The organism is Caballeronia calidae, assembly GCF_900044055.2.
In the GTDB taxonomy this organism is placed as follows: Bacteria; Pseudomonadota; Gammaproteobacteria; order Burkholderiales; family Burkholderiaceae; genus Caballeronia; species Caballeronia calidae.
The window spans coordinates 1-57,671 of record NZ_FCOX02000042.1 but is presented as its reverse complement, the minus strand read 5'-3'; the positions used below and the strand labels follow the sequence as shown (position 1 = coordinate 57,671).

Below are 57,671 nucleotides of genomic sequence, written 5' to 3'. Positions count from 1 at the left end.
CCGCCGGGCTGATCTTTCTCGGCGACGGCGGTGCGTACTTCGTCGGCTTCATGCTGGGCGAGCTGTCGATCCTGCTCGTGATGCGCAACCGCGACGTCTCCGCGTGGTATCCCGTGCTGCTCTTCATGTATCCGATCTTCGAGACGTGCTTTTCGATCTATCGGAAGAAATTCATTCGCGGCATCTCGCCCGGCATTCCGGACGGCGTGCATCTGCATATGCTCGTCTACAAGCGCCTGATGCGCTGGGCCGTCGGCGCGAAGAACGCGCACGAACTCACGCGGCGCAATTCGCTCACGTCGCCATATCTGTGGCTGCTGTGCCTCATCGCGGTGATTCCCGCCACGCTCTTCTGGCGGCACACGCTGCATCTGTTCTGCTTCGTCGTGGTGTTCGCGGCGACTTACGTGTGGCTCTACATGAGCATCGTGCGCTTCAAGGCGCCGCGCTGGCTGGTGGTTCGCCGCCCGCACACGGTGAAGAAGTGATTCTTTTTGAATGACGCAAACGCCGCCCTCTTTCGGGCGGCGTTTTCATTTGCACGTTACGTCAGGTGCTTCCTGAAGAACTCGGCGGTGCGGCCGTTGGCGAGTTGCGCGGCGGCCGCATCGTAATGTACGCCCTGGTTGCGCGCGAACGCGTGATGGCAGCCCGGATACGTGAACGCCTCCACGTTCGCGTGCCCCTGCACCGCCGCGAGCACGCGATTGCGCGCGTCGGCAGGAATGAACTCGTCTTCTTCCGCGAGGTGCAGCATGAGCGGCACCTTGATCTTCGGCAGTTCGACGAGATGCTGGTCCGTGCCGCCGCCGTAGTAGGAAACCGATGCATCGACATCGGTGCGGGCGGCCGTCAGAAAGGACAGCAAGCCGCCCAGACAGAAGCCGACCGAGCCGATTTTGCCCTTCACCTGCGACAGACCGCGCGCGAAGCCGATGGTCGCCGCGATGTCCTCGACGCCCGTGTTCACGTCGAACGCGGTGTAATACTTCATCGCCTGCTGCCATTCGGCTTCGGTCTTGTCGGTGAGCTCGACGTTCGGCTCGAGCCGCCAGAACAGGTCGGGGCACAGCGCGACATAGCCCTGGCGCGCGTACTCGTCGCAGGTTTCGCGCATGTCGGCGTTGATGCCGAATATCTCCTGGATGACGACCACGGCGGGCGCGGGCGTCTGCGCGGGATAAGCGACATAGGCGTCGAAATTGCCGTCGGGCGTTGAGATGCTGAGCATGTCGGACACAGAAGTCTCCTTTCGAGTTGGGCTGCGAGGTGGATCGCCCGCTATTATGCGGCGGCCTTGATTCGGCCGAGGTAGGTCTTGAGCACGTCGGACAGTTCCTTGACGAGCAATTGCCATATCGTCAGGTCGTTTTTGTCGTCTTCGATGCGGCTGCTCTCGCGGAACACGAAGCGGATCAGCGCGAGCAAGGGCACCGCGACCAGCGCCGCGATCACGATGATCGGCGTGAGAAGCAGGCCGCTCGTGCCGGGATCGGCCTTGTACGTGCTGTAGAACAGCCGCATACCGAAGGAACCGGTCCAGACGACGAACCATATCGTCAGCGTCGCGATGATTCCCGCCACGCCGAAGAAAGCATACTGCCTGAGTTGACGATACTGCTTTCGATCGGCGATATCCTCCTCGATGAGCGTCGGATGGGCCGCATGCTGTTCGCGCTCGGCCACTATCGACAGATCCGATGCGTCGTCCCGTTCTGACGCTGAGTTCTTCTCTTTCGCGTCCATGCTCAATAAATCCATCCAAGTTTTTTTAGTCGTAGCTTCATCGCGAGTTGTGACACCGCGAATGCTTCCGTCAGCCGGATAAAGTCAGTGACGTTCTGCTTTTCGATCAGAATGTTGACCGCGAAGCCTGGAATCAACAATTCGAGCGCAAAGCGGTTAGCCTGATTCTCGATCTCGTCCAGTTGCACGGGCGCGAATTGACGCGAAGTATCGACGAAGCGCCTGCCATGCTTCAACGCGAAGTGCCCCAATTCGTTAGCAACGACGAACCTCATACGCGACTCCGGCTCAGTCGAATTCGTGTAAATATGCGGCCGCCCGTCTATAAGCTCGAAGCGCCCAAGTTCCCTTCGCTCCATCTCCGGATCATGCTCCACGACCACATTCGCGGCCCTCGCAATCGCAAACGGATCGACCGGCAGATTTCCATCCCAATGCTCCGAGAGCATGTACCGCGCCGCCATTCTCGGCATAATCGTTTGCCCTCCATCAGCAAGTCATTGCTCGCAGCGGATAGTTCGTCATCCTTTGCGTTTAAGCGATGAAGTCTATCATCGGGCACGCGGCGGTCTCCATGCACCTCGTCCGAATGGCTAATGCGAAGCCGAAAGAAAAAACGTGGGGTTGGCGAAGAAACGACGCGAGATGCCTTGCGGCAAGAACGCATTCGATACGCGAAGAATCACGCGCGCGCCCGCATCGAGTGACGCGGCGACAGGAATGAAACCCGAGCGTGACAACCGCTCACCTCGGCGATGATGGCGAGTCCCCGGATGAAATCGACGTGATCGATCGATCGGGGCCTTGCATGCGTGTCGCGCCGAACAAGCCCATGCCGTTTCCCTTCTGCGAGGGTCGTTCGTTGTCGTGTGGCTCGCACGGCCGGAGCCGGGCGTCCTCGTGGGCCTGCTTTCCCGAAACAGCGGGATACCTCGTATCGGCGCGCGCACGCGCATCGCGCATGTTGGTTGGTCTCACCGGAATGCGGTTTCCGGCCATGCAATCTTCGGTCGATCCACCCGCGGCGGCCCGCCAGAATCCCGTGCTTTGCGGACAGGGCGAAGCGCGCGCGCCTTCGCCGCAACGCATCGATGAAGCGCTCCACACGAAGCGTGGCGCAGCCCACAATCGCATCCGTCCATTCGCGCCGAAGGCTAGTCGCGAAACGCCGCAGCAAAAGCGCGCACCCGGGGCCGCTGATATATTCGCCGAAAAAATACGGGGTATCCGGGGGCGTCATGCGCAACAAGTTCGCCGTCGTCTGGATCTGGCTCTGCCTGCTCCCGCTCGCCTTCGATTTCAAGGGCGCGGAGACGGCCAGCAAGATCATCGAGATTCTGCTCAGCGTGACTGCGATGGGCGCGGCCTGCGCGATGCTTCTGATCGCGCCGCGTTTCGCGCGCCGTTCGCGCATGCGCACGTTCGTCACGTCGCTCTTTCTGCTCACGATGCTCGGCAGCGTCGCCACGCACCTGCTGCAAGGCAACGACCCGGGCAACTACACGCGCGTGATCCTGCCGTTCGTACTGATGCTGCTCGGCTTCTTCGTCGGCTGCCGTCCGTGGGATCCGCAACGGCTGGAGCAGATCGAGCGCGCGATGTACTGGTCGATGATTGCATCGCTCGCGTTCAGCCTGGGCATCGGCATCGCGATGAGCGGCGGGCTGGATAACGCGAGCCTGAGAAGCGTGCCGGTCACATTCCTGTGCCTGCAAGGGCTGCTGCTTCACGAAATCGTCTTCGCGAAGCGAATCGCCGGCACCGCCGTGCTGCTCTTTCTCGCGACCATCGTCATCGAACTGTTCGACGGGACGCGCACGCTGCTCGCCGGCACCGTGCTGCTGTTCGTGTACGCGGCGTGGCTCGCCGCGCCGTCGATCAAGCCGCTCTTCGGCGCGGGCCTGCGCGCATTGATGATCCTGACGCTGCTCGGCGCGATGACAGCCGCATCGGCCGCGCTCTTCCCGTCGGTCGCCGAGCACTTGATAGAGCGCCTGTCGTTCGTGAAGGACGTACCGGCCGGCCGCGACCCGGCCACGGTCACGCGTCTCGCGCAGATGAAGGACCAGTACGATCAGACGATGTCATCGCCGTTGTCCATCGCCGTCGGCAAGGGCTATGGACACGACTATCGCTATGCGCCGTCGTATCTGCCCGATCTCGCCGGCCAGATCAGCAGCACGGATTTCTCCGCGGTCAGGCTATGGGGCGCCGGGCGCGATTTCTGGGTGTATCAGTTGTTCGCGGGCGGCGTGCTGTTCGGTTTCGCGATGCCGATCGCAATTCTGTGGGCGCTCTGGCGCGGCTCGATGGCCTATCGCGCGTGGCGGCTCCGCGCGGCCGACACGCTCCATCTGCCGGTGCTCGGGCGCGCGCTCTTCGTGCTGGCTGCGCTGCCCGCGACGACCATCGGCGGCAATCCGCTCGGCAACCGCTTCTCCGGGCTCGTGTTCGGCGTCGCGCTGGGTCTGGTGGTCGCGTCGTATGCGCGCATCTCGCACGCGATGCACATGCGCGACGCCGAAGCGGCCGGGCACACGCCGCAGCATCGATATCCGTTTTATGGCGCGCCGCCCGAGATGCGTCCGCAAGACGCGTCGCTGTCGGAGATTCTGCCGGCGGACATGTCGCACGCATCCGGTCTCGCGCAAGGACAGGAACGTCGCGAACCGCCGGAACCCGGCTCGCTCACGCCTTACGCCTGATCCGGGCCTGGCGCGTCGTTCACTGCGCGGGCAAATGCGCCCGCAGATACGGCGCGAAACCGTTCTGCACGGCGATGATCTTCGTCGCGCAGTCGTCGAAATCGGAGCCTCGCGCGCGCTCGTCGCCGAACATGCCCTTGCATTGCGCGAAGAGCGAAATGGTCGCGCCGTTGCCGTTGGCCACGCGCGTCGCCGAGAACACCGGCTTGCCGGAACCCGAAGGCACGTCCGTTTCGATCGCGGCATCGTCGGCACGTGTAAGGCGTTCCTTCGAGTTCTGCTCGACGTAAGTCTTCGTGAGCTTCCAGGCCGCGTCGCATTGCGCGGCGTCGCGGCATGCGACGGTCGCGTTGCGTTGCGCCGTGTCGAGCGACTGCTGCGAGAGCAGGAACGTGCGTTCCTTTTGCTGCTCCTTTTCGGCGGACGAGCACGCGGTGAGGACGATCGATGCGACTGCGAGAGCGATGAGCTTTTTCACGGGCGGACAGCCTAAAAATCAGGTCGGACGGCGATTATAACGACGCCCGCCTGCGCCTCGCGGGAAACGCCTCCTCATGGCGTGCCCGCCGGCACGAATGGCCGTATCCGCATGACTTTTGGCGTCGTCCCGCACGGGTGCGCAATATCCTGTTCTCATGCGCGGCTCGCAGGCCGGAGCGTTTCGAAAGCGCCGCTTTCTCAAACCCGATGACTGACCGCGACAACCCGGAGGCATCCATGAAACACGAGCTGCGCACGGCGCTCCTGTCGCTCGCCATGACCGTTCTCGCGCCGTGCGCGCTGGCCGCGGCGTCCGCTGCGCACGCGCAAACGGATCTGGCCGGCGACGTATCGTCGATGGACGCGTTGCTCGCGCAACAGAACGGCTACGTGGGGAATCCCGCGGGCGGCGCGCGGCTGCGTCCGGGCGCACGCAACGCGGACGCGAAGTCGATGATGATGCCCCGAAGCGCAGCGGCGACGCTCTATCCGGCGCCCCCGGGCCTGAAGCCGCCCGTGTCGAACGCGGCGCGCGCGCGCGACATCTACAAGTCGCCGTATTGAACTCGCCGACAATGAAAAAGCCGGGGACGCGCCCCGGCTTCGACCCTGCGGCGATGCCCTATTCCGCGATGCTTTCGTAGCCGTAGTAACCGGCGTAGGTGTTTCCCATCAACACCTTCGATTGCGGAACATCCGTGAGCAGCACGCCTTTCATGTGCACGCCGCCGTGATACAGGCGCTTCATCGTTTCGCCGATTTCCTGCACCTGGTTCTTGCCGTGCCGCACGACGAGCAGGCTCGTGCCCGCGTGCCTGCCGATCACCGTCGCGTCGGTCACGGCGAGCACCGGCGGCGTGTCGATGACGACGACATCGTAGAGCTGCCTGAGCTCGCCGAGAATTTCACCCAGCCGGTCGCTCGCGAGCAGCTCCGCGGGATGCGAAGGCAGCGAGCCTTTTGGAATGAGATCGACGCCGGGCAGCACGTCGTGCAGGATCGTGCTCATCGGGTCGGCGCCCATCAGCACGTCGGAGAGGCCGGGCGAATGGCGCACGCCGAAATGCGAATGGATGTCGCCGCGGCGCATGTCGCCGTCGATCAGGAGCACGCGCTTTCTCGTCGAGGCGACGAGCGTCGCGAGGTTCGCCGAAAGGAACGACTTGCCCGCTTCGGGGCGCGAGCCCGTGAGCATCACGACGTTGTTGCGCGCATCGCCGAGTTGCAGTTGCAGCGACGTGCGCAGCGTGCGGATGCCCTCGACCGCGGCATCTTCCGGCGCCTGCGCGGCGAGCACGTGCAGCCCTTCCCGGCGCAGCCCGACCTGGCGCTGCAGGCGAAGCTGCTGCGTACTGCGCGGCACGATCGCGAAGACGCGCGTGCCGAGTTGCCGTTCGATTTCTTCCGGGCGCTCCACGCCGCCATAGAGCGACTTGCGGATGAACGCGACGATGATGCCGAGCACGAGGCCGATGCCCGCCGAGATCAGGATCACGAGCGCGCGCTTCGGGCGCACGGGATCGTCGGGGACCTGCGCGAGATCGACGATGCGCACGTTGCCCACCTGCCCCGCCTTCGCGATGCGCAACTGCTGCGTGCTGCTCACGAGGTTCGTGTACAACTCGGTGTTGACGCGCACGTCGCGCATGTAGCGCAGCGCGGTCTGCTCGGTATCGGGCAGCGTCGACACGCTCTTGCCAAGGCGGGTCTGCGCGTTGGTGAGCGCGGCGATCTGCGCATCGAGCGCCTGCACCGAAGGGTGATTCGCCGTGAAGCGCAACCCGAGTTCCGCGCGCTGCTGCTGGAGGTCGGTGAGCTTCGTCTTGTTGTCGACGATCTGCTGCAGGAGCAGACGGCTTTCCTCGTTGAGATCCACCGAGCCCTGCTTGTTGCGGAATGCGCTGTAGCGCTGTTCGGCTTCGTCGAGCTGCTTCTTCGCGACCGGCAGCTGCTGCTCCAGAAACGCGAGCGTATGCTCCGACTCGGCCGTGCGCCTGGACGCATCCTGCTGCACGTAGCGATTCGCGATGTTATTGACGATCTCCGCGATCTGCTTCGGATTGCCACCTTCCAGCGATACGCCGATGATGCCCGACTGCAATGCGGTCTCCGCCACGGTCAGCCGCTGCTGCAGACGGTCGATCGTGGTGGGCGTCGAAAAGCGCTGCAACTCGAACTGCACGCCGGGATGGCCGACGAGCTTGTCGACCTTCAACGTCACCGGGCCTTGCGCGGTCGTGCCGGACACTTCGCGGCCGACGTGGCCCGTGAGGATCGCGACGCCGTCCGGGGCGTTCAGCGCGTAGGTGCCGTTTTCTCCCGCGACGATCGTGAACTTCCTGTCGTAGAGATCCTTCGGCGTCTCGAAGAGCGGCACGTCGATCTGCTCGCCGCCCCATGCGAAGCGCGACAGATAGCCCGGCGGCACCGGCCTGTTGAGCATGGAGAACACGCTGCCGACCAGCCCGCCGACGACAGGAAACGAACGCGGCGACGCGCCGATGTCGAGATGCAGCCGCCGCACCGTGTCGTCGATGACGAGGCGCGAGCGCAACAGCTCGATCTGCGCGGCGGTGAGCGACTTCGCTTCCGGCATCTGCGGGACGGGCTGCGCCGTCTTGGCGCCGGCGTTCGCGCTGGTATTCGTGTTGTTGCTGGCCTCTTCCACCTGGATCATCGCGTCCGCCTTGTAGGTCGGCGTCGCGATGAATGCATAGGCGGTTCCGAGCGCGACCACGGCGAGCATGACGACTGTCACGAGCTTCCAGTTGCCCATCACGGCCGCGAGATAGTCGGACAACCGCAATTCGTCGCCTGTCGATACGTCCGTGTATCGACTATCGAAGTTCATCGCCATGGTATCGCTCGCTTGTCTATTTTTTAAGTCGAACAATTCTCCGGCGCGCCCCCGCGCGCGCCGGTCAGACGCCTGCCTTTACTTCTGTTACTTCGTCAGCACCGCGGCCGTCAGACCCGCGTTGATCGCCGGCAGCAACAGGTTCAACACGCGCGAGAAGCGGACGAGCCCGTTGTTGTCCACGTAGACGACGTCATGCGGCTGCAGCTCGAAGTTGTTCGCGAGCAGCATCGACACCGGCGAGCGCGCATCCAGGTGATACACCTCCGGGTTGTCGGTCTGGCCGTTGCGGATCACGTAGAGCTGCTTCGGATCGGACGTCTCGGCGTTGAAGCTGCCCGCCTGCGAAATCGCGTCCGAGAGCGAGAGCCTGCCGCTGCGCATCGGGATGACCGTGGCCGGACGCGTCACTTCGCCCATCACGTAGACGCCGTTCTCGTCGCGCGCATCGACACGCAGCGCGTCGCCCGGCTTGAGCATGATGTCCGACGGGCTGTGGCCCTTCGCGGTCATGCCGGCCATGTTGATCTTGTACGTGACGCCATCGCGGATCAGCGTGACGCGGCTCTGGTCAGCCGTCGGCGCGAATCCGCCCGCGCGGCCGATCGCCTCGGTGAGCGTCATCGGAATGTCGTTGATCTGCTGCGAGCCCGGCGTACGCACGTCGCCGTCGATATACACCTGCGACGCGCGGAACGACGCGACACGCACCGTCACCTGCGGCTTCACGAAGACCTTCGAAAGCTCGTTGTACAGCTCGCGCTGTACCTGCGTCTCGGTCTTGCCCGCCACATGCAGCGACCTGTTCACGTACGGGAACTGCAGATTGCCGTCCGCATCGACGACGAAGCCCGGCGCGGCGTCCGACGTGCGCGTCTGGTTCGGCGGCTGGCCGAGCGCGGCGACGAGCTCGGGGTGATCCCACACCGTGATCTGCAGCACGTCGCCGACGCCGAGCTTGTACGGCCCCGGCTTGCCGTAGAGCACCGCGTTCGGATCGTTCGTGGCAGACGGCTGCGCGGTGCGCATCTTCTTCACGAGCGCAGCATCGATCGTCGTGATCGGAATGTTGGTCGTGGTCGCCGGATCGCCCTGGTCATTCGACGTTTCGACGAGCTGCGCCGGCGTCTCCATGCGCATGCCCGGCGCGAGCCCGCAACCCGTGAGGATCACGGAAAAGGAAGCTGCCGCAGCCAGGCTCGTGAGGCGGAAGATGCGCGACACGTTGGTATTGGCGGCCATGGAGGTGGTGCCCGGTTGTTGTTGGTTGTGCATGATGGTCGTCCCCTGCATCAGTAAGCGTTGGTGTGGCGTAGTCCCTTGAAGATCGTTGCGGCGATGATTCTCATATCGAGTCCGAACGACCAGTTACCCAGGTAGTACAAATCGTGAGCGACGCGTCCTTCCATCTTTTCGATCCGATCCGTTTCCCCACGAAAACCGTTGACCTGGGCCCAGCCGGTGATGCCTGGCTTGATCCGGTAACGATGGATGTACCCCGATACGACCTTCTGATACAGATCGTCATGTTCGAGCGCGTGTGGACGCGGGCCCACGACCGACATGTCGCCGCGCAGAACGTTGAAGAACTGCGGCAGCTCATCGAGGCTGGTACGGCGCAGGAACGCCCCGATGCGGGTCACGCGCGGATCGTTGCGCGTGGCCTGGCGGAGCACTCCAGCCTGTTCCGTGTGCAGGCGCATCGAACGGAACTTGTAGATGGTGAAGACGCGGCCGTCCGCGCCCTTGCGACGTTGCGTGAAGAACACGGGCCCGCGCGACGTCAGCTTGATCGCGAGGGCGATGCTGATCAGCAGCGGCGAGATGGCGATGATCGCGCCGAGCGCGAACACGCGGTCGAAGATTTCCTTCTGCAACTGCGCGGACTGCGACATCGGCGACGCGACGAGATTGATCGCGGGCTGGCCGAGCAGGTCCGTGACGCCGCTTTCGAACAGCGCGAGGCTGCGCACGTCGGGAATGAAGCGCACGTTGACGAGATCGTTGCGGAATTCGTTCACGAACCGCAGGATCGTGCGCTCCTCGGAAAGCGGCAGCGCGAGCCATACTTCGTGCACGTTGCGCGTGCGCACGAAGTCGATGAAGGCGTCGAAGTCATCGAAGACCGGCACGCGCGTGTTCAGGCGCGCCTTGCCGGGTGCCGCATCGAATACGGCGTTCACGCGAAAGCCCGTGTCCTGCGAGCGTTCGATCTTGCGCAGGACCGAATCGCAATGTCTGCCGCAGCCGACCACCGCCACCTCGTGCAGGTTCATGCCGGCATTGCGCATGCGCGCGAGGATCACGTGCATGATGAGACGCCCGGCGATCATGAGGCCGCCGGACATCGCGGTCCAGTAGGCGAACCAGAGGCGCGAGACGTAATCGAGCCGATGCAGCGAGAACATCAGCGCGAGCGCGCAGCCCTGCACGACGAGCCAGCCGAGCGAGACCTGACAGGCAAGCTGGAGCTTGCTGCGGCCGCGCCACGACTGATAGACGCCGAAGCCGGGAAAGAGAGCGAGCGAGAACGCCGCCGCGAATGCGACGAACGCCATCGAGTAGCTGTGAGCCTCGATGTACTCGAACCTGATCTGCGATGCCACCGCAGCGCCGCCGACGATCATCAAGACGTCGAACAGGCGCGCGAGCAATCCTTGTAAATCGCGCATGTCATTTCCCCGGAACGCAATCAGCCCTGTACTGCCTCTTTTGGTCTCCTCCCTCGCGTCAACCCGTCTTTTGCGATCAAAAGTCGCGCTGCAAAGAAGTTTCTTCTGTTTTTACGCGTCGTGCCGTTGCTTTGCGAACATCAGTTGCGTCCATACGTGTCGTCGAAGCGCACGATGTCGTCTTCGCCGAGATAGCTGCCCGACTGCACCTCGATGATCTCGAGCGGCACCTTGCCCGGGTTCTCCAGGCGATGCCGCACGCCGAGCGGAATGAACGTCGATTCGTTCTCGCTCAAAAGGAACTGCTCCTCGCCGCGCGTGACGAGCGCCGTGCCGCACACGACGACCCAGTGCTCCGCGCGATGGTGATGCATCTGCAGCGACAGCTTCGAGCCCGGCGACACCACGATGCGCTTCACCTGGAATCGCTCGCCGTGCTCGATCGAATCGTAGAAGCCCCACGGGCGGCGCACCTTGCGATGCGTGTCCGCTTCGGGCGCATGCTGCTCGCGGATGCGCGCGACGAGCCCCTTGATGTCCTGGACGCGCGAACGGTCCGCAACCAGCACGGCGTCGTCCGTCTCCACGACGATCACGTTGGTCGTGCCCACGCACGCGACGAGCCGTCCGCCTTCGGAGCGCGCATAGCTCGAGGTCGCGCCTTCGAACACCACGCGCCCGCTCGCGACGTTGCCGGACTCGTCCTTGTCCATCGCGTCCCATACCGCGTCCCACGAGCCGAGATCGGACCAGCCCGCAACGAGCGGCACGACCACGCCGTCGCACGGCTTGCTCGGCGTGCCGATGTGCTCCATCACTGCATAGTCGATGGAGTCGGACGGCGCGCGGCCGAATTGCGCAGCCTGCGGACGGAAGAACTTGCCGTCGTCCTCGCCTTCCTTCGCGGCGGCCGAACACGCGGCATGCATGTCGGCGTTGAGCTGCTTCAGCGCCGCGAGCCACACGCTCGCGCGCACGACGAAGATACCGCTGTTCCACCAATATGTGCCGGCCGCGACGTATTGCGCGGCGAGTTCGGCCGCGGGCTTCTCCACGAAGCGGTCGATGCTGTGCGCGCCGTCGTCGAGCGCCGCGCCCAGGCGGATATAGCCGAAGCCGGTGTCGGGGCGCGTCGGCGGAATGCCGAGCGTCGCGATCACGCCGCGCTCCGCATGCTCCGCCGCGATCGCGATCGCGCGATGCAGCGCGGGAATATCGGCGATGGAGTGATCGGCGGGCATCGCGACCATGATCGCGTCCTCGCCGTCCTTCACCGCGGCGAGCGCCGCGAGCGTGAGCGCGGGCGCGGTGTCGCGGCGCGCGGGCTCGACGATGATGCGTGCATTCACGCCGGATTCGCGCGTCTGCTCTTCCGTCGTGAAGCGATGCTCCTCGCCGCACACGATGATCGGCTCGCCGTCCACCTTGAAGTCGCCCGAGAAGCCCTTCAGGCGCGAGACCGTGGCCTGCAGCAACGAGTCACGCCCGACGACGCCGATCAGTTGCTTCGGGAATTGTTCACGCGACATCGGCCACAGGCGCGTGCCCGAGCCGCCGGCGAGGATGACGGGGACGAGGCGTCGGCAAGGCCCGGCCGCCACGGCCGGGCCCGCCTCCACACCTGCTGCTCCCTGCGCCACCCCACCTTTCGTGCGTGCTTCATTCGTCATAGAGAAAACTCCTGCCTGCATGTTCATACGAACGGCCCATGCCGCCCGAGAATGATTAAGTGCCACACCGTTGAGGTCCGGCCAAATGTCCGACGCTTTACGCCATCGTTGGTGCTTCAGCGACCCGCCTCACACTTCAGGCGGATCAGCCGTTCGCCTCGCGCCTGCTCTGCATCCGGTACTCGGTCGGCGAGATCAGAAGACGCTTGCGGAAAATCTTGGCGAGCCGGTCGCCGTTGCCCATGCCGCTTCGGCGCGCGATCTTGTCGACCGGCAATTCCGACTCGGTCAGCAGCGCGCACGTCACCGCGAGACGCGCCTGCAGCAGGTAATCGGACGGCGTGATGCCCATTTCGATCTTGAAGCGGCGCAGGAAGTTGCGCTCGCTCATCGCGGCCACCTGCGCCGCATCGACGACCGAAATCGGCCGCTCGCAGTTGTCCTGCAACCAGCGTGCCGCCGCGCGGATCTTGTCGCCTGCGGAGGCCGCGCCGCTGTCGCCGAGAATCGACACGAGCTTCGCGGCGGAGCCGGGCATCAGCCGCTCGGCCACGCTGCGCGACACGTCGATGCCCAGATCGCGCTTCACGATGAGGAGCGCGCCCTTCATCGATTCGTAACGGTCGCCCGCATCGCCCTGCTGCTCGTCACGCACGAGATGAATCATCGCGTTGCCATAGCGCTGCGCTTCCTGCGCCTGACCGATGCCTGCGGCGTCGAGCACCTTGCGCCCTTCGGAGATGGCACGAACGACCGTGGTCTTCGACTGCACGCGGCGCAGCCACTCGACGATGCGATCGTCCTTCGCGGCATCCTCGGCGCCGCGGCCGCCCGCGACGAAGAGCGCATCGAAGCCGCCGTAATGGCGCGCGTCGAGCCCGTCGGTCCACACGCGCACCGACGACGAGCACGCGACATTGCCGCCCTCGACGGACAGAAAGCGCACGTCGTAGCTGCAGTCCGCCCGGGACTTCGCCGACGACAACTCGTTCGCCATGTGGAAGACCTCCGCGACGATCCCCGCGCCGAGCAGGGAAAAGCCGTCGAAAAGCAGGATCGCGATCTGTCGGACCTCGGTTTGCGACGCTCTCGTCGCGGGGGGCATCCAACCCGTGACAGCGGGTTCTAGATTGGCGTAAGGCATGGTCATCCTCTGCTGCTTGTTTCCTGGAAGGCGCGGAAGAGTTGGTCGGCCATTGCGGCGCATCAAGTAACTTTCCCGAACTTCGCCGGGTTGCCGTGACCGATTGGAACGAACTGATGGCGGATTCGATCCGCTGGCTTGAATAATAAGCAGACAATCTTTTTTGTGCTCTATATTTTCGCGCCTGAACCACAAAATCTGTTCCGCTGTGAGGGTGAGCGCACATTGATATCCCTCCCCAAATTCCGTAAAGCGAATTTTCGGCGATGTAATACGGAAATACATTTGTCATACGAAGCCTCGCGCCGGGCGCTAGTGCGCGCCGGAAGCAGGCCTGCCGGATCGGACAGCCACACCGTCGAGGGGCCGCGGGGCGTGGCCCTGTAAGGATCCTGCGCCCGGCCCTACGCTTCGTCAGACCAAACAAATTGATTCATTCGTGAAACACGGAATCCGGCTGCATCGGTAATGTGCATCCGGCAAATCGGCAAATTTTGGTTCCGCCGTTACATTTTCAAACTCCGTGTAATCGATATTTACAAAGGCAGTTAATCAACGAAATTAGATCGCCCGATAATCAACTTCGGTTTTCGCTTAATCCGATTTTTATTCCACGTACGATTTTCCATGCGCCAATTAATCATTTATTCAAACGAAAGAGGCGGTGCTTTCATATGACTTTAGATGCTGCGATGCGGGAAGTGCATTCCGTCGCCGAAGCTGCCTGTGCCGGGGACTTGCACGAGAATCGCGGGGCGTCGCGTATTAGGGTTTTTGCGGCAGCGCACGTTTTGTCGCCATTTTCCCAAGCCCCGCATCCGCGTTTTGCAATGATCGGGAGAAAGCGCTTAAATTCGCGTGCACGTTCGCGGATTGCTGCGTGGAAGTTTTGCGTCGGCAACGCGCCACCGCGACCGGTCAAGTTTGCCGCTCCCGTCACGGCGTGACGAGCGAAACTGACACGTCCCCGCATGTTTCACTCGTGAAATTCGGCTCGCCGTCGCCGGGCGGGCCGCCCGAATGCGTTCATGTTCGCAACATGCGACACCGCATCCCGCATCCATCCGACGAAGCACGCCGCCGCGTGCGCGTGCGCACGGTCATGCGGCGGCGCACGAAGCATCGTTTGGCCTGGTGCGTCATCATGGAGCGGCGATGCTGAGCAAAGCGGACTTCCTGACGGTCGTGCGGCTCACGCCGCTGGTGTCGATCGATCTGATCGTCACCGACGGAAAGCGGCGCATCCTGGTCGGCCACAGGCGCAACAGGCCGGCGCAAGGCACCTGGTTCGTGCCGGGCGGGCGCATCGACAAGGACGAATCGCTCGACATCGCCTTCAGACGCATCGTCAAGAACGAGCTCGGCGTCGCGAGCGCGGAGCGTTCGGCGTCACGGTTCTTCGGCGTCTACGAACATCACTACGACGACAACTTCGCGGGCGCCGAGGGCATCGGCACGCATTACGTCGTGCTCGCCTACACGATGACGTTGAGCGGCACCGTGCCGATCGGCCGCTTCGATCAGCACAGCGATTACCTGTGGCTTCTCCCCGACGAACTGCTCGCGCGCGACGACGTGCACGAGAACACCAAGGCCTACTTCCGCTGATCCCGATAAGAAACGCGCGCCGAAAAGACAAACGGCGCGCATCGCTGCGCGCCGCCCGTCCTCCCGCCAGGAAAGCTTATGCGTCGGCCGTCGTGTCTTCGTCCACGTCGTCTGCATCGATCGCATCGACTGCATCGGATGCCGGCGCTTCGATCAGCGGCTCCTGCGTCACGCCGAACTGCGCGCGCAGATAGCGCTCGAAATCGTCGCGCACTTCCGGATGACGCAGCGCGAACTCCACCGTCGCCTTGAGATAGCCGAGCTTGCTGCCGCAGTCGAAGCGCTGGCCGCGATAACGGTACGCAAGCACCTGTTCCTGATCGAGCAATGCGCCGATTGCATCGGTTAGCTGAATTTCGCCGCCCGCGCCGGGCTTCTGCTGACGCAGCAAGTCGAACACGCGCGGCATCAGCACGTAACGGCCGACCACGCCGAAGTTCGACGGCGCAAGCGCCGGCTCGGGCTTCTCGACCACCCGCGAGAGCTTGAAGAGACCGTCGTCCCACGGCTTGCCCTCGATCACGCCATACGAGCGCGAGTCCTTGCGGTCGATCTCCTCCACGCCGATCACCGACGAATGGTAATGATCGAACACGCTGACCATTTGCGAGAGCACGGGCGGCTCGCCGTCGAGCAGATCGTCGGCGAGGATCACCGCGAACGGCTCGTTGCCGACGAGCTTTTCCGCGCACAGCACGGCATGCCCGAGACCGAGCGCCTCGGCCTGACGCACATAGAAACAGTCCACATGGCTCGGCTTGATGCTGCGCACGAGCTGGAGCAGCTTCTCCTTGCCGCGCGCCTCGAGTTCGGCTTCGATCTCGTAGGATCTATCAAAGTGATCTTCGATTGCGCGCTTGCTTCGTCCCGTGACGAAGATCATTTCGGTGATGCCCGCGGCCATCGCCTCTTCGACCGCGTACTGAATCAAGGGTTTGTCCACGACCGGCAGCATCTCCTTCGGGCTCGCCTTCGTCGCCGGAAGGAATCGCGTGCCGAGGCCCGCGACAGGGAATACCGCCTTGCGTACTTTCAACATCGGCCATCCTCGTCTGATGGTTGCAGAAGGCGGGCACGACGCGTCGTGGAGCGTTCGTACACGCTTCTTCTGATGGAAAAACATCGCCCGGTTTCGTCAGACGACACGAACGGTACGAGCTTATTCCTCGAATATCGAAATCATCTGCCAACACTTCGTCAAATTCGGACTCCCGGCGCGGCGGCTGTTGGTCGCCGCGTATAGTGCGACCCATGTGACTCACTTTCCCGTTACTTGCGTTCCTTCATGGATGGGCCGGGCCGCGGCGCCAAAAACGCCGCCCCGACCCGCACAGGGAGAAGTCGATGGTGTACGCCAATGGTACGGGCAGGCTCCACGTCGTGCGCGCGGTCGCGCCCGACACGCCGTCCGCAGGCACGGCCCGCGCGGCGAAACGGATCGGCATTCTGATCTTCGAGGACTTCTCGCTCGTCGAGGTCAGTTCGATCTCCGAGGTCTTCTCGCTCGCCAACCAGCTTCCCATGCCCGCGGATGCCGGCGAGCGCACCGAGGCCCCGAACTATTCACTGCTGTTTGTGTCGAGCGAAGGCGGCAGCGTCGCGAGCAGCTGCTCGATGCGCATCTGGACCGAAAGTCTCGAAACGCGCTGGATGAACGAGTGCGACGCGCTCTTCATCGCGGGCGGGGTGGGTGCGCGGCATGCGCGCAACGACGCCGTGCTGCGAAAGCGGCTCGGCCGCGTGGCGCCGAAGATTCCGTTCATCAAGGCGATCGGCGAAGGCGCGCACATTCTCGCGGCGACCAATCTGAGCGTGCGCAACCGCTCGCTCGATTTCGCCGGCGAGTCCGCGGATCGCGCGCTGACGGCGACATTGACGAACCCGCTTTTCATCGCCGAGCAGACGCTCACGCTCGACGATCCCAAGGGCCCGATTGCGGCGGCGCTGTCGATCGTCAAGCGCGATCACGGCGCGGCGGTCGCGCGCGAGGTGTCGGAGCGCTCCATTCCCGGCGCCTGGCAAAAGCTCGCCACCGTGCTCGACGATACCGATGGCGGCGGCGTGCGCCAGAAAATCGATGCGGCCGCGCGCTGGATCCGCGAGAATTACGTGCGGCCGATCTCGATCACGGATGCCGCACGCGTCGCCGCGATGAGCGAGCGCAATTTCCTGCGCCGCTTCAAGGCGCAGATCGGGCTCACGCCTTCGGAATATCTGCTGCGCGCGCGGCTCGATGCGAGCTGTATGCTGCTGTCCGCGACCGATCTTCCGGTCGACAAGATCGCGCGGCGCTGCGGCGCGGGCAGCGGCGATGGTCTCGCGAAGATCTTTCGCAAGCGGCTGTCGATCTCGCCCACCGAATACCGGATGGCGGACCGCCGAAAACAGGGCGACAGCTCATAAGCGGGTTCGGTCGCGCCCGCGCGTCACCTATAACGGATACGCATGGAATCAAAGGTACTCTGGATCCTTTCCAATCTCGGCGACGCGGCCTTTGTGCTCCCGCTCGCACTCGTCTGCGCACTTTGGCTGCGCTCGGTCGACATGCGCCTCGCGCTACGCTGGTGCATCCTGCTCGGCATCGGCATGGGGTTCGTCGGACTGTCGAAGATTCTTTACGCGGGCTGCGGCTTCGAAATCGCCACGATCCAGTTGCGCATGATCAGCGGCCACACGATGCTCGCCGCATCCATCTATACGGTGGCGGGCGGGCTGCTGATGGGCGGCTTCGGCGGCGGGTGGTATCGGCTCGGCGCGGCGGGCGGGCTTGCGCTCGCAGCGGCGATCGGCGCGAGCCGCATCATGCAGGACGCGCACACGCCCGCCGAAGTGGTCGCGGGCTGGGTGCTCGGCGCGGCCATCGCCGCGCTGTTCCTCGCGCGTGTCTTCGAAGAGCCGCGCAAGATGCCGCGCGCGCTCGTCGCGGGCGCGGGGCTGCTCGCTGTCTCGTCGATCGCCTACGGCCATCACGCGCCGTTTCAACGGATGATCGAACACTACTCCGGCTGGCTCTGCCAGGGACTCGGACTCTGAGTCCACCGCCCGCTCACTTGCGGCGCGCACGCGGACGATCCCAAGTATGATCGTGATCTTCGCGCGCGCCTCGAAGCGGGCGATCACGTTTCCGGACTCCGAGCATGGACCGCTTCCTTGCAATGAAAGTCTTCGCGCGAGTCGTCGAAGCGGGGAGTTTCTCCAAAGCCGCCGACGCCCTGCGCCTGCCGCCCGCGAGCGTTTCGCGTACGCTGCAGGCGCTCGAAGCGCATCTCGGCGCGCGCCTCATCAATCGCACGACGCGCAGCATCAGCATCACGGAAGACGGCGAAGCCTATTACGAGCGCTGCGTGCGCGTGCTCGGCGAAGTGGACGACATGGAAGCGTCGCTCTCGCATTCGAAGCTGAGCCCCAAGGGCAACGTGAAAGTCAGCCTGCCGCAGGTGATGGCGAAGAACACGATCATTCCCGCACTGCCGGAATTTTTCGCGGCGTATCCGGATATCGGCGTCGAGCTGCTGCTCACGGACCGGCAGGTGGATCTCGTCGAGGAAGCGGTCGATTGCGTCGTGCGCGTGGGCGCGGTCGGCGATGTGGGGCTCGTCGCGAAACGCATCGGCGCGTATACGCAGATCACGTGCGCGTCGCCGGGATACATCGAAACGCATGGCGAGCCGGCGTCGCTCGATGAACTCGACCGGCATCTCGCCGTCGGCTACGTGCTGAACAACTCGGGGCGCGTGCGCAACTGGGAATTCGTCGTCGATGGCGAGACGCGCACGGTCGCGATGAAGCACAAGATCGCCGTGAACGACGGCGATTCGTATATCGCCGCGGGTGTTTCGGGACTCGGGCTGATTCAGAGCTCGAGCTATACGCTCGATCCGCTTTTGAAGAGCGGCGCGCTCAGGGAAGTGCTGGGAGAGTATCCGTCGTATCCGCGTGTGGTGTCGGTGCTGTACGCGGCCAATCGCCATCAGCCGCGCCGCGTGCGCGTGTTCATCGACTGGGTCGCGGAGTTGTATGCGCGCTTGCCGTCGTTTCAGGTCGACGGCAAGCCGGCCTGATCACGCAAGGCTCGGTGCGGCATGCGACGGGCCACGCGCGAAAGGCATCGCGCGAAAGGTGTCGGCGCCGTAATCGAGGTACGCGCGCTCGAGCGCGTCCAGGTCCGCGGGCCGCGCGCTCGCATGCATGCCGCGCAGATGCGGCAGGTTCATCTCCACCGCGGCGCAGTTCGCGTAATCGCGCGCGCGCATGGACGCGGGAATCGTCGAGAAGAACGCGGTCGTCGGCACGTCGAAGCCCGCCGCGACGTGCAGCGCCGCCGTGTCGGCCGTGACCAGATAGCGCGCGTGCCCGATCCAGGCGAGGAAATCGTCCGTGTCGGCGCAAAGCGGCGCGATGTCGCGATAGCGCGGATGATCGACCGCGCCGAAGCCCAGCACCGGAAGACCGGTTTCATCGGCGAGACGCGCGACGATGCGCGCGCGCACCGACGCCGGAATGCTGCGCACCGGCGTGCTCGCGTCGGGACAGAAGAGCGCGTAGGGCTCGCTCGCGATCGGTGCAAGCGGCACATCGGCGAGCCAGTGATTGCGCTTGTCGTCGGCGGCGATGCTTTCGGGCGCGACGCCCAGCGCCCACAGGAAGAAGTCGATCATCGGCATCGAGGCGAAGCGCGGCCAGAAAAGCTGATTGCCCATGTCGATCTTCAATTCATCGACGGGAAGGCGCGCGAGCGGCACCGGTAAATAAACGATTTCGCCCAGATGAGCGGCAAGCTCGTAGAGACGCTGCACGTAGCGCGGCGCGTGCGCCGGTCGATAGATCGTGAAAGCCAGATGCGGATGAAGGCGCTTGATCGCGACGAGCGCCGCAAGCCCGATGATCGAATCGCCGAGCGTGACGCCGAATGCGTTGATGAGATGCACGCGGCCCGCGCGCGCATAGTCGGCATCGAAGGGCTCGCGGCCCGCGTTCAGGATGGCGGCGGGCAACGTGCAGCAGCCGGATGCACCGGCGTGCGCGACTTCGAGATCGTACGGCGCGACGATCTCGCCGCTTCGTGACAACAGCGATCCGGCGTGGGTCAGCGCATGAACTTCGTCGAGCGTCGTCATGCGTGACCGTCCGTGTCAGCCCGCCGCGCCGCGCTCGCGCGCCGTCTGCCCCGCCGCGACGCTTTGCAGCACGGGCAACATCGCCGTCTGATACTCCGGCACCCAGCGGCGCAGGTCGCGGCGCACTTCCTCGTCGGCGAGCACGCGATGCTGCATGAGCCAGGGCAGAAGCTCGTCGATGAAATGATCCGGCACGCCGCGCGCCTGCGCGATGCGCAGCTTCGGGTGCGGCGTGCGCGTGGTGGTTTCGTCGTCGGCGAGCAGTTCCTCGTAGAGCTTCTCGCCGGGACGCAGGCCCGTGAACACGATGCGGATCTGCTCTTCCGAAAAGCCGTACAGACGAATCAGGTCGCGCGCCAGATCGACGATCTTCACCGGCTGGCCCATGTCGAGAATGAAGATCTCGCCGCCGCGCCCCATGCTCGACGCCTGCAACACGAGCTGCGCGGCTTCGGGAATCGTCATGAAGAAGCGCGTGATCTCCGGATGCGTGACCGTGACCGGCCCGCCCTTCGCGATCTGCTGCTGGAACTTCGGAATCACGCTGCCCGCGCTGCCCAGCACGTTGCCGAAACGCACCGTCTCGAACTGCGTGCGCGGCGCCGATTGCTGCAGCGCCTGACACGCCATCTCGGCGAGACGCTTGGAGGCGCCCATCACGTTGGTGGGGTTGACGGCCTTGTCGGTGGAAATCAGTACGAAGTGACGCACGTCATGACGAATCGCCGCACGCGCGACGCGCAGCGTGCCGAGCACGTTGTTGCGCACCGCCTGCCACGCGTTCTGCTCTTCCATCAGCGGCACGTGCTTGTAGGCCGCCGCGTGGAAGACGATGTGCGGCGTGAAGCGCGCCATGGTCTGATCGAGCAGCAGCGAATCCTTCGCATCGCCGACGACCGGAATCACCGAGCACTCCGGAAACTTCTCGTGCAACTCCTCGAGGAGCCGATACATCGCGTATTCGGAGAGGTCGTAGGCGATCAGCTGGGCGGGCGCAAACCGCAAGATCTGGCGGCACAGCTCCGAGCCGATCGAGCCGCCCGCGCCCGTCACCATCACGACGCGCCCATGCAGCAGCTTCTCGACGTGCGGCATGTCGATCTTCACCGGCTCGCGGCCGAGCAGGTCTTCGAGGTCGATCTGGCGCACGCGCGACAGGAAGCCGCCCTCGCCCGCCGTCAGCTGGCTGAGCGCGGGCAGCACCATCACCTTGACACCGACGCGCACGCACAAGGTGGCGACGCGGCGCTGCTCCTCAACCGACGCCGACGGAATCGCGATGATCACGTAGTCGGTCTTGAATTGCTCGGCGAAGCGTGGCAGGTCGCTAAACGAGCCGAGCACCTTGTGCCCGAGCACTTCGCGGCCCTGCTTCGCGGGATCGTCGTCGAGCAGGCCGACGAGACGCCACTCGCTCGAGCGCGACAGCTCACGCGCCAGCATCGCGCCCGCCGTGCCCGCGCCGAGCACGATCACCGGCTTGCCCTGCCCGACGAGCCCGCCGTACAGATAGAACTCCTTGCCCGCGCGATAGAGCGCGCGCGCACCGCCCATCGCGAGGAACAGCAGGAGCGGCGAAACGATGAGCACCGAGCGCGGGATGATGGGCGTCGGCTGCGACATCACCGCGCCCACCATGACGACGAGCGCGCCCACGATGATCGACTTGGAGATGCGCATCAGATCCGGCAGGCTCGCGAACACCCACATGCCGCGATACAGACCGAAGACGCGGAAAACCACGGCGTAGACCGGCAGCACCCAGAAGAGCGCGAGGAGCGCCCCGTGGCGGAAGTCGTGCGGCACGGCGCCGTTGAAGCGGATCACGTAAGCGGCGACCCAGGTTCCGGCGACAGCGACCAGATCGAAGAGGAATGCGCCCGCCGATAGCCACGATGCTTTTATTCGATTCATCATTCAGCTCGGACTCTCAAGATTGTTCGGAATGGCGCGTCTCGTGACGCCGCCAACGCGCGTCGACCACCGCGCCCGCTGCCACAACCACGACTGCCCAGCCCGCTACCGCCGCCCACTGCCCCGCGAATGAAAATCGAAGCGCCCAGTTGGCGAGCATTATGCCTGCCAACATGAGCAGGTACCACGCGAGCGCGGTGCGCGCGTGCCCGATCCCGAGGCGCACCATGCGCTGATAATAATGCTCCCGGTGCGCTTGCCAGAATTTTTCGCCGCGTGCGAGACGGCGCAACAGCGTGACCGTTGCATCCGCGATGAACGGCGAAAACACCAGCGCCGGAAACCACACCGGCCACACGCCCCGCTGCCAGCCCCAGTAGCCGAATGCGCCGGCGAGAAACCCCAAGGGAATAGACCCGGCATCGCCGAGGAAAATCCGGGCCGGATGGAAATTGAGGGTCAGGAAGCCCGCCGCCGCGCCTGCGATAGCCAGGCTCGCGAGTCCGAGGCCGGCTTGCGGCGCGGGTCCGGCGAGCGCCGCGAACGCATAGCCGCCGAAGCCGAAGAGCGCCATGCCGCCGGCGAGCCCGTCCGAGCCGTCCATGAAGTTATAGAGATTGACGAGCCACAGCATCAGAAAGCCGACCAGCGCGAGGGCCCACCACGGCACGTCCGCCGGATGCGCGACGATGACGACCGCCACCGCGACGATATGCGCCGCAAAGCGCACGCGCGCGGGCAACCCGCGCCGGTCGTCGATCTGGGAGACGGCCGCGAGAAAGACCGCGCATACGGCGACGAGCCACATCGACGGCGCGGCGACCAGCAATGCGATCACGGCGACGGGCACGACGCCCCAGCCGCCGACGCGCGGCGTAGGCCGTTCGTGCAGCGAGCGCTCGTTGGGGATATCGGTGGCGAGACGCCACGCGAGGCCGGTGCGGATGAGCGTCTGAAGAATCAGCGCGCACGCGGCGAACGCCAGTACCGCGAACGACGTCGCGGCCACGAGCGGCGAAGCTTCAAAATACGAAAGCAGCATGCGGAGTTATCGAGTTGTCGAAACGAGGCCCTGATCGTTCTGGCAATTCGTCGCTTCGGGAAAACCCCGAAGCATACGCGAACGCTCGTCGAATCTGATTGTAAATATCTGACGATTAACAACAATCGCGGCGACAGGATGCGTCTTTGTCGTGCGATGCCGGCGTTGAACGAGCGCGTATTTTAGCCTTCGCGACGCGCGGTTCGGAACCACGCGGCCGTGGCGGCGAGACCTTCGTCGAGCGATTGCGGCGCCTGCCAGCCGAGCGCCTCGCGGATACGGCGCGAATCCACGCGCAGGCTGCCCGTCAGACGATCGATCTGCGCCGTCTTGCCCGCGAGGCGCGCGACGCCGCGCAAGAGCGCGGCCGGCACCGGCACGAGCCGCGCGGACTTGCCGAGTTGCTCGCCGAGCTTGCGCGCGAGTTCTGCGACGCTCGGATCGTAGCCGTCGGTCACATGAAATACGCGGCCGGCGGCGGCGGGATTCAGCGCGCATTCGATGGTCGCGCTCGCGAGATTCGCGACGCTGACGAGACTGCGCCGCGCGTCGATCGCGCCGAGCGGCAGCGGCATGCCGCGCGCGATGGCGTTCATCATCGCGAGGAAGTTGGCGCGCACGCCGGGGCCGTACACGAGCGGCGGCCGCACCACCGCGACTTCCAGGCCGGTGCGGCTGCCGAATTCGAGCAGTTGCACCTCGGCTTCGGCCTTCGAGACGCCGTAGGCATCGGGCGGATTGCGCTCGTCGTCTTCCGTGAAAGGGCGGCCCGGATCGCTCTCGCCGAGCGCCTTGATGCTGCTCATCAGGACGAAACGCGTGACGCCCGCGCGCCGCGCGGCGTCGGCGGCGGCGAGCGTGCCGTCGACGTTGACCGCGCGATAGGCGTTCAGCAGCGCTTCGGAGCTCTGATGCCCGGCGGTGTCGCTCATTACGTGGACGCGCGCGGCGAGATGGATGACCGCGTCGCAGCCCGCGAAGGCGTCCGGCGCGATGGCGTCGAGCCCGTCGATATGGCGGACGTCGACGCCCGGCTCGCACTGCGCGTCGCGTCGCACGAGCCCGGTCGCCGCGATGCCGCGCGCCAGCAACGCGCGGCTCACCTCGCGGCCGACGAAGCCGTTCGCGCCCGTGATCGCGATGCGCCGGCGAAGGTCACTCATAGCCACTTCCAGCCGAAACGGTTGAAGAACCGGTACGCGGACGTCACGAAGAGCCTGATATGCGTGGAGCCCTTCTTCGCCGCGCCGCCACCGTGATGCAGGATGCGCACGGTCGGCACATACGCGATGCGCGCGACGCGGCGCGTGCGCAGGCTCAGGTCGTAGTCCTCGAAGTACAGGAAATAGCGCGGATCGAAGCCGCCGAGCGACGTGAGCACGTCGGTCCTGAAGAGCATGAAGCAGCCGCTCACGATCGGCGGATCCCACACGATATTCGACTCGCCGATGACATCGCGCATCTCGTAGCGCGCGAGACGCCGCCCAAACGGCTTGCGCAGCGCGGACGGCAGGAAGCCGCGCACGAAGAGGTCCAGCACGGACGGATAGCGGCGGCAGAGATACTGCTGGCGGCCGTCGTCGCCACCGATCCACGGCGCGAGCAAACCTGTTTGCGGCGAGTCGCGCAGGAACGCGAGCGCGCGGCGCAGGCCATCGGCGTTGAGTTCGACGTCCGGGTTGAGGATCAGATGGAAGCGGCTGGTCGCGCGCTCGATCGCGAGATTGTGACCACGCCCGTAGCCGACGTTACCGTGCCCCTTCAGCACCACGGTGTCGAACTCGGCATCGGAGGGCACGGGCAAATCGGCGAGCTCGCCCGCGTTGCCATTGTCGATCAGATACAGACACGGGCGGCCGGCGACGTCGTGCAGCTGCGCAAGCGCCGATTCGAGCGTTTCCACCGTGCGCGCGAGCAGCGCGGCATCGGGCCGGTAGACCACGATCGAAATGCTGAGCGTGATGGCGGGATCGGACTGATTCGCCGATTGGCTGTGCGGTGGTTTCGCGTTCATCGGACAAAAAGGGCGTCCGCGCCACGATAGGAAAACGGACCGCATCGACAAGTGGAAAACGCCAAGATTGTCCTCAATGTCGGTGGTTTCGGCAACTGCGCGGCGCGGCGCAGTGGGCGGTAAGACGGGCCGATCGTGTTACAGATTGTGCTAAATTCCGCAGGCATGTGGAGTGTTCTGCCGCGCCTGGAATCGTCCCGATTCCCTTGTTCGTTCGGACCGGACGCGCTGTGGGCTTAACCGATCACCTTTCGTGAATTGTATGAACAAGCCCATCGTCGTCGACCTGGACGGCACATTGATTCACTCCGACATCCTCGTCGAGAGCGGATTCGCGTTCTTGAGATTGTCTCCGCATAAATTCTACAAGCCGCTGCAATGGCTGTCGCGCGGCGGCAAGCCCGTGCTGAAATCGCGGCTCGCCGAGCACGTGAGCATCGACGTCGCGACGCTGCCGTACAACACCCAAGTCGTCAGCTGGCTGCGCGAAATGCGCGCCGCGGGCCGCACGATCGCGCTGGCGACCGCGAGCCACGAGTCGTTCGCGCAGCGAATCGCGGAACATCTCGGCATCTTCGACCGCGTGTTCGCCACCGATGAGCAGGTCAATCTGTCGGCGCACAGAAAGCGTGACCGGCTAGTCGCGGAGTATGGCGAGAAGGGTTTCGACTACGTGGGCAACTCGCACGACGACATCGCCGTGTGGGCTGCCGCCGACCGCGCCTATGTGGTCAATCCGCATGCGGGCGTCGTCCGCGCGGCGTCCAGGCACGACAATATCGAACAGGTCTTCGAGAGCCGCCAGCCGACGCACAAGGTGTGGGCCAAATCGCTGCGCCTGCATCAATGGCTGAAGAACGTGCTGGTGTTCGTGCCGCTGCTCGCAGGGCATCAACTGAAATCGCCTACGGCCATCGGGTTCGCCGTACTCGCGTTCTTCGCGTTCGGGCTGTGTGCGTCGAGCGTGTATCTGCTCAACGACCTGCTTGATCTGCAGGACGATCGTCAGCATCCGGTCAAGCGGAAGCGCCCGCTCGCCGCAGGCACCATGCCGCTCATCTGGGGCATGGCGCTGTGCCCTATCCTGCTCACCGCCGCCTTTTCCATCTCGCTCGCCCTCCTTTCTTGGAAGTTCAACGCGGCCCTACTCGGCTACTATGTGCTGACGCTCGCGTATTCGCTGGCGCTCAAGCGCCAGGTGATGATCGACGTGGTCGTGCTCGCCGCGCTGTACACGACGCGCATCATCGCTGGCGCAGCGGCAATCCATGTGCCGCTGACTTTCTGGCTGCTGGCCTTTTCGATGTTCGCTTTCCTGAGCCTCGCGCTCGTCAAGCGTTACACCGAACTCCATGCGATGCTGCAGGCCGGACGCGATGGCGCACGAGGGCGAGGCTATATGGCGAGCGACCTCGCCATCGTATCGTCGCTCGGGACGTCGTCGGGCTATATCTCGGTGCTCGTGCTCGCGCTGTATATCCAGGACGAGCGCACCACGATGCTTTATCGACATCCGCAGTACATCTGGATTGTCTGTCCGCTGATGCTGTACTGGTTCAGCCGAACATGGGTCATCACGCATCGCGGCAAGATGAACGACGACCCCATTGTGTTCGCGGCGCGCGATCACATGAGCCTGATGGTGGTCGCGCTGTGCGGCGTCGCGTTCTGGCTCGCGATCTGACCGATGAGCGATCTGCTTTCCTGGGGCCGCTACCCTCGTCTGCCGCAGACCGCGCACGCCGCGCACTGGCGCGACGAAGCGCAGGCGCAGTGGCGCGACGTTCAGTCCGCGCACGGCACGACGCTCGCGTTCGGCAATGGCCGCAGCTACGGCGACGTCTGTCTCGCGAGCTCGAATCATGTCTTCCAGACGCTCGCGCTCGATCGCATCATCTCGGCCGACTGGGCGCGCGGCATCGTGCGCGCCGAGCCCGGCATCACCTTCGAACAGATTCTCGCGCTCGCGGTGCCGCGCGGCTGGATGCTGCCGGTCACGCCGGGCACGAAGTACGTGACGCTGGGCGGCGCCATCGCCAACGACGTGCACGGCAAGAATCATCACGTGCGCGGCACGTTCGGGCGCCACGTGCGCGCGTTCGGCCTCGCCCGCAGCGACGGCACCCTCGTCGAATGCTCGCCCGAAGCGAACACGGCGCTCTTCAACGCGACGATCGGCGGCCTCGGGCTCACCGGCCTCATCCTCTGGGCCGAGTTCGCGCTGATGCCGATCCGCACGAGCCTCATCGACGTGACGAGCATCCGCTTCGGCAAGCTCGACGAGTTCTTCGAGCTCTCCGAGGAGTACGACGCGAAGCATGAGTACTGCGTCGCGTGGGTCGATTGCGCGAGCCGCGGACCCGCGCTCGGACGCGGCATCTTCATGGCGGGCGATCACGCGATCCACGGCTCGCTCGATGTCGAGGAACGGCCCAGGCGCCGCGTGCCCTTCACGCCGCCCGTCTCGCTCATCAACGGCCTCACGCTGCGCGCGTTCAACGAGCTGTACTACCGCAAGCAGCGCAAGCCCGTCGAGATTTCGCGGGTGGGCTACGACGGCTATTTCTATCCGCTCGACAGCCTGCTCGAATGGAACCGCATCTACGGGCCGCCGGGCTTTCAGCAGTATCAGTGCGTCGTGCCGGCCGCGAGCGCGCGAGACGCCGTGCGCGCGATGCTCGATCGCATTTCATCGAGCGGCACGGGTTCGTTTCTCGCGGTGCTCAAGCGGTGCGGAGACATTCCGTCGCCCGGGCTGTTGTCGTTCCCGATGGAAGGCACCTCGCTCGCGCTCGACTTCCCGCAGCACGAACTGCGCAACGGGCAACTCTTCGCCGCGCTCGATGCGATCGTGCGCGACGCGGGCGGCCGCATCTATCCGGCGAAGGACGCGCACATGTCGGGCGCCGATTTCCGCGCCGCCTATCCTCAATGGCAGCAGCTCGAGTCGCTTCGCGATCCGGCCATGCTGTCGCACTTCTGGAAACGAATGACCGGCCTATGAAGAACATCGTCATCGTGGGCGCCACGTCCGCCATCGCCATTGCCTGCGCCCGCGAATGGGCCGCGAAGGGCGCGCGCTTCTTTCTCGTCGCGCGCAATCAGGACCGCATGGAGCAGGTCGCCGCCGATCTGACCGCGCGCGGCGCGGCATCGGCGGTCGTGCATCGGCTCGATATAGACAAGCTCGACGATCACGCCGCGATGCTCGCCGACTGCGCCTCGCACATGGATTCGATCGATATCGTATTGGTCGCCTCCGGCACGCTGCCCGATCAGGCGGCCTGCCAGAATGATGCCGCCATCGCGGTGCGCGAGTTCCACACCAACGCGCTCTCGCTGATCGCGCTGCTCACGCCGATCGCCAACCGGCTCGAAGCGCAGCGGCATGGCACGCTCGCGGTGATTTCGTCGGTGGCGGGGGATCGCGGGCGTCCGTCGAATTATCTGTACGGCAGCGCGAAAGCCGCGCTGCAGGCGTTTCTCGAAGGCTTGCGCGCACGGCTCTTCAAGGTGGGCGTGCATGTCGTCGATATCAAGCCGGGCTTCGTCGCCACGCCGATGACCGAGGGCCTGCCGCTGCCGGGGCCGCTCGTCTCGACTCCGGAGAAGGTCGCGAAGGATATCGTGCGCGGCGTCGAAAGGAAGAAGGACGTGCTTTATACGCCGTGGTTCTGGTGGAGCATCATGCTGATCATCCGCAATGTGCCGCGGTTCGTGTTCAAGCGGGCGTCGCTCTAGGTAAAGCTGCGGAACACGTAGCGCTTGTCGAGCCGGTATTTGATGACGTAACCGATCGCAAGACCGATGCACGCGCCAATGTATCGCGCTTCCGTGGTCTTGAAGATGTAGTCGAAGCCGAATTCCACCCCCCAGAAGATCGCCGTGGTGACGAGGCCCATCGTGACGTAGAGCGTGAACATGGTGGCGTCGTGGCGCGCGTTTTCCGCCTTGAAGCGGAAGATCCACTTCTTGTCGAGCACGTATTTCACGACGAGGCCGACGCCCGTGCCGATGAACACCGAGAGCATAATGTGCCAGGGGCCGTGATAGATGCGCGTCGTGAGATCTTGCGCTCCGATGTTGGCGAGTGTGGCAATGGCGGCGAAGAAGGTGTAGAACAGCGCGAGTTGCATGTATCTAGGACCGAGACGGTTACTCGACATTTTCAGCGGCCCTTCGGCATCTCTGAATTCATCGCTTCAGCTTGCGATGTCTTGGCAAGCGAGTGAGTATATCTGAACAAGATATCGGACCTAGAGAATGAATGAGAATTAGACAATGCGAGCCAATTTTTCTCCATGGAATCCGAACGCTCTGAGAGAGTGTTCTACCTAAAAAAACCACCGAAAAGCAGCAGATTCATAAATCCCACCACACCCCCCATTTGAATTTCTAGTCGATTCCGAGATAAACCTTACGCATCGTGACCCACGTTGATCCTGATGCACGGCTTCCCTTATCATCGCTCATTCTCGACATCAATTCCACGACTTCTCCGCGCACCGATTCGCCAGTCTCTTCATTACTGTACTTCGAAATATGCTGACGGCTCCACGACAAGCATAGTCTTGGTAGAAAGGCGCCTGAATATTATGATTTATCGACGCCCACAATTCTCTTTTCTGAAGCTCCGAGCAAATCGACCTGCGCACGTCTATCGCTCGTCCATAACTTGGATTCACCCTGAAAGACCCTGGGAAGGAAGAGCGCTAAGCAAAGTGCCTACCCTCCTTAGAATGTTCTGGAAATTGAGTGACACTGGACTGCCGGCTCAACTGCGTTGCAAACCCAGAACGATAGAACGGCGGATTGAGGACGTCTTCGAGCGGACGCATAAGACTAGCCGACAGTGTTGCCAGGTCCGGCGACTCCACCGTAACGGCTCCTCTGATCTATTCCACTCGACGGCGCCCAGCGTCCTGGGTTAGGAGTTCGTTCTTTTATTGTCTCAGCCGGGTCTGGAATAACGAAATACTGTGTGAAGAGCCGTTCAGACTCACCCAACACTCTGTCGGCAAAGACCCCTATGTCAGCATGAATACTAATAGCGATTCTCGCGCCGCTTTTTGCACCCATTTTCAGAACCGCTTCAGAAACAGCAGGGATGTCGTCGAGCGACTTACTCCCAACGACGGGTTGAGGACTGACCCTAAATACATCGAGATAGTGCCGATCGCCGATTCGATGCTGGCGCATTGAATATGCGTGCCGCGTTGAAGACTATTTCGGTCAGGGTGGCCAACCAGCGTTCGAAATGATTGACTGGCGCGGAACTTGTTTGCAACTCGCTGTGCCAGGCACCAATCATACCGTTTGAGAGTTGTAGCAACCGCCCTCAGGCTTCGTCGACGAAGACAAATAGGTCGCAATTCGTTTCTGTAGACCTGGGGCAGACGCGGAGCGCACTAAAGCCGCAAGATCGGAATCAGCGCGGTCTGGATCGAGGACCCGCCGAAGCAGTGCGCGGCTTCCTGCGGGTAACGCATTGACGCGGTCGACCGCCTCCGAGATTACCTGGTCGTATTCAGTTGGACCTGCCACACGCTCGATGAAACCATTCGCGGTCGCACGTTCGACATCAAACGTTGCGGCAGTTTCAAGGAGGCGCTGCGCCTCGCGTGTACCCACTATGCGAGCAAAGCGAGCCGATCCCAGGACAAGTCCGAACATGAGGCCGGGCATTCGGAACGTCGTACCCGGCGCTGCGACTCGTAAATTACAAGATGCGATCAAGTCAACCCCCGCGCCGAAGTTGCGCCCATGAGCCAGTGCCGCCGTGAAGCATGGTGAAGTTGCGATCTTGTTAAGAAGGGTTTCAATGCGGATAAAACGTAGCACAAGATCGCCCTCACTCTGCATTTGCACGTCAGTCATGTCAAAACCCGCGCTGAAGCAACGACCTTCGCCCTGCAGTACAACCAGAGGAGTTCCCGCGGCTTCAGCATCGTCGAACGCTTGAATCAGGTCTTCAACGATGCTTGAAGAGAGGGCATTCAACTTGTCGGGCCGATTGAGCGTTATGACCGTATGCGTCGGTTGACTAACAACGAGAATGCTGCTCATGCCTCGACCGCCGACTTTCTTAGCAGTTCGGCGTTGTGCTCGCCGAGCGCGGGAGGCCTCATCCGTATCCCTGGGGTCTTGCCTGAGAATTTAACGGGCGACCCAAAAGTCTTGGTTTGCACTCCGTTCGGCAACTCGAGAGCCTGAACCCATTGCATGTGTTCTACCTGTATGTCCTTGAGCACCTGGGAATACGTGTTGATGGGCGCGCATGGTACGCCTGCTTCTCGAAATCGAGCGATCCAATATTCGGCGTCTTGGTTCGCGAAAATCGCTTCAAGCGTTTCGCGCAACTCGACTTGATGCTGCGCGCGCAATGTCGTCGAGGTGTATCGTGCGTCCTGTTCGAGCTCAGGACGTTCAACAACTCTGCAGACCGACTTCCATAGGACGTTATTGCCAGCGGCCATGCCAAAGTAGGTATCGCGCGCCTTGAACGCCTGATAGGGTGCGTTACGCGGGTGCGCCGAGCCAAGCTTCTGAGGATCGCGTCCCGTACCGAAGTACTCCGAGGTCTGCAAAGCAGCAATGGCGAGCGTAGCACCAAGCATCGGCACATCGATGTGTGTGCCTTCGCCCGTTTGCGCGACGCCTCGCAGGGCGGACACCACCGAGAATGCCGCGTAGAGACCAGCTGAAAAATCGGCGAGCGGTACCCCGCACTTCACTGGTGCACCCTCTGGTTCGCCCGTAATGCTCATGATCCCGCTCATCGCCTGCACGGTAAGGTCGAAGCCGCCTTCTTGCGAGCGCGGTCCCGTTTGCCCGTATGCGGAGATCGAACAGTACACGATGGACGGCCTTGTTGTCCGAATGGCCTCATAGCCAAGCCCAAGCCGATCCATTACGCCCGGCCGATTGTTTTCGATGACGACATCAGCGGTCTTGATCAGCGTTCGGGCTTGCTCGATGTCTCCCGGATCCTTCAAGTCAAGCGTGACCGAGCGCTTGTTTCGATTGAGCGAGGCAAAGTTCTCGCTGTATCCGTCCGATATGGGCGGCCAGGCACGAAGTGTATCGCCGCCCTGAGGGTGTTCGACCTTAATGACATCTGCGCCCATGTCCGCGAGCAGCATGCCGCAAAACGGACCTGCGGCCACGTGGCAAAACTCGATGACCCTAATTCCCTGAAGAGGTTGACTCATGCGTTTGCTCCAATAGATACTTTGAACCCGCTGCTGTCACCTATGTTGGGTTCGTTCGAGTTGGCAGCGCAGCTATGGCACGCTGTGTTCGGTTGTTTGCGCGTTAGGCAGTGCATCAGCCGCCGGTCCATCCGGGCACCACGAATAGGTACAGAAAACCGAGCAGGGATCCCGCGGTCAGAAAGATCACGAGCGTAAATCCCAGCACACGCTGCACGCCAACGCCCGCGATCGCGACGACGGGTATCGCCCAGAAGGGCTGCAGCAAACTGCCCGCCATCTCTCCCGCGGCTATCGCCATCGACGTTCCGGGAAGCGACGCACCGAGCTGCATCGCGGCGGGTATCGTGAACGGACCTTGCACCGCCCAATGCCCGCCGCCACTGGGGATGAACAAGGTGATGACGCCCGAGGCGAGATAGCTCAAAAACGGCAGCGTGGAACCCGACGCGACGTGGATGTATGCATGCGCGACGGTCTCGTCAAGCGCAGTCGCGCCCATGATGCCCATGATTCCGCCGTAGAACGGGTATTGCAGCAACATCGGACCGGTGACCTTGGCTGCTTCCGTCACCGCACCGACATAGCGGCGCGGGCTTCCATGCAAGCACAATCCCGCCAGCAGAAAAATGAAGATCACCGCGTTGATGTCGAGGCTCACGCCGTGGCGAACCCATTGAGTCGCCAGATAAACCGCGCCGGCCAGCACGAAAACCATGGCGCAGAGACGGGAACGGTCGAGCATGCCGGCGACAGTTTTGTTGCGCGGTTCGACCGCTTCCTCAAGCTTCTTTTCCTCGGCTTCGAGTAGCTTAGCGTCCGCGGCAATGACGTCCCTATCCGCGGGCCGCATTAGGATGAAGACGACCGGGATGAGGATCATTGCCGCGACGCCGCCGAGGAGGTTCCAACTCGTGAACACCGTCTGTGAAAGCGGCACTGCAACGTGGGTGTGCTTCTCCACGATGTTCAGCGGATTGCCCGGTGACGCGATGGACAATGCAATTGAACTCGACATGCCGGTGAACGCCCACAACACCCAGGAGCTATAGGCCGCGGCGACCAGCCACGCAAAATCCACCTTCACCTGCCTCGCGACCTGTTTCGACAGCAGTGCGCCGATGACCAGACCGAAGCCCCAGTTCAGGAAGGTTGCGGCCGCACCAACCCCAAAGACCAGCAGCACTGCCGACGTCGGCCCGACCGCAAGCCGGCTCACGCTGCGCAAGCCTGCCTTGATGAGCGGTGCGCTTGCAAGCGCATATCCCGTGACGAGCACGAGCACCATCTGGAACGCGAAGGTGAAGATACCGAAGATGCCCTTGTACCAGCCGGAGAGAATCACATCGGGCGTTCCCTTGGGCGCAAAGATAAGCGCGAGGACAGCGACCATCACCGTCAAAAGAATGACGATGACGAACGGGTCCGGCATCACTCTTTCGAACACATACACGCAAGAAGATACGGCCCGCTGCAACAGCGTCTTTCGGTCGTCCGAGTCGCTCGGTGCACCTTCAGGCCTGACGGCCAACGACGAGGTATCGTGAGTTTCCATAGTATGTCTCCTGAACCAAGGTCGATGTTCTCGTAGTGAAGGCCGCCCGGCCCATTTTTGCGGCGCCGACTGGGTCTTCTATAGGCGGCCGCGACCTCTCGGCTTTCACGCCATCGCAGATTCCTTCGCGGGCGCGTTCTGTTCTATCGGGGTGATTTGAAGGTCGCGCTCCTTGCGCTGCTGACTCATGAGAATCTGGCGTGCGCGACGCAGCGCCTTGTCGGTCTTGAGGAAGAGCTCCGAATACCCGTCGTCCGGATACTCCATCATGCGTTGTTGACGTTCCAGCGCCCACTCGTCCTGCGCGACGACTGCCGGGAACATCTCCGCGACCTTCCTCGCAGTCGGCATGTTCGGGTCGCTCAGCGTGGTGTGCCAATTCTTGCAGGACACGTTCCATCGCCAGACAAGATTGCGCTCGTCAACAGGCAGGTGAAGATGAAGTAGCGTGTAGCCGCGCTCCTTGTCGGTACCCAGTTCGCCTTCTGGCGCAACGCGCATCACGACGCGCGTGAGGCCAGGGCTCACCATGCAATGCGTGTGGATCCGTTCGATCTGGTCGTACAGGAACCACTCCTTCAGATACGGCGGTTGCTTGTAGCCGTGCACATGGCGTGTCGTGCGTACAAACGTGTGTCCTTCGCTCTCGCCCTCTTCAAGCTCGACGGGAATCTTGCTGTTTTCCTTGTCGCCAATATTGCCGTCGTGAAGCGGATAAAAGTGCGTGATGTCCAGCAGATTCTCAATGAGCAGCAGATAGTTCGCCGGCACATGGAGCGGCTCGGGAGAGCCGATCGAAAGGTTCTCCGAATCCGTGATCTCGTGCGTGCGCGGCGGGTCGAAGCGTTGCGATCCAGCGGGGTTGCCGGGCCAGACCCACACTACGCCGTCCTGCTCGCGTACCGGCACCACGCTTAGGCGGGCTTGAGGAGGAATCGGCTTGTCGGGCGCGGAGGGAATCGCGGTACATTTGCCCGACGTGTCGTAGCACAAACCATGATAGGCGCACTCCAGTTGGCCATTGTCGAGCAGCTTGCTTTGCGAGAGCGGGAATCGCTTATGGCAGCAGCGGTCGTCGAACGCAACGATCTCGCTGCTCTCAGCACGCCACATCACGATGGGCCGATTGACGATCTTGTGTCCCTGCAACTGCCCTACGGGAAACTCGGACGAAAAGCCAATTGGATACCAGCAGTCTTTCACGTATTCGAACGCACTCATGGGGCGAGTCCTCTCCAGGTCGATGGGGAACACTGAGCAAGCGGAGACCGTCGCTCAGACTGATGAGTTGAACAGCGCTTACTTCGGCTCAGAGATCGAGAACGAGCGTCGGACTTTTCGAGCGTGAGCAGCAGATCATCACGAACTCTTCCCGGTCTTCGTCGTCGAGCACGGTGTCGCGATGCAGCGGCTCGCCCGCGAGATAGCGAGTCATGCAGGTGCCGCAATAGCCTTCGCAGCACGAGGTGTCCACCGCGACGTCATGTGCGCGCAGCACTTCAATGATCGATTCGCCTGGTTGCACGGTGCAGCGCTTTCCGGAGCGGCGCAATTCGACATCGAACGGCGTATCGCCTGCACGCCCGTCCACAGGGGACGACGGCGCCACCGCCCCACTCGCCGAGAAGCGCTCACAGTGACGCGTGCTGGCGAGCCAGTGCGCGCTTGCCGCCTCGATCGCATCCATGAATGGGCCCGGTCCGCAGTAGTAGAGGTGTGTGCCCTCCCCTTGTTTCGCGAGCGTCGACGCCAGATCAAGTCCCTTTTTCGGGTCTCCTTCGTCAAAATGCAATGACACAAGTCCCTTTTCGACCAGAGGTGTCAGCCGATCCAGAAACGCGGCGCGCTCCGGGGTGCGCGCGCAATAGTAAAGGTGAAACACCTCTCCTCGTCGTTGCACTTGCGCGAGCATCGCCATGATTGGTGTGATGCCAATACCGCCGGCGATGAACAGATGCTTGCGTGCCGGCTCTGCAAGTGCGAAGTGGTTGCGCGGTGGCGAGATCACGATCTTCTGACCAGCACGCAATGTGTCGTGCATCGCGACGGATCCGCCACGCCCCGCTGGATCGCGCAGTACCGCAACGACGTAGCGATGACGCTCGTTGGGCGAGTTGCACAGGGAGTATTGACGGATAGTAGCGCCTGGAAGATGAACGTCTACATGCGAGCCAGCCGAAAACGCCGGCAAAGCATTGCCATCGAGGCTCACGAATTCGAAGGCGTTAATGTTCTCGGCGAGTGATGTGATGGATTTCAGCGTTACGTCGAGCGTCTTGCGCTGGTCGCCGTCAGGGCGAACAACAGCCTCCTCGCGTGTGAGGACCGCTTCCATGTGTCTTCCTCCTTATCTCGTGGCACAGTCGGCGCGAGTCTTTGGGATGCGTGCTGTGCTTGAAGTCAACGATATGCCCGGAGAAGGACAAAAACAAACGAGTTATTTGAGCGAAATTCCATCAACATAATTGAAGTTACGTTGTGCACTGCACAAGACCTTCAACGCGTGAGCGCTCCGGTGCGCACGAAATCGCTGACCTCACAGGCCAATTCCGCGACCGCGCGAGCGAGGGAATACGTCTGGCCGGTAGGACAGGCCGCAATAAATTCGACTGGCTTGAGCGGATTCGTCACCTGAACAATCGCGAGTTTTTTCTGAGCGATTTCCTGCTCATACGAGCGCACCGGCAAGTATGAAACGCCCATGCCGGCCATTGACATGGAGGCCGCCACCGCAACGCTTTTGCAGCGTGCAAGATAGCGGCACCGCACGTGCTCGGTGAGAAACCAGTCCTCCAGCGCCGTGTAATGAAATGACGATTGCTTCATACCGATAATCGGATACTCGGCAAGTTCATGCGGCGAATACGTGTGCTGATCGAGTCCGAGGGTCGGACTTGCCATCCATTGGAAGTCAACAGTCCCAAGGGAGAGCGTCGATACTCCCGGCGTACGCGTATGACCAGGCGCGAGGACCAACTCCAGTTCAGCCTGATGGAGACTGGCCATGAGTTCTGCCGTCAACGCCTCTTCGATCTCGAGCCGAACGTTGGGAAAGCGTTCGGCGATCCGCGTGATGAGTCGAGGCAGCCAGGTCATGGTGACAACTTCCGCGACCCCGAATCGGACAGTCCCCGACACTGCCTCTGGCGCGCCAACTCGATGCTCGAGTTCGGTCGATAGATCAAGGATTCGGCTCGCATAGTCCATCAACTCGCGCCCCTTGGGAGTGAGTCGCGCGTTCCGATGGGTTCGGTCGAACAAATCGACGCCCAACGCGCGCTCGAGCTCTCGCACCCGCATCGAAACGGCCTATTGGGTCGCGTATAGACGCTCGGCGGCGGCCGAGAAGCTTCCGAGCTTGACAGTCCAGAAGAACGTCTCTAACTGCTGAAGGGTCATGGTCGCTCCGCATCGCTCAAGGCCGTCTGGACACTGGTGCAAGCTTACGAGCTTGCGTGGCCGTCGTCAGCCGTGAAATGTCCGACCGTCGTAAAGCTTCAATTTTGCTCAAGGGTCGAACTCAAGCAGTAACTCGTCAACTTCTTACCTTGGAACTGACCCGATGCGACGCGACTGGCAGCTTCTGATTTTGGCTGACAATCGATTCGCGCCACTGAGCGCCACGCTCACCCGCGTGCTTCCGGCGTACACGCCGACGCACTGAAGCGCCCCGTTTTCCGCTCGAGCGACTACATGACTTCGCCCGTGCGAATGAGATCGTGGACATATGCGCCGGGCACCGTCTCGGCCTCGGTCAGCGTGGCTGTAACATCGCGCAGAATCGATTGATTCCGCTGAGCAGATCGACGCAGCGCTCGTTCACCTCATTCAATAGCCCATTGGCCGGTTCAATCACGCCGTCGAGTTGCCGCCCGGCGTTCTCGCGCGGCAGCGCGGCGAGGCTGCACAGATTGCCTTGGCTGCCGAAGCTGAGCCGCGACACCATCTCCAGACTGATGCGCGATGCTTCCTGCAAGTCCTGGGCCGCGCCGCTCGATGCCTCGCCGAACATCAGCAACTCCGCAATGCGTCCGCCGAGCAGCACCATCAGTTCCTTTTCCAGATCGCTGCGGCGATACAGAAGCTTGTCCTGCGGCTTCGTGATGAGTGCCATGCCCAACGCACCGCCGCGCGGCAGCACGGTCAGTTCTTCCAGCACGCCCGCGCCCAGTAGCGCCGCTACGATGCCATGCCCCGCCTCATGCACGCCGACGCGACGCACTTCGTCCGTATCGAGCGCCTTCTCCGCGACGCTCACATCGCCGATACGCACGACCTTGATCGCCTCGCGCAGATGCTCCGCGCACACCATGCTCACGCCTTGCTTGCGCGCGATCAGCCCGGCGTGCTTGACGATCATCGACAGCGACGCGGGCGACAAACCAACCGTCAGTCGGGCGAGTTGCTCGCAGTCGATATCCGCCGAACGCGACGGCAACTTGTCCAGGCAATACTCAAAAATCTTCACGCAATCCGATACATCCGGCAGACGCACCGGCACGATGCGATCGAAGCGGCCCGGACGGCGCAGCGCTTCGTCGAGATTCTCGGGGAAGTTGGTTGCGGCGACGAGAATCACGCCTTCGTTCTTCTCGAAGCCGTCCATCTCCGCGAGCAACGGATTGATGATGCGGTTGCGCGCTCGGCATCGGCGGAACCGGACTCGCCGCTGGTGGGTGCGGCGAGTCCGTCGGCTTCATCGATGAAGATCACCACCGGGCCACGCTTGCGCGCCGTCTTGAACAGATGCTTGACCTTCTGAATGCCGACCGCCTAATACTCCGCGCTGAAAATGCTCCCCGTAATGGCAATGAAGTGCGCGCCGCATTGACCGGCCAAGGCCTGCGCGAGCTGCGTTTTGCCGACGCCGGGACCGCCCGTCATCAGCACGCCGCAGGGCGGGCGGATGCTCATTTTCGTGAACGACGCCGGATCGCGCAGCTAGGCCTTGATGTCTTCGAGTGCGGCCTTCGCTTGGACCGCGCCGATCACGTCGTCGAAACTCGTGTCGGGTGGCTCGGTGAGCAGCGTGACGTCGCCCTTCATCTCGCGGCGCATGGACCAGAACATCAGGGCTAGCAGCAGGGACACCAGCATGCTGGCCGAATCGCGTAGCAAGCCGAGCAGCGCGCCGAAGCCTGCCTGTGCGCCGATGGAGACGTTCGGCAGCCAAGCGATCTGGTAGTCCGGCGCGCTTTCGGCCTTGGTTGGATGGAGTAGCAGCGACTACGAGAACACCGCGAAGCGATCGGTAACGAAGTAGCGCGTGCCGATTTTCGTCGATACGGGGATGGCGTCGAGCGCCACGCCAATCGCGCAAACGCGCTTCTCGCCGATGTCCGCGAGCATGCGCGAGGCGTCCTTCTCGGCATGCGCCCATGGCGACGAATCCTGGCGCATCTGATAGACGATGCTCGTCGCCGGCCATGGCTTGTCACGCTGGTCCGCCATGCCGTGCCGCAGCGTGCCCGAACCGATGCCGATCAGTGCGGCGACGAGCGCAGCAAAGGCGATGAGCAGCCGCCGTCGGCCGCGCCGAGCCCACAGTCCGTTCTTTCGCAGTTTCATGGGATTTTCCTGGTATGGCCTATGTGTGTGTCCCTCTTATGCGAGGACTTGCCTGCCATGCGCCGGACCGAGGACGCGTCATCATCGTTTTCCCGGCCCCATCCCATTTCTCGCCGAACTTGTCAACGGGCTGGGCATGCCTGATACTCACAGACCGGCGAGTTTTTCCTATGTCGATTTTGACGGTATTGCTCATGAGCACAATTCTCGAAAGTCTCCCGACTGGCCAAAAGGTCGGTATCGCGTTCTCCGGCGGCCTCGACACGAGCGCCGCGCTCCACTGGATGAAGAAAAAGGGCGCTGTGCCTTATGCCTATACGGCAAACCTCGGCCAGCCCGACGAGGACGACTACGATTCGATCCCGCGCCGCGCGACCGAATACGGCGCAGCAGGTGCGCGCCTGATCGACTGCCGCACGCAACTCGTCTCCGAAGGCATCGCTGCGCTGCAAAGCGGCGCCTTCCACGTATCGACGGCGGGCGTCACCTACTTCAACACAACGCCGCTTGGCCGCGCCGTCACGGGCACGATGCTCGTGGCCGCGATGAAGGAAGACGGGGTCAATATCTGGGGCGACGGCAGCACGTACAAGGGCAACGACATCGAGCGGTTCTACCGCTACGGTCTGCTCGTCAACCCCGATCTGAAGATCTACAAGCCGTGGCTCGATCAGCAGTTCATCGACGAACTCGGCGGCCGCTCGGAGATGTCGGAGTTCATGCGTCAGTCGGGTTTCGCCTACAAGATGTCGGCAGAAAAGGCATATTCGACTGATTCGAACCTGCTCGGCGCGACGCACGAAGCCAAGGATCTCGAAAGCCTCGAGTCCGGCATCAAGATCGTGAATCCGATCATGGGCGTGGCGTTCTGGCGTGACGACGTGAAGGTCGACCGCGAAGAAGTCACGATCCGCTTCGAGGAAGGCCAGCCGGTTGCGCTCAATGGCAAGACCTTTCCGAACATGGTCGAGCTGATGCTGGAGGCCAATCGCATCGGCGGGCGGCATGGTCTGGGCATGAGCGATCAGATCGAGAACCGCATCATCGAGGCAAAGAGCCGCGGCATTTACGAAGCGCCGGGTCTGGCGCTACTGTACATCGCGTATGAGCGCCTCGTTACCGGGATTCACAACGAAGACACGATCGAGCAGTATCGCGAGAACGGTCGTCGACTGGGACGTCTGCTCTATCAGGGGCGCTGGTTCGATCCGCAGGCCATCATGTTGCGCGAGACGGCGCAACGCTGGGTCGCGCGTGCGATTACCGGTGAAGTCACCGTCGAGCTGCGCCGCGGTAACGACTATTCGATTCTCAGCACGAAGTCGCCGAATCTGACATATCAGCCGGAGCGTCTGTCGATGGAGAAGGTCGCATCGACGTTTTCGCCAAAGGACCGCATCGGCCAGCTCACGATGCGCAATCTCGACATCACGGATACGCGCGACAAGTTGCGGATTTATTCGCAGGTCGGGTTGCTGACGCCGGGGGAGTCGTCGGCGTTGCCGCAGATCAAGGTGGATAAGGAGTAAGGCGCTCTTTATTCGCTTTGGGCAGAGGAACGGCCACGGGTGGCGGTTCCTCTGCACCGCCGAGAGACGTCAACTTGTCAACTCAGCCTAAAAGAATCACGGCTGCCGTGGCGAGTGCGCATATCGATGACATTTGTGACACCACGGGATCGTCGTCGAACGCGGTGCGCAAAAATTCGGGGGCGGCTCGACTCAAAGAGCGTTCATCGAACGCAGGAAGTCTGCGTCACTTCGTCGACCGACATTCAGCGACAAACTTTAAGCCGGCCGTTCGACGAAGCAACCGGCCGTCCATACGGCAGCCTCTGCGACGGAAGATCCCCTTTGCGATGAAGTGGCGAAAACGAAATACAACCGGTCCGTCTCCGTGCTTTCGTCGTGCGTTGCCTCCTTCTGGAAGTCCAATCGACGTCGGGTCCACGCCCAGTCGACCGTTGCTGTTAGCTGGTGCCGCCCGGAGCAGCCTCGGTTGCGGCACCGCCTTCACCCAAGCCAGAATGTGTCATTGCCACCGCGTAAGGACCTCCGTTCTCTTTTTTTAGAGCTAGAGGATCATACGTCTTCAACATGTCCAACAGCCGGCAGATTCAGGACACAGTGCCAATGCTGTTTGATACGTATCGCGAGACAGGTTCCGCGTGCGCAATAGTGACCAGAATTAAGTCGGCGCCTGACCCAACCGCACAGCTGAGAACGCCGTAATGCTTCCTCGACCTAGGTTGAACTGCGCAGACATGTCCAGCATCCGCAGAATGATCGAGGAAGCCGCGACCAAGTCTTACGTTTTTGCGGATGCACGCCGGCTCGCCAAACGGTATTCCGTTGGCGACATCTTGAATCGTTGCCGAAAGAGCTTAGCGAACTGATCGCCAGCGCCGAGTCCCGAATGAAGCGCGATCTTACCAATCGGCAGCGTCTTATACTTGAGCATGTCGCACGCCTTTTCCAGGCGAACTACTGTCAAGAACTCTGAAGGCGTCGTTTGCATTTCCTGCCTGAAGCGGCGAAGAAAATTGCGCTCACTCATTCCCGCAGACCTGGCTAATTCGGACACGGTAATGGCCTGTACATAGTTCTGGCGCATGTACTCGACGGCATGCCGAATTAGATCGCTGACGGGTTCGATTGCCGTCTCATTCGACGCGTGTTCTACTCGCTCTTCGGATCCAGCCATAAACTGATCCGCGACACGGCGAGCAATTTGAGGGTTGGACGCATCCACGAACGACAAAGCAACCGACAACGGTTCGTCAATGACTTTGAGCCCCGCTTGGATGGCAATCGGGCCGGTTGAGCTTTCATCATGGACGTCTGAAGCATGGCGGACAATGCCATTCAGTGGAATTCCTGCCGCCTTCAACACAAGGCGCCCATCTCGACACGCGTAAAGCATGCGAGCAGTACGCCACGATTCCCTTACCCACCAGAGCAGGTTTTCGTCTTGTGCAGCTACCGTGGCGCCGCTTCCGCCGGAAATAAAGACGGCATCAAAGCCTGACGCGTAATCTGCGTGGACGCTGTCAGTCGAAACGCGCACCCCGGATGTCGCGGATACAGTGCCGCCGTGAACAGACAAAAGGCTGACCGTGAACATAGTGGCGTGATTCTCTGAGGAAGCATACAGTCGGTTCGCCACACTGAATACTTCTGCAACTCCGCTCACATCGAATAAAGAGAAATGTTCGAACAGTACTATCGCGACGCGCTTCGGCATGTCTGACCACGTCGGCGCCCCACGCTGACGCCTGGCGACCTCGCTTTCATCTGTAAAAGTTTCCATATCCAGTTCACTACTCTCGCGGACCATTAGTTCGGGTCAAATGATAGTTGAAATCCGTCAAACTGGCTGCGGTTGATATAGTGGCGGCCAGCCTACCGAATCGAACTTCATGGACGTCTCTACTGATTGGAAGTTCTTGTCCGCTTAGCAAGAAGAACGAGGCGGCTTTCACGGGTCCACTGGTGGAAATTTTGATCCATGAAGTAGCGCCTGCTGTCCGCTGTCGCTTACCTAGCCCCGCTTGGTGAGGTTGACGAACCGTGCCTTCAGCGTCGAATGGCATTGCATAGCTTAGATCGCGGGTGGTGGGACGCATTCTTTCCCTTCGAATGCAACCGACGTCCCGTTCGTCGCAAGTAGTTGTTCCGTTCCCCGCTCCGCATAAAGGGCCTTGTCAACTGACATACGTGGCCTACGCCATTCCTATTCTCGCGGAGAAATTGAATCGTGAGGCTAGAGACAATCATTGCTGATGTTCACGTATAAATTCAACCAGCGCCTTTCCCCATCCTCGACTGGGATCAAATAGTAGTTGCTTGTTGTCCGGACCAACCGACTGACTACTAGCCCAGACAATGCAACCATCCGCGCCCTGATCGTACAGTACATTCAGTCGCTCCCTCATCTCCTGCTCCGTAAGTTCCTCTACCTTGACGCCATTTCTGGGCACCTCTGTTTTTTTGAGCTCGACGTAAGGACTGATGTAAGGGATGATTGGTTTGCCACCATAGATCTTTGATTGCGAAATATGAAAATAGGCGCTCCTTTTCCATTTCTCGAAATCGTGGCCGTCATAGTTGTATAGCGCGGGGCTAAGGACATCGACGGCCTCTGCGACGGACTTGTACTGAACATTAAGTCCCTCGGTCATCTCAAGCTTTTCCGGATGCCATCCGTAGGTTGCCTGAGGGGCAGTAGCGTACACGCCGAGAGCAAAAGAATTGCCATGGTTACGAAAAAGGCGAATTAACTCGAGGGTCTGTGGAATAACCGTCTCCGGACGAAGCCTGTCACCAAACTCGTTGTCCAGAGAAACGAGTTCGACACCTTCTTTAGAAGCGGCACGCGCTACATCGCGCGCCTTGGCATCGTCAGGCACTCCATTCGTTGCATAGTTCTTCTCGTAGAGCACCTTGATGTTCTTGAACCCCAAGCTACTTAGAAAAGCATCCAGAGGTGGAGTGCCCACGCGCCGTCCGTTCTCCACGTGTTCCGGCCATGGAATAAACGCATAAACCTTAAACTCTCTAGCGTAAGACGCGCATGGGATGAGGGACACTAACAAGCTAGTGAGACACCAAGCTGCTTCGCTAAGACTGTTTCGCCACCTGATCTGCATTGACCCGGCTATAGAATATAGAACGGACTGTGACTCATGAACAGAGTCTGGCTCTTAGCCGCTTTCTCGTCCTCTAAATCCAGCTCAACCAGCACACCACGTATCTGCGTATTGAACAACGGATGCTGCGCGCGTTCTTCATCCTTCGTGATGGCTTTAACGACACCGACCTTCGAGCACCACACAATCTGCAGCTTACAGGCGAATACAGGCGCGCCCACCCGGGACGCGTCTTCGTTGTCGTACGGAACAAAGGCGAAACGGTGCAGATCTTTCTCGCCATAGGCCGCCATGTAATACGGACTGCCCTTCAGGCTACGTAGAAGCGCGTCGACTTCCACAACCTGCTTGCTTTTAGCGCTAACGTCCGCATTCAATTGCACCAGTTTAAGATCCGTTTCCGCCAGTTCTTGCTTAAGGAGGCTAACCTGTGCAAGGCTTTGCATAGCTTCTGGTGACGTGTTCCCGCCCTGCAGCGAGTGAACACCACGGGTCAGCTGCGAAATCTGATTGTCCAATGTTGCGGTGCCGATCTTTCCCGTGTTGAGGGCAGCTTCCGTCGCAACCAGCTGCGCTCTGGCGTTGATGGCCGTATTCGCGGTGATCAGCCCCGCATCTAACTCCTGGTCGATGGCTGTTGCTGCTTTCTTATTCGAAGCCACCACTTCCGCTGTCCTCGCATCGACGACGCGTTTCTCCTTGACGAGTTGTTTTAGTCTACCATTGAAGGCCGCGTCAGCGTCTTTCTCCGCGCCAAGCGAGCTTTCGTAACGGGCAATAATGCCTTTTAACCAGTCGTGCTGCGTCTGTAGAAGCTTACGGGCTTGGTCGGCGCTATCGAGTTCTTCCCTCATTGTGTCTCGATTCTGCTTCGCAGTGAAGATCTGCCCAGCCAACGCGGCCACTTTCGGGTCCGACTTGGACAACACAACGGGCGCGACCCAATTCGTATTCACCAGATAGGTGATAGTGACGATGCCATAACAAGCAGCAGAGAGCAGAACAGTACCCAGAAGAATCACAGCCAGCCATCGATAGCCGTGCAGCAGATACTTCTGAACGGGAGCAAAGCCGTGCTGAGTCAAACGTGAAACGAAACCGGAAACGACGGGAGTGCGAGTGTTCATTGTTTACAGGTCGATGCCAAAGAGGGCAAACCAGTCGAAAATCAAGCTGAAGTTGAAGGCTGCTTTTGCGTGACAGAAGGAGTCTCACGAGTACCCCACGCGCCGATGTCGAGCGTGAGCAGAGCAACGAAGTGCAGCACTAGCACTACCGGGCCCCAAAGACCACAAAATACAAAAAGCAAGGGGTGATCAAGCCTTTTCGACCCGGGCATGAGCCTCGGCGCAAGCCAGCTATAAAGAAGAACGTTGAAAAAGCTAAGAATAACAGACGAAAACATCCCAAATCCCATCGCACGGACAAATGCACCAGGGCCAAACATCGGGACGGAAAGAATCGTAAATATCAAAACAAGCAATCCTATCAATAACGGATTAAGCCAAGCCATTGTGCGAACTACACCGACGATTCTGAAATTTCTACCTAATGTGCTTAGCGTCCAAAGCAAGTCTTTATACCCGGAGCGAGACCATCGCAGCTGTTGGGAAAAGAGTACCCAGAACTTGTTAGGAACTGAAGTCCAGCAAATGGCGTTCGGATTGATGACGGTGCGGAGCCCGCGAAGAGCAACCAGATGGGTCAGGTAACGGTCTTCGCCGTTTCGGATCCTAGCGCCAAGGAAATTGTTGTCGTGAATTTCTCGCTCAAGCTCTCGGTATAGCTGAGCTCGAATGGCAAAAAGACAGCCACTTATACAACTAACGTTCTTCTGAATATACTGGAACGTCTTCATGAACTGAAACGATCTGAAGTAGAAAACCGCCTGCGCCATGGTCAGCAGGTTATCGTTCACATTTCGCACCCCGACAGAACCACCGACAGCCCCGACTCGGGCGTCCCAAAGGCAGGCAGTCAGTTGGCGGATAGCGTCCTTATCGAAGATGCAATCGCTATCAATGCATATAAACACATCCCCGCTTGCTTGATGCGATGCCTTGACCTGCGTCACATGCTTTCCGGAATTGACAGAATTTCGACCAATCTTAATTCGATCGCCATACCGATGGCGAGATCGCTCTAGATGCGCGTAGGAATCGTCCTTGCTGCAATCGTCGATGGCGACTATCTCAAGCTTACTCTCCGGCCAGTCAGCGGAGAAGATACTATCAATTGTATTCGACACGCCGGCTCCTTCGTTGTAGACAGGGAGCAGCACAGAAACCTTTGGCTGAAAATCGTAACGCCTACTCGGATGAGCAGCCTTGGTCGCCAGGCGCAACAATAACGCCGTGAAAATGCTCGCTATCATGCAGAAAGCGAGCATTCGAAACAGGTCGGAAGCAAAATGAAAAAGCATTAGCTGATCACCATGAGTTCACTTGGTGCTTCACGAGTGTCTAGTGTTCCTTTGAAATCCATAACCAAAGCTTTTCCCGGCTTAGCCAAACGGGAAATTAAATCCCATCCGCCGTTTTCCAAGAACTCGTCATGCGGGACGGCAAGAATCACAGCGTCTGCCGGATTCGCTTGGGCAACTGAAATTGAGGTCAGTTCGAGACCCAGTTCGTGCACGACCTCGTCAGCGTGGGCCAGCGGATCGACGACTTGAACTTTCGTGCCGAACTTGCTTAGCTCATTTACGATTTCGGTAACCTTGGAATTTCTTACGTCAGGGACATTTTCCTTAAAGGTCACGCCAAGCACCGTCACTACAGTCGAGCTCGATAAGCCGATAGTGCTGGCTAACTTTCTTACCAACTGGTCCACGACAAACGCGGGCATTGAATCATTCGTTTGTCGCGCGGTCAGGATGAGCTTAGCCGGAAAGCCCTCGCGCATCGCCTTGTGACTTAGATAGTACGGGTCGACAGAGATGCAGTGGCCGCCGACAAGGCCCGGAGTGAACTTAAGAAAATTCCATTTAGTTCCGGCTGCTTCCAACACAGCATGGGTGTTCACGCCGCATCGACTGAAGATTTGGTATACCTCATTCATGAGCGCAATGTTGACATCACGTTGCACATTTTCGAGCACTTTTGCGCTTTCGGCGACCTTAATGGTCGGCGCGCGATGCACCGTCGTAATCTTCCCGTACAGGTTTGCAAGAATATCCAGCACCTCCGGCCTATCGCCCGAGACAATCTTGGTCGTGTTCGTCAGCGTGTGAATCTGATCTCCGGGATTGATGCGTTCCGGCGAGTAACCGATCGCGAAGTCCCCGGGATAGTTCAGCCTGGAAGCCTCGACCAACACCGGCACGCACTCATCCTCGCTGGCGCCGGGATAGACGGTGCTTTCATACACCACGATGGCGCCTTTTTTCATTACCTTTCCTACCGTCCTGCTCGCATCCATTACACAGCTCATGTCAGGCACCTGCGCATCGCTAACCGGCGTAGGCACAGTGATGACAAATATGTCGGCCTCACTGATGTCTTCAGGGTGACTGGTAAATGAGATGCGCCTTTCAGCGACTAAGGTTTTGATTTCCTCGGGGGTACTCTCTAGCGTACGATCATAGCCGCTCCGCAGTTCATCGATACGCTGACGATTAATATCAAAGCCGACGACTTCGTAATGCTTGGAGAAGGCGAGCGCTAAGGGGGCTCCCACATAGCCAAGCCCAACAATGGCAATAAAGGGACGATGCATGGTAGTCGAGATATTGTTTTTAACTTTAGATCGGTTTGTTGCGCTCAATCCATTGCTGCAGGAATTTCAAGCGAGCCACCGAACCCGCGATCTGAGCTTCGCTCGCCAATCGCTCTATCCTGGTCTGGCGTATTGCACGCTGCCCATCGTCCGTCGTGATCCCCGTCAAACGCTCCAGCGTTGCGTCGGTGAACGCCTTGCGTTCCTCCAGGCCTTGGAGAATGATGCGCTCGCCTTCAACGAGGCCCTTGACCGTTGCGATGGCCCGTTGATACTGCTGGAGCGGACCATCGCGCTGTTCGTTTAAGTACTGAGTCGTAAGTCCGGCAACCTTGTTCGCGGCGCGATTGGCCGCAGGGGCGCCGAAACTATAAGATACCGTTAGGCCGACGAAAGGCTGCGTGCGATTCTGGGCACGAGGGTCATTCTGCGCACCGGCAGCAATAGACACGTCCCAAGCTGACTGGGCTGCCAATTGGCTTGTTTCATTGGCGACCTCTGCTTTAGCTTCGATAGACTGACGGACCAATTCGCCGAGAGGGACTTCTGCATCTGGCAGTTGCTCTCCAATTCGACTGCGCGTCTGAACCAAGCTAGCCAGTTGCGTGCGAATGGAGTCCCGGGCATCGAACGCATCTTTAACGTTGGTCAGCGTTGACACCTTGGCTTGCATCAACGCCTGTTCCTTTTTGACTTCTTCATTAGCCAGCGCCAAAACTTGGCGCATGAGTGGCTCCATGGACTCGATGGCCTTCAGGTCAGCGCGCTGTCCCACGTTTTTCGTCTGCTCTGCCAACTTCGCGTCGACTCTGTATGAGTCGCAGTTTGCATCAGCGAGTTTGCTAACGGTTCCAGCTTGGAGGTGCTTAGAAAGCGACCAGCGTACGCCCGCAGTGATAGTGCTGCTGTTGCCTGTCTGGGGATTGCCCGTAGTAGCGAACAGTTCAGGGGAATTCAGAAGATTGCGCTGCACGTCGGCCTGGGTCTGAGTCATGTTGCAAAAGCTGGAAACCTCGTCCGCCATTGCCCGACCAGAAAATGCTGCGATCAAAGTCGCACTCAGGAATGCCAGTAATTTCGTCATACTAAACAAGAAGCGTGGATAACTAATGCGCTATATGAACTGCGCACGAACGGCGAGCGAAGCGATTCCGCTTCGAGAACTTTAGGTTCACTCACTTGACAACGCGTTACGATCGTAACGACGTGCTTTCCTTCGATTGACAGCTTTGCTTCCTATGCTCCGTGGCGATTGTCACGGTCGTGTGGCGCGCCACGATGAGTAATTCCTACGCATCAAAATCAGGCGCAAGCGTACCATTTTTCTTATCATATTTAGTAATTTTTCTTAGCCTTTCGTACTTCGAAAGCGCGTTTGGCGCAATTCCGCTGAGAAAACGTTTGGCGTCGCCGCTCACTCGTGATTTTGTTGTATATATGTGACAGCTATTATCAGGATGATAAACGTTTGCGCGTCGCCGGATTGTGATAGCTTTTCTCGGCAGCCGATCTTGCAACAAATGCAATGGGTTGCCTGACCCCAACGACAGTCGCTTTGCACAATATTGGAAAACGTTTGCGAGACTTGGGGACCGCCGCCGATCTGAGCCGACCGGCAACGCGTAGGTAGGCGATGCGAGCATCCATAGATTCGACGTCGACGCGGCGGTTCGCGAAGACATGCCTCGGGGCCAGGCACATATGTGCCGGCTCGCTTCCATTCAACTTGATAGTGGCGTGATCGCCGCCCACGTTGCGTGCTCTTGCCGCGAACGATCACGCGAGGTGGCTATGGGTGATGGTCTTGACGATCCGGCTTGCGTTAGTGGAAGCGATTAGACGTACCGAACGGGGGAGGATCGTACTGCCGCACGATGTCATCGTGCGTAAGGAGCACTATTCCTTCCGAGATCGCCTGAGCGATTAGCATCCTGTCAAACGGATCTCTGTGAATCGGCGGAAGCTGAAGTATCTCGAGGGCGTGATGTGCCTCGATCGAGAGCTTGTTGTAGCCGGCGTCGAAAAGGTTCGTTCGAAACATGCGGGCATCGAGTTCGAAATCGGGACGTCGGAGCGAGCTCTTAATGACGATCTCCCAGATACTCTGAGCACTGAAGTAAAGCGTGTTGGTCGGATCTTCGATCCGACTACGCGCTTGCTCGGAGCGCTGGATCATCGCCTGCCGCACAGATGAGCAGAGGCGTATCCAGAAGAAACTTCACTTCGTCGTGCCCTCGAACATATCAGCGATCTCGTTCGCACCCATCGAATCGAAGTCATCAGGCACCTTCAACTGCCCCTTCACGAATCCAATACGCCCGCGCGGTTTCTCCACTTCTGCGTCTATCCTGACAACCTTGACCAACGGACTTACCTGCCTTCGCGATAACGAACGGCTGCCCGCCGTTCACCGTCTCACCGAGAACTTTGAAAGGTTCGTCTTTGCCTCGTGCATATTGAACGTGCGCATGTGCACTCCCGTAACCTTAGTTCAATTAGCTTAGTTTGCTCCAGACGCAGCTGACTCACGACGGTGTCCCGATTTCAAAACAGATACGAGCGACGAGACCGCCGCAAGCGGGGCGCGGCATCAAAAGGTACCCCGATTTTGAGAGCTTTTGCTTGGTCGACTGCGCCTGCTGCTCGGTATAGTAGCCCTGAACGGTCGGGCACAGGTCACCGATACCGACACTAGGACACATGCTACGAAACTGATTCGCTGCATACCGGAGGCGGATCACAACCGGTTACCGCACGAACGCTCAAGGTTGCGAATCTTACCGGCCATACCCATGCTCTTTGGCCGGCGCTGACCGGCGGCGCACCGCTCTCTCGAAGCGACCCCTTGTTTTAACTCCCACAGATTGATGCTATGACAAATCTTCGCTTCTCGAACATCAGCGTGTATTTCTCTACCGCGGACGAAGCAGCTTTGATGCAAGAGAAGACGCGCGACGATAGGATGACCGTATGACGGGCTCATTGCAGATCAAGATAACGATTCGCGAATGCGTTACGCCAGAGCTGTTTCGCGCCGTGTCTGCCGTTCCCAATCCAAGGCAACGAGCGGCACTGCTCAAGCGGCTTGCCGAGGACGCGCTGCGCAGCAACGTCCCGACCGGCCAAATTGCGCCAGCTGCGACCTCAGTCGTTGCAGGCGCATCACAGCCGGCTGAATCAGGAGTTGCGCCAAGATCCCTTCCTCCTAAGCTGGGGACCCTGATTTCGGAGACAGGCGTTCTCAATGAAGACCGGACCCAGTTCGATTATGGGTTTCCGGCCGACTACGTCTCGGGTGCGCGCAACGCGCAAACTCTTCGAGGCGTCGCAGAGCTACAGCACTATGTCGTGACAGGTACCTCCTCACCGCGGGAGACCGTCGCGTCTATTCCAGTCATGCTGGATTACAAGGCAAGAGCCACAAATTCAGTAGTAGGGCCAACGGCGCGGGCGCAATCCCGCAAGGATGGTGAGTTGGCTTTTTCCGACACCACCACGCAGCCAAGCCGGAGGCGTGGCGATCGGATGGGAGCTTTGGTCGCGGCCGCACTCGTCGTAAGGGCAGCCGCAAACCGGTTCGGTCGCGCCATAATCGGTCGTCGGAAGAAGGGCGGAGAAGATGATCGGTAAGTGACGGAGCAGCCTTGCACTGCGCGCTGCTCCTGCCTGCGACCCATTGCGCTCATGCTTGATTCCTTTCTCCTGCCCGAGAACGAGTTGGGCTAGAGACTAAGCTTCGCGTCACCCACTGACCGGACATGAGCGCCTGATATCCTCCTCCCCTTTTATCAAAGTTTCAAAACGCCTCGCACACATCCCAATGGGTCGGCTTGCAGGAACTCACCACGATATGACGCGGACCGCAGCCTCGCGCCTATACTGAAGTGAGCCGCGCGCTCAGCCGTGTCGTATAGGGTCCCGGCAAGCTGGATTTCTGGCCACACCGCACGGGTCTCCAGGTTCTCGGCGTCTCCGCTTGGCAGGAAGCCTTATCATGGGAGGCTGCCCGTCGACTTGGTTCGCAGGCACGTATGAAGCGTCGTTACATCAAGCGATTGCGCAGACAGCTTTGGGCCTTCGCCCTTACCGACCCGGATTCGCCGTCGCAGGCTGACACCGATGAAATCGTCAAGGGCTCAAACTTTTGCGACGCAGCGCGCTGTTACGCCTCTGCTGCTCGTCCGCAGATCTTTGAAATCTGAGATTTTGCATACAACCAGATCGACATGCGACGATACAAGTTCTTCCGAAACGCCCTGTCGCCGCTCCGATGCAGACGAGTATGAGTAGGCCCTACGGCGTGTCGCCAATGTCCGAACACCAACACTTTGTCGCCTTCGTCAAGCGTTCGTAGCCATTCGAGTCGGCTCGTCCATACTTCAACTTGGGTTAGTTCGCCCACGTTCGTACCACGGACGCGAGGTGTGGCTGCTGGGCTCTCAAGCTTTAGAACATACAGCGACCGGTTCTTGCGTGGGATGGTCTGGATCGCCGAAACATGGCCCACGAGAGCGACAGGAAAGGAAACCGTTGTTTGACCAATCCAGCGATAGGCTGCAAGGAAACGCTCTTCCTCATAGTAGAAGTCGTTCCAACACACGGACGTCCCATTGAATACCAACTTAGGACGATCCGTCAACACGCCGTCGTCTCCACATAGGGCTCGAAGCGAAATAACTCTCTTAGCAGTATTAAAATATGCAGATAGAAAACCGCGTAGATCACGTGAGAAAAGCGGGCCAGTTCGATGCGTTGCGTCGATCGCTTGCCGGAGCGTTGCGTGCGACCGGAGAGCAGTCAAATCGCGCACATCATCGAACGCGAGGAGACGGAAGGAATATCGTTCTTGCTCTAGTGCCTGCAGGAGACCGAGCGACCGACGTGCAATCACTTCAACCTCATCGAAGACGTCGAAGACGGACGTTTTCCCGTGTGCGCATTTCGGAAGCAGGCGGAAATATCCTTTCACCCAGTGCACCTTACCTCTCTTCTCGCGCGCGTGTGGCGGCACGTAAGAAACGGCAGCGCCGCAATGCTTACATTTCAACGACGCCTTTGTTTCAGCGAGAGACGCGATTTCGTCCGCGACGATTTCTCGCCCGTCCATTGTTACTGCGGATCCCATCTTTGCGCCATTACTTTCCTCCTGCGCGCTCGGGCGGCGCCGTGTGCTATGAGTGGTCATTCGATGTATTCTCTTTTCGCGGCTTTTCATTTTTACTTCCAACGAACAACTGCCTGTCCGACTAGGAGACGCGGGCTTGCGTACTGAAATGTGTCAGATAGATCCGCTCTTCTGTTCCCCGATTAATGTGATTGGCAACCCACGCTAGAAGCGACCTGTGCTGGGTCCACCGACTGGCGTGTCTCGGAACGAGAGGTTAGTTTGCCTGGGCGTTACGCACCTCCGAACGTTGCTTCCGCAGGCAGTGCAGTGTCCTAAGGGTGGATATCGCGTTGCACGATTGGGGCAAGCCGCGCGATACGGCGCGGCTTGCATTCAGCGAGAAATTGCAGACGCGCTGACGGCACGCCTGGCTATCGATCGGCCTATTTCGATGCGCCGCGAACCCAACGAGCTCAATGGCGATCTACAAGGTTAGCGATTCGACCTATGAACATCCGAAAAGCAAATGTGCCCGACCACAAATAGCGTCAGCGATGTGAAGCAAAGCAAAACTGTTTCAATGATTACGCGCAAGTCCCAGGCCTTCGTCGCGTGGACCAAATAGCCTGCACCGATAAGCGCCCAGGCGCTCAGCAAGTGGGCGAACTGTCCATTAAGCCGCCGCTGAGACTCAGTCGGCGCTTCAAAGAGTCGCAGTCTGGACAACCAGCGCTCGCCAAGGCTAAGTCTCGCGCCTACAACATATTCACCGTCCTGTTTGCGTTCAACTCGATAGCTGACTCCATCTACCTCGACCCTCATACTGATCTGTCGCTCCGACTTCTCTAGGATGCCGAGCAACGCACTCAGACGCGGCGATAGGCTGAGACGAGATGACGTCTGCACCACGACATGATCGGTCAGATCCAGACCGCCTGAATAACGGACTTCCAATACAGCGACTTTCATAAAACCTCCTTAGGTTGAAAATTGTTTGCCTCTCCAGCGTTATGCCGAAAGCGGACTACAACGGTTTAAAACAACGATGGCGCCGGTGCGCGCGTCGCGATCAGCTAAGCCCATCGGCCCTCAAGCGCACACGATGGAATTAAAGTAGAGGTGGAGCGGCACGCGAGTCGTCGCCGTCGATAAACGTCCGGTCCGACTAATCGGCATCAAGAACGCGACCGACAATGGTGGCGACACGTCGGGCGCGCTCGCGAGGGCAAGCGTGTTCTTAATTCCGCCGAATAGAGAGATGAAGATCTGGTGACGGGCGAGCAGAAGCCGCTCGCCTGACATGTCGATGCGTTAAAACGCGGTGGGTGAATTCAATATAGGCCGACAGCCGTTCTCCGTGAGGCGGAAAGCTTCGAAAAAACGCAGTCTTTCCGGTTTTGCCCGGACGCGCGCCGGGTTCTATCCGGAACGGGGGTATGGATCGCTCTTGTGTCGGCGCGTTGCCCGTGTTGAATCGACGCTGCGTCTGCCCTACCCTTGGCCGTGTTTCGCTATATCGCTTTTGGTGTGCTTCCGCTCCGATTCTTCGTCGCGTTACCGTCTTGTTCTTGAACGACGGGTGAGCACCGCCCGGTGATCGACAGCGTGACTGGCTTCGCCGGCATGACCGCATGTCCGAGCTATCTGGCTATCAAGTCGCGCTGCGTCCAGATGACGTGCATGCGTTACGCGAAAGCTGAGCAATCTCGTGCGCAAAAAGTAATGTAAATCGGACAACGCTAGAACGCCGTCCGGTGCCGTCGGATGAAGGCAACAGTCTGCCTGCGCGAATATGGCGATGCTCTCGACCGGACAATCGTGTTGAGAGAGCGCTGACCGTAGATAACGCACTGCCGGCTTTGCGCGCCGTAGAGGCGACGTGTGCACCGTGACCCCGCCCAAGTCATCGATCACGAGCAGCTCATCTTCGTTGGTCCCGGGCCTGACCTCGCCCCTCCAATCGTAGTAGTTGACCACGAAAACACCGAAATGTGTAACGGCAAGGCAATGGACCAATGTCGTCGCGTTTGCGGTGCCCGGCGCATGTTCGAGGATTACGTCTTCACGAAAGCGCACGTGGGTTTCACACACGCGGCGGAATACGGGCGCGATCTGGCGGCGCAACCAGCGGCAGACGCGCCGACGGCGTGCGCCCACGACAGAATCGTGCTCTTGCAGATGAGTGAGGTGATCGGCGCCGCTTTGCATTCGATCGTCCAACGGATGGAATGCGGGTTCTCGTTTCTGAACTGGATCTCTCATTTCGCTTTCTCGCGGTTGGTTTATTGCGGTCATCAATCAGTCTTCGCCGAGCGCTGCAGATTGATGGACGACGCGTTGCTAAGTCCGCCTGGCTCGCTCGCACCCAGCAAAGAACATTGAGCGAGAGACATCGTGACGTTCAAGATTGCGTGCCGTCCCGGTTATGGAACCGGCGATCGCGCGCAATCAATAGCGGCGCGTGGGTCCGATTGCTGCGTGATATGTAGTGTTGAGCGCGTTCCAATAAGTGAACGTTTATGCACATTCCCGACGACATGACGCTTCCGCCATCAGAAGGTGTCGTAGGGCGCCTAGACGCTTCAACTGCGCGGGAACGAGGCAGGTTTCTTTCTCTAAACGCTCGAGCCGCCTGACCCAGTAAGACCGGTCGAGGTAAGGCGGCATGGGCGGTGCATTCGCACTTAGCAGGTGGCGTATCACGCTTTCGAGGTGCGTCAATTCAGCGTCCGCGAACCGTGAAGGTCGCTTCAGCTCCGACGCTCCAGACGTTGCGGTGGGTTTCCGTTTTATCGCACGCATGCTTTGGCTCCGCCAGCGCGCAAGCGTTGCGCGCGCATCGGGTCGCGCGTGCGCGCTCGAGCCCGCATAAGGCGCGAGATACGCTGCTTAGGAGCGGCGCTTTGCGCTCGTTGTGCGGGTGGTGGATGACACAGACGCTTCGTCGTTGGCATAGTGGCGGAGAACTGGTTTGAACAAAACCAGCATGCCTGCGACAAGAAAAAGTCAAGGCGCGGCCGTGACCTAAAGCAATACAGAAAGAAAATATTGCGCCCCGACGTGCAGGCGGGGTCACTACGCCCGCACGCCCCGGCAACGAGCGAGAACGACACGGACAAGAGCGTGAGTCGCCTCAGCTCGTTGGGAGATCCCTGCGGCTCGCCGCAGGCGGCGTAAAATATCGCGATCTGCCGCCATAACTCGCCCTTTCACGCTTCGTATAACTGAGCTTATTCAAGCGCCCGAGCGCATGAATGAAACGCTCGCATACCATTGGTTTGTTGCTTTTCTTCGCCCCAGAGTTGACCACTCGCGACTTGCGAGGTCCTCTGCGGCAACGCTATCCGAATAGCGGTAGTTTCTGAAAATGACGCATAAAGACGTATCGCGTTCGCCGCCCGACTGCTGATTTCCCGTGCCGGCTGAGATTGATATCTCGGGGCGAAAGTCTGCCGAAAAATCGGGCGGTTAGTTATCCGACATACCTCGGACAAACGTTTACCGAGAGAGATGAATGGCTTCGAGAACGGCCTTGCCCAAAGCAACGCTATCCTGATAGCTTTGCCATACAGAGTGCATCGGCAACGGACGTTCTTTAGCGAATCACCAAGCTCAGCCGACAACCGTCTGAGCAGAGCGTCAATTGGCGATAGCTTGGCGCTGATCGGTCCAACGCTACGGAACATCGTCGCTGCGGCGCTCGGCAAACATCCAAGAGTGACGGTTGTCGATCAAAGCATGCAAGACCCGTTGTCCAACGCATCACATAATGTGATCTTCAGGAGGGAGCCGGCGCGAATGTACTGGGGAAGCGAGCAACGTGAGCTTCATTGAGGATGCCACTAAATTCGCGCACAAACTGAATAAAATCGGAACTGGTAATCCGCTTTTTCAGAACTTTGCCGATCGATTTCTCGATCTCAGCACGGTACTTCCAGAGCAGCTCCGAATCTTGACATTCGATCACCAGCCGATTTCGGCCTCTTCCTTTCCTAATACGCACACGGGTGACAGTCGACGGGCGGACAATCTTCGCGTTGAGCTCAGAGAGAACGTTTGCCGCCGTCCGGCCGCTCGCGTCTAACATTGATTCCATGCCGCGTGCCCGTACAAGCATCTCATCGAGTCCCAGTTCGTCCTTGAGCGCGAGAAGTCGTTTCCCAACCGCGAACGTTAGGCTCTTCTCAGAGAACAGATGACGAACTGCGTCGGGAAGCTCCCGAATCGAAACGGCAACGCTAACATTCCGTCGCGATACCCCGAGCGCCTTCGCACAGGCACTGAAACTTGCCCACTCTCCATTCGTCACCCCTAGGAATCCGCGCGGCAGACAGAATTTGAGCTGCCGGTACTGACGCCACATCGTGCGGCGTCAACGCCGATTGCGGTTTGGTCCGCCATTGCGCGCAAAAATGGCTTTCCCGGCGGCGAAATCAGGGCAATGTTGTCCCCTTCGGGACTTACGCAGGCGTCATTTTCGACATTCTGCGTAGGTTCAGCGCCGCGCAGACGAGTTTCCATTCGGCCTGGGCCTTGGCCAGTCCGCGCATGCTGAATTGTCGAAATCCGAGAACGCTCTTTACCCAGGCATTCGGCGGTTCGGACAGCCATTTGCGCTTTCGATAGGCCGCCTGAGTTTGCGCACAAGTAAACTTGTCGGCCATCGCAGCGCATAGCGGGCGCTTCCGGGCATCGACCTTCACCTCTTTCTTGCCCTCGCGTCCGGGCGCCACGATCAGCTCGGCGGGATGCTCGCGCAATAGTTCGAACGTCGCCTCCGAGCGGTAGCCCGCATCGGCAAGGACTTGCTTGGGGGCGGCCCCGGCGTCGCGCGCTACCGCCGCCAGAACGATCGGCAATTGGCCGCTGTCGGCAGCACAGTTACCCAGTTCGGCC

48 protein-coding genes and 1 pseudogene (1 of these 49 running past the window's edge) are annotated in these 57,671 nt (G+C 60.7%); 13 read left to right on the top strand and 36 right to left on the bottom strand.

What is annotated here, in order from left to right; translation table 11 throughout:
- Nucleotides 1–488: the 3' portion of an MraY family glycosyltransferase gene (locus AWB78_RS29410; protein WP_062609912.1), read on the top strand. 622 nt of this gene lie to the left of the window's left edge; only the last 488 of its 1,110 coding nucleotides appear in the window; its start codon lies beyond the left edge, outside the window; it ends in the stop codon at nucleotides 486–488.
- Between the two features lie 56 nt (nucleotides 489–544).
- Here AWB78_RS29410 and AWB78_RS29405 read toward each other — a convergent pair whose 3' ends face one another.
- Genes AWB78_RS29405 through AWB78_RS29395 form a run of 3 tightly spaced genes read right to left on the bottom strand, consistent with a single transcriptional unit; the run spans nucleotide 545 to nucleotide 2,195 of the window.
- Nucleotides 545–1,240: a dienelactone hydrolase family protein gene (locus AWB78_RS29405; RefSeq protein ID WP_062609910.1), complete on the bottom strand. Its 696-nt coding sequence runs from the start codon at nucleotides 1,238–1,240 to the stop codon at nucleotides 545–547.
- Between the two features lie 44 nt (nucleotides 1,241–1,284).
- Nucleotides 1,285–1,746 carry a hypothetical protein gene (locus AWB78_RS29400; RefSeq protein WP_062609908.1) on the bottom strand — a complete coding sequence of 154 codons (462 nt, stop codon included), beginning with the start codon at nucleotides 1,744–1,746 and terminating at the stop codon, nucleotides 1,285–1,287.
- Between the two features lie 2 nt (nucleotides 1,747–1,748).
- Complete coding sequence (locus AWB78_RS29395; protein ID WP_157697664.1) at nucleotides 1,749–2,195, bottom strand: ImmA/IrrE family metallo-endopeptidase; 447 nt, start codon at nucleotides 2,193–2,195, stop codon at nucleotides 1,749–1,751.
- Nucleotides 2,196–2,984: 789 nt separating this feature from the next.
- Between AWB78_RS29395 and AWB78_RS29390 the strand changes: the two genes are divergently transcribed.
- The gene (locus tag AWB78_RS29390; RefSeq protein WP_062609903.1) at nucleotides 2,985–4,451 is read left to right on the top strand and encodes a hypothetical protein; all 1,467 of its coding nucleotides are present in this window, start codon (nucleotides 2,985–2,987) and stop codon (nucleotides 4,449–4,451) included.
- A gap of 19 nt (nucleotides 4,452–4,470) precedes the next feature.
- Here the strand turns inward: AWB78_RS29390 and AWB78_RS29385 are convergent, their stop codons facing one another.
- Entirely contained in the window at nucleotides 4,471–4,929 is a 459-nt protein-coding gene (locus AWB78_RS29385) for a hypothetical protein (protein WP_062609901.1), read from the bottom strand.
- 239 nt (nucleotides 4,930–5,168) lie between these two features.
- Between AWB78_RS29385 and AWB78_RS29380 the strand changes: the two genes are divergently transcribed.
- Nucleotides 5,169–5,495 (top strand): hypothetical protein, encoded by a 327-nt coding sequence (locus AWB78_RS29380; RefSeq protein ID WP_062609899.1) that lies wholly within the window; start codon nucleotides 5,169–5,171, stop codon nucleotides 5,493–5,495.
- 58 nt (nucleotides 5,496–5,553) lie between these two features.
- On the opposite strand, the gene AWB78_RS29375 is transcribed toward AWB78_RS29380, so the two are convergent.
- The 5 genes from AWB78_RS29375 to AWB78_RS29355 form a co-directional block, all read right to left on the bottom strand.
- Nucleotides 5,554–7,788 (bottom strand): polysaccharide biosynthesis tyrosine autokinase, encoded by a 2,235-nt coding sequence (locus AWB78_RS29375; protein ID WP_062609897.1) that lies wholly within the window; start codon nucleotides 7,786–7,788, stop codon nucleotides 5,554–5,556.
- A gap of 87 nt (nucleotides 7,789–7,875) precedes the next feature.
- Nucleotides 7,876–9,030, bottom strand: a complete 1,155-nt coding sequence (locus AWB78_RS29370; protein ID WP_062609936.1) for a polysaccharide biosynthesis/export family protein — start codon at nucleotides 9,028–9,030, stop codon at nucleotides 7,876–7,878.
- Between the two features lie 50 nt (nucleotides 9,031–9,080).
- Nucleotides 9,081–10,460, bottom strand: coding sequence for an undecaprenyl-phosphate glucose phosphotransferase (locus tag AWB78_RS29365; RefSeq protein ID WP_062609895.1), 1,380 nt, complete (start codon nucleotides 10,458–10,460; stop codon nucleotides 9,081–9,083).
- Between the two features lie 140 nt (nucleotides 10,461–10,600).
- Nucleotides 10,601–12,130, bottom strand: a complete 1,530-nt coding sequence (locus AWB78_RS29360) for a mannose-1-phosphate guanylyltransferase/mannose-6-phosphate isomerase (RefSeq protein ID WP_062609893.1) — start codon at nucleotides 12,128–12,130, stop codon at nucleotides 10,601–10,603.
- A 145-nt stretch (nucleotides 12,131–12,275) separates the two neighbouring features.
- Nucleotides 12,276–13,274 (bottom strand): GlxA family transcriptional regulator, encoded by a 999-nt coding sequence (locus AWB78_RS29355; RefSeq protein WP_062609934.1) that lies wholly within the window; start codon nucleotides 13,272–13,274, stop codon nucleotides 12,276–12,278.
- 1,155 nt (nucleotides 13,275–14,429) lie between these two features.
- Here AWB78_RS29355 and AWB78_RS29345 point away from each other — a divergent pair.
- Nucleotides 14,430–14,882, top strand: coding sequence for a GDP-mannose mannosyl hydrolase (locus AWB78_RS29345; protein ID WP_062609889.1), 453 nt, complete (start codon nucleotides 14,430–14,432; stop codon nucleotides 14,880–14,882).
- Nucleotides 14,883–14,958: 76 nt separating this feature from the next.
- On the opposite strand, the gene galU is transcribed toward AWB78_RS29345, so the two are convergent.
- Complete coding sequence (galU, locus tag AWB78_RS29340; protein ID WP_232477932.1) at nucleotides 14,959–15,921, bottom strand: UTP--glucose-1-phosphate uridylyltransferase GalU; 963 nt, start codon at nucleotides 15,919–15,921, stop codon at nucleotides 14,959–14,961.
- Between the two features lie 305 nt (nucleotides 15,922–16,226).
- Between galU and AWB78_RS29335 the strand changes: the two genes are divergently transcribed.
- The 3 genes from AWB78_RS29335 to AWB78_RS29325 all read left to right on the top strand — a co-directional run bounded on the left by AWB78_RS29335 (nucleotide 16,227) and on the right by AWB78_RS29325 (nucleotide 18,943).
- A complete protein-coding gene (locus AWB78_RS29335; RefSeq protein WP_062609888.1) occupies nucleotides 16,227–17,285 on the top strand; it encodes a GlxA family transcriptional regulator in 1,059 nt (352 codons plus the stop codon).
- 42 nt (nucleotides 17,286–17,327) lie between these two features.
- On the top strand, nucleotides 17,328–17,915 hold the full coding sequence (locus AWB78_RS29330; protein WP_062609886.1) for a phosphatase PAP2 family protein: 588 nt from the start codon (nucleotides 17,328–17,330) through the stop codon (nucleotides 17,913–17,915).
- Nucleotides 17,916–18,019: 104 nt separating this feature from the next.
- Complete coding sequence (locus tag AWB78_RS29325; RefSeq protein ID WP_062609885.1) at nucleotides 18,020–18,943, top strand: LysR family transcriptional regulator; 924 nt, start codon at nucleotides 18,020–18,022, stop codon at nucleotides 18,941–18,943.
- Here AWB78_RS29325 and AWB78_RS29320 read toward each other — a convergent pair whose 3' ends face one another.
- From AWB78_RS29320 to AWB78_RS29300, 5 genes are all read right to left on the bottom strand, one after another.
- Entirely contained in the window at nucleotides 18,944–19,999 is a 1,056-nt protein-coding gene (locus AWB78_RS29320) for a glycosyltransferase family 9 protein (protein WP_062609883.1), read from the bottom strand.
- 15 nt (nucleotides 20,000–20,014) lie between these two features.
- A complete protein-coding gene (locus tag AWB78_RS29315) occupies nucleotides 20,015–21,913 on the bottom strand; it encodes a polysaccharide biosynthesis protein (RefSeq protein ID WP_062609932.1) in 1,899 nt (632 codons plus the stop codon).
- Nucleotides 21,914–21,929: 16 nt separating this feature from the next.
- Complete coding sequence (locus AWB78_RS29310; protein ID WP_062609882.1) at nucleotides 21,930–22,955, bottom strand: MraY family glycosyltransferase; 1,026 nt, start codon at nucleotides 22,953–22,955, stop codon at nucleotides 21,930–21,932.
- A 182-nt stretch (nucleotides 22,956–23,137) separates the two neighbouring features.
- Complete coding sequence (locus AWB78_RS29305; RefSeq protein ID WP_062609880.1) at nucleotides 23,138–24,118, bottom strand: NAD-dependent epimerase/dehydratase family protein; 981 nt, start codon at nucleotides 24,116–24,118, stop codon at nucleotides 23,138–23,140.
- Nucleotides 24,115–24,969, bottom strand: coding sequence for a glycosyltransferase family 2 protein (locus AWB78_RS29300; RefSeq protein WP_062609878.1), 855 nt, complete (start codon nucleotides 24,967–24,969; stop codon nucleotides 24,115–24,117). The genes AWB78_RS29305 and AWB78_RS29300 overlap by 4 nt, the downstream gene beginning before the upstream one ends.
- Before the next feature lie 262 nt (nucleotides 24,970–25,231).
- On the opposite strand from AWB78_RS29300, the gene AWB78_RS29295 reads away from it, so the two are divergent.
- Genes AWB78_RS29295 through AWB78_RS29285 form a run of 3 tightly spaced genes read left to right on the top strand, consistent with a single transcriptional unit; the run spans nucleotide 25,232 to nucleotide 28,710 of the window.
- Nucleotides 25,232–26,653: a UbiA family prenyltransferase gene (locus AWB78_RS29295; protein WP_062609876.1), complete on the top strand. Its 1,422-nt coding sequence runs from the start codon at nucleotides 25,232–25,234 to the stop codon at nucleotides 26,651–26,653.
- Nucleotides 26,654–26,656: 3 nt separating this feature from the next.
- The gene (locus AWB78_RS29290) at nucleotides 26,657–27,973 is read left to right on the top strand and encodes an FAD-binding oxidoreductase (protein ID WP_062609874.1); all 1,317 of its coding nucleotides are present in this window, start codon (nucleotides 26,657–26,659) and stop codon (nucleotides 27,971–27,973) included.
- Complete coding sequence (locus tag AWB78_RS29285; RefSeq protein ID WP_062609871.1) at nucleotides 27,970–28,710, top strand: SDR family oxidoreductase; 741 nt, start codon at nucleotides 27,970–27,972, stop codon at nucleotides 28,708–28,710. Before AWB78_RS29290 ends, AWB78_RS29285 begins: the two co-directional genes overlap by 4 nt.
- Here AWB78_RS29285 and AWB78_RS29280 read toward each other — a convergent pair.
- From AWB78_RS29280 to AWB78_RS29245, 8 genes and pseudogenes are all read right to left on the bottom strand, one after another.
- Complete coding sequence (locus AWB78_RS29280) at nucleotides 28,707–29,105, bottom strand: GtrA family protein (protein ID WP_062609869.1); 399 nt, start codon at nucleotides 29,103–29,105, stop codon at nucleotides 28,707–28,709. The genes AWB78_RS29285 and AWB78_RS29280 overlap by 4 nt on opposite strands.
- A gap of 1,171 nt (nucleotides 29,106–30,276) precedes the next feature.
- Nucleotides 30,277–31,035 carry an enoyl-CoA hydratase/isomerase family protein gene (locus AWB78_RS29275; RefSeq protein WP_062609868.1) on the bottom strand — a complete coding sequence of 253 codons (759 nt, stop codon included), beginning with the start codon at nucleotides 31,033–31,035 and terminating at the stop codon, nucleotides 30,277–30,279.
- The gene (locus AWB78_RS29270) at nucleotides 31,032–32,180 is read right to left on the bottom strand and encodes a CaiB/BaiF CoA transferase family protein (RefSeq protein WP_062609866.1); all 1,149 of its coding nucleotides are present in this window, start codon (nucleotides 32,178–32,180) and stop codon (nucleotides 31,032–31,034) included. The genes AWB78_RS29275 and AWB78_RS29270 overlap by 4 nt, the downstream gene beginning before the upstream one ends.
- A 115-nt stretch (nucleotides 32,181–32,295) precedes the next feature.
- Nucleotides 32,296–33,735: a TIGR00366 family protein gene (locus tag AWB78_RS29265; protein WP_063959043.1), complete on the bottom strand. Its 1,440-nt coding sequence runs from the start codon at nucleotides 33,733–33,735 to the stop codon at nucleotides 32,296–32,298.
- A 105-nt stretch (nucleotides 33,736–33,840) separates the two neighbouring features.
- Entirely contained in the window at nucleotides 33,841–34,989 is a 1,149-nt protein-coding gene (locus AWB78_RS29260) for a Rieske 2Fe-2S domain-containing protein (protein ID WP_232477931.1), read from the bottom strand.
- A gap of 55 nt (nucleotides 34,990–35,044) precedes the next feature.
- Nucleotides 35,045–36,070, bottom strand: coding sequence for a PDR/VanB family oxidoreductase (locus AWB78_RS29255; RefSeq protein WP_062609862.1), 1,026 nt, complete (start codon nucleotides 36,068–36,070; stop codon nucleotides 35,045–35,047).
- A 161-nt stretch (nucleotides 36,071–36,231) separates the two neighbouring features.
- Complete coding sequence (locus AWB78_RS29250; RefSeq protein ID WP_062609859.1) at nucleotides 36,232–37,035, bottom strand: LysR family transcriptional regulator; 804 nt, start codon at nucleotides 37,033–37,035, stop codon at nucleotides 36,232–36,234.
- 389 nt (nucleotides 37,036–37,424) lie between these two features.
- A pseudogene (locus AWB78_RS29245) lies at nucleotides 37,425–39,303 on the bottom strand (AAA family ATPase).
- 194 nt (nucleotides 39,304–39,497) lie between these two features.
- Between AWB78_RS29245 and argG the strand changes: the two are divergent.
- Nucleotides 39,498–40,832 (top strand): argininosuccinate synthase, encoded by a 1,335-nt coding sequence (gene argG / locus AWB78_RS29240; RefSeq protein WP_062609929.1) that lies wholly within the window; start codon nucleotides 39,498–39,500, stop codon nucleotides 40,830–40,832.
- A 778-nt stretch (nucleotides 40,833–41,610) separates the two neighbouring features.
- Here the strand turns inward: argG and AWB78_RS29235 are convergent.
- The 8 genes from AWB78_RS29235 to AWB78_RS49580 all read right to left on the bottom strand — a co-directional run bounded on the left by AWB78_RS29235 (nucleotide 41,611) and on the right by AWB78_RS49580 (nucleotide 50,033).
- Complete coding sequence (locus tag AWB78_RS29235; RefSeq protein ID WP_198399375.1) at nucleotides 41,611–42,546, bottom strand: GlxA family transcriptional regulator; 936 nt, start codon at nucleotides 42,544–42,546, stop codon at nucleotides 41,611–41,613.
- 529 nt (nucleotides 42,547–43,075) lie between these two features.
- Nucleotides 43,076–43,801, bottom strand: a complete 726-nt coding sequence (locus tag AWB78_RS29230; protein ID WP_157697663.1) for a hypothetical protein — start codon at nucleotides 43,799–43,801, stop codon at nucleotides 43,076–43,078.
- Nucleotides 43,802–43,959: 158 nt separating this feature from the next.
- Nucleotides 43,960–45,078 carry a hypothetical protein gene (locus AWB78_RS29225; protein WP_157697662.1) on the bottom strand — a complete coding sequence of 373 codons (1,119 nt, stop codon included), beginning with the start codon at nucleotides 45,076–45,078 and terminating at the stop codon, nucleotides 43,960–43,962.
- Between the two features lie 41 nt (nucleotides 45,079–45,119).
- A complete protein-coding gene (locus AWB78_RS29220) occupies nucleotides 45,120–46,373 on the bottom strand; it encodes a glycosyltransferase family 2 protein (RefSeq protein WP_062609851.1) in 1,254 nt (417 codons plus the stop codon).
- Nucleotides 46,373–47,716 (bottom strand): nucleotide sugar dehydrogenase, encoded by a 1,344-nt coding sequence (locus tag AWB78_RS29215; RefSeq protein WP_232477929.1) that lies wholly within the window; start codon nucleotides 47,714–47,716, stop codon nucleotides 46,373–46,375. The genes AWB78_RS29220 and AWB78_RS29215 overlap by 1 nt, the downstream gene beginning before the upstream one ends.
- Nucleotides 47,694–48,752: a hypothetical protein gene (locus AWB78_RS29210; protein ID WP_157697661.1), complete on the bottom strand. Its 1,059-nt coding sequence runs from the start codon at nucleotides 48,750–48,752 to the stop codon at nucleotides 47,694–47,696. The genes AWB78_RS29215 and AWB78_RS29210 overlap by 23 nt, the downstream gene beginning before the upstream one ends.
- A gap of 738 nt (nucleotides 48,753–49,490) precedes the next feature.
- The gene (locus AWB78_RS29205) at nucleotides 49,491–49,844 is read right to left on the bottom strand and encodes a type II toxin-antitoxin system VapC family toxin (RefSeq protein WP_332460120.1); all 354 of its coding nucleotides are present in this window, start codon (nucleotides 49,842–49,844) and stop codon (nucleotides 49,491–49,493) included.
- 42 nt (nucleotides 49,845–49,886) lie between these two features.
- The gene (locus tag AWB78_RS49580; RefSeq protein ID WP_332460119.1) at nucleotides 49,887–50,033 is read right to left on the bottom strand and encodes a hypothetical protein; all 147 of its coding nucleotides are present in this window, start codon (nucleotides 50,031–50,033) and stop codon (nucleotides 49,887–49,889) included.
- A gap of 605 nt (nucleotides 50,034–50,638) precedes the next feature.
- Between AWB78_RS49580 and AWB78_RS46830 the strand changes: the two genes are divergently transcribed.
- Nucleotides 50,639–51,298 carry a hypothetical protein gene (locus tag AWB78_RS46830; protein ID WP_157697660.1) on the top strand — a complete coding sequence of 220 codons (660 nt, stop codon included), beginning with the start codon at nucleotides 50,639–50,641 and terminating at the stop codon, nucleotides 51,296–51,298.
- A 532-nt stretch (nucleotides 51,299–51,830) separates the two neighbouring features.
- Here the strand turns inward: AWB78_RS46830 and AWB78_RS46825 are convergent.
- The 3 genes from AWB78_RS46825 to AWB78_RS49845 form a co-directional block, all read right to left on the bottom strand.
- Complete coding sequence (locus AWB78_RS46825; protein WP_157697659.1) at nucleotides 51,831–52,883, bottom strand: hypothetical protein; 1,053 nt, start codon at nucleotides 52,881–52,883, stop codon at nucleotides 51,831–51,833.
- Nucleotides 52,884–53,267: 384 nt separating this feature from the next.
- Complete coding sequence (locus tag AWB78_RS29195) at nucleotides 53,268–53,744, bottom strand: hypothetical protein (RefSeq protein WP_062609845.1); 477 nt, start codon at nucleotides 53,742–53,744, stop codon at nucleotides 53,268–53,270.
- Between the two features lie 585 nt (nucleotides 53,745–54,329).
- Nucleotides 54,330–54,851 carry a nuclease-related domain-containing protein gene (locus tag AWB78_RS49845; RefSeq protein WP_374729496.1) on the bottom strand — a complete coding sequence of 174 codons (522 nt, stop codon included), beginning with the start codon at nucleotides 54,849–54,851 and terminating at the stop codon, nucleotides 54,330–54,332.
- Between AWB78_RS49845 and AWB78_RS48575 the strand changes: the two genes are divergently transcribed.
- The gene (locus tag AWB78_RS48575; protein ID WP_232477928.1) at nucleotides 54,819–55,157 is read left to right on the top strand and encodes a hypothetical protein; all 339 of its coding nucleotides are present in this window, start codon (nucleotides 54,819–54,821) and stop codon (nucleotides 55,155–55,157) included. The two genes, AWB78_RS49845 and AWB78_RS48575, sit on opposite strands and share 33 nt — an antisense overlap.
- A gap of 1,396 nt (nucleotides 55,158–56,553) precedes the next feature.
- Here the strand turns inward: AWB78_RS48575 and AWB78_RS29180 are convergent.
- Entirely contained in the window at nucleotides 56,554–57,138 is a 585-nt protein-coding gene (locus AWB78_RS29180; protein ID WP_062609839.1) for a ParB/RepB/Spo0J family partition protein, read from the bottom strand.
- 97 nt (nucleotides 57,139–57,235) lie between these two features.
- A partial coding sequence (locus AWB78_RS29175; RefSeq protein WP_157697502.1) for a transposase occupies nucleotides 57,236–57,671 on the bottom strand: 436 nt, incomplete at its 5' end.

Bases quoted from the DNA above. Each gene is read 5' to 3' on its own strand.
- AWB78_RS29400 (WP_062609908.1), bottom strand. From the start codon at position 1,746: ATGGACGCGAAAGAGAAGAACTCAGCGTCAGAACGGGACGACGCATCG.
- AWB78_RS29395 (WP_157697664.1), bottom strand. From the start codon at position 2,195: ATGCTCTCGGAGCATTGGGATGGAAATCTGCCGGTCGATCCGTTTGCG.
- AWB78_RS29390 (WP_062609903.1), top strand. From the start codon at position 2,985: ATGCGCAACAAGTTCGCCGTCGTCTGGATCTGGCTCTGCCTGCTCCCG.
- AWB78_RS29380 (WP_062609899.1), top strand. From the start codon at position 5,169: ATGAAACACGAGCTGCGCACGGCGCTCCTGTCGCTCGCCATGACCGTT.
- AWB78_RS29375 (WP_062609897.1), bottom strand. From the start codon at position 7,788: ATGGCGATGAACTTCGATAGTCGATACACGGACGTATCGACAGGCGAC.
- AWB78_RS29370 (WP_062609936.1), bottom strand. From the start codon at position 9,030: ATGGCCGCCAATACCAACGTGTCGCGCATCTTCCGCCTCACGAGCCTG.
- AWB78_RS29365 (WP_062609895.1), bottom strand. From the start codon at position 10,460: ATGCGCGATTTACAAGGATTGCTCGCGCGCCTGTTCGACGTCTTGATG.
- AWB78_RS29360 (WP_062609893.1), bottom strand. From the start codon at position 12,130: ATGACGAATGAAGCACGCACGAAAGGTGGGGTGGCGCAGGGAGCAGCA.
- AWB78_RS29355 (WP_062609934.1), bottom strand. From the start codon at position 13,274: ATGCCTTACGCCAATCTAGAACCCGCTGTCACGGGTTGGATGCCCCCC.
- AWB78_RS29345 (WP_062609889.1), top strand. From the start codon at position 14,430: ATGCTGAGCAAAGCGGACTTCCTGACGGTCGTGCGGCTCACGCCGCTG.
- galU (WP_232477932.1), bottom strand. From the start codon at position 15,921: ATGTTGAAAGTACGCAAGGCGGTATTCCCTGTCGCGGGCCTCGGCACG.
- AWB78_RS29335 (WP_062609888.1), top strand. From the start codon at position 16,227: ATGGTGTACGCCAATGGTACGGGCAGGCTCCACGTCGTGCGCGCGGTC.
- AWB78_RS29330 (WP_062609886.1), top strand. From the start codon at position 17,328: ATGGAATCAAAGGTACTCTGGATCCTTTCCAATCTCGGCGACGCGGCC.
- AWB78_RS29325 (WP_062609885.1), top strand. From the start codon at position 18,020: ATGGACCGCTTCCTTGCAATGAAAGTCTTCGCGCGAGTCGTCGAAGCG.
- AWB78_RS29320 (WP_062609883.1), bottom strand. From the start codon at position 19,999: ATGACGACGCTCGACGAAGTTCATGCGCTGACCCACGCCGGATCGCTG.
- AWB78_RS29315 (WP_062609932.1), bottom strand. From the start codon at position 21,913: ATGAATCGAATAAAAGCATCGTGGCTATCGGCGGGCGCATTCCTCTTC.
- AWB78_RS29310 (WP_062609882.1), bottom strand. From the start codon at position 22,955: ATGCTGCTTTCGTATTTTGAAGCTTCGCCGCTCGTGGCCGCGACGTCG.
- AWB78_RS29305 (WP_062609880.1), bottom strand. From the start codon at position 24,118: ATGAGTGACCTTCGCCGGCGCATCGCGATCACGGGCGCGAACGGCTTC.
- AWB78_RS29300 (WP_062609878.1), bottom strand. From the start codon at position 24,969: ATGAACGCGAAACCACCGCACAGCCAATCGGCGAATCAGTCCGATCCC.
- AWB78_RS29295 (WP_062609876.1), top strand. From the start codon at position 25,232: ATGAACAAGCCCATCGTCGTCGACCTGGACGGCACATTGATTCACTCC.
- AWB78_RS29290 (WP_062609874.1), top strand. From the start codon at position 26,657: ATGAGCGATCTGCTTTCCTGGGGCCGCTACCCTCGTCTGCCGCAGACC.
- AWB78_RS29285 (WP_062609871.1), top strand. From the start codon at position 27,970: ATGAAGAACATCGTCATCGTGGGCGCCACGTCCGCCATCGCCATTGCC.
- AWB78_RS29280 (WP_062609869.1), bottom strand. From the start codon at position 29,105: ATGCAACTCGCGCTGTTCTACACCTTCTTCGCCGCCATTGCCACACTC.
- AWB78_RS29275 (WP_062609868.1), bottom strand. From the start codon at position 31,035: ATGAGCAGCATTCTCGTTGTTAGTCAACCGACGCATACGGTCATAACG.
- AWB78_RS29270 (WP_062609866.1), bottom strand. From the start codon at position 32,180: ATGAGTCAACCTCTTCAGGGAATTAGGGTCATCGAGTTTTGCCACGTG.
- AWB78_RS29265 (WP_063959043.1), bottom strand. From the start codon at position 33,735: ATGGAAACTCACGATACCTCGTCGTTGGCCGTCAGGCCTGAAGGTGCA.
- AWB78_RS29255 (WP_062609862.1), bottom strand. From the start codon at position 36,070: ATGGAAGCGGTCCTCACACGCGAGGAGGCTGTTGTTCGCCCTGACGGC.
- AWB78_RS29250 (WP_062609859.1), bottom strand. From the start codon at position 37,035: ATGCGGGTGCGAGAGCTCGAGCGCGCGTTGGGCGTCGATTTGTTCGAC.
- argG (WP_062609929.1), top strand. From the start codon at position 39,498: ATGAGCACAATTCTCGAAAGTCTCCCGACTGGCCAAAAGGTCGGTATC.
- AWB78_RS29235 (WP_198399375.1), bottom strand. From the start codon at position 42,546: ATGCCGAAGCGCGTCGCGATAGTACTGTTCGAACATTTCTCTTTATTC.
- AWB78_RS29225 (WP_157697662.1), bottom strand. From the start codon at position 45,078: ATGAACACTCGCACTCCCGTCGTTTCCGGTTTCGTTTCACGTTTGACT.
- AWB78_RS29220 (WP_062609851.1), bottom strand. From the start codon at position 46,373: ATGCTTTTTCATTTTGCTTCCGACCTGTTTCGAATGCTCGCTTTCTGC.
- AWB78_RS29210 (WP_157697661.1), bottom strand. From the start codon at position 48,752: ATGACGAAATTACTGGCATTCCTGAGTGCGACTTTGATCGCAGCATTT.
- AWB78_RS29205 (WP_332460120.1), bottom strand. From the start codon at position 49,844: ATGATCCAGCGCTCCGAGCAAGCGCGTAGTCGGATCGAAGATCCGACC.
- AWB78_RS46830 (WP_157697660.1), top strand. From the start codon at position 50,639: ATGACGGGCTCATTGCAGATCAAGATAACGATTCGCGAATGCGTTACG.
- AWB78_RS46825 (WP_157697659.1), bottom strand. From the start codon at position 52,883: ATGAAAAGCCGCGAAAAGAGAATACATCGAATGACCACTCATAGCACA.
- AWB78_RS29195 (WP_062609845.1), bottom strand. From the start codon at position 53,744: ATGAAAGTCGCTGTATTGGAAGTCCGTTATTCAGGCGGTCTGGATCTG.
- AWB78_RS48575 (WP_232477928.1), top strand. From the start codon at position 54,819: ATGTTCGAGGATTACGTCTTCACGAAAGCGCACGTGGGTTTCACACAC.
- AWB78_RS29180 (WP_062609839.1), bottom strand. From the start codon at position 57,138: ATGTGGCGTCAGTACCGGCAGCTCAAATTCTGTCTGCCGCGCGGATTC.